Genomic DNA, 47,276 nt, shown 5'->3' on the forward strand with positions numbered 1-47,276 from the left:
GCTCCAAGACATCGATCTCTGAGGTTGATGGCGCCTCATGAGCAATGTCCTGAGCCGGCTGCTGCAGCGGCTTGAACTGTGGCGGAGGATTGATCTTGAAACCATCGTCGATGAGTTCGAAATTCAGGCCTTCTGGGATTGGTCCAAGGTGATAGACCTGTCCGCGCTTGCGACGCTCGGGGTCCTGAGTGATCCAGCCAACTCGTAGCATCCGCCGGATCTGCTCATACACGTACCGACGCACCTCGCTGAGGTTGAAGCTTGCTCCAGCAAGGCACTCAGCATAGGCATCGCGCAAGTCACGGGTCGTAAATTGCACGTGCCTCTCCTGCTGCAGCAGCTCGTACAGCCGCCTGTCGAAGATGAACGAATCCGATTTCATGCGGGGATACCTGGAGCGGGTGTCGCGGCACAACGAAAAATACGGATTATAGTCCGTGGTCGATGCGTCCGCAAACGCAGGATATTGCCGCCTCAAGGGAATCGAGGCGGCAATGGGTCAGCTTGCAAACGCGTTGGGCAAGAACATCCGAGCACAAAGGAAGGCCAAGGGGCTTTCTCAGGATGCCTTGGCGTTGTCCTGCAAAATTGACCGAAGCTACATGGGACGCATAGAGCGCGGCGAGGTAAACCTCACCGTAGAGAAGTTGTACTCCATAGCCGTTGTGCTGGAGTGCGAGCCAGGATCTCTGCTGCCCCCAGCATCCATTGGCCTCGATTGATGGCCAGGCAGGGTTCGAAAGAGACTCAGTATTCTTCGAGCTGCCTGCTTAGTAAGCATTCTCCTTCCGCGTCCATTTAGCAAAAACGGGGAGCGGACCAGCTTCCGACGACATTCAGTCGAGCCTGTCTAGTAATCCGGCTTTATCGCGCCTAATTGCTGTCCACCCGCCAATTTAGCTACTGGCATCCGAGAACGGCATCATGGAACCGACGGAACTCTTCGTCTCGCTCTAGCAGCAATGCGATGTCCACTCTTGAGGCTGCTAACTGGAAATGCTCGGCTAGGTATTTTCCGCCCCTGCGTCGGACGACGTCCCGGTCAATATCAATCCAGGTTTCGATCGATGGGTTCGGAATTGAAGGGACCCAGTCTTTGAACTCCAGTCCTTGCGAGAGCATGGCCGCTGTCCCCACTGGATCGCCATCGCTGTCTGTGACGATCAGCACCTTAGATTCGGACTGGAAGGTGTTCCACAGCGCATTGGCAACGCATGGAATGGTCAGCTTGCCCATCGCCGTAATGATCTTCACTGATCGACCAGAACTAGCTGTCGCGAGTATGCGTTCGACGAACGTGGCTATAACCACACGATCTGCCTCTCCCTCGCAAACAATCAACAAATCGGCAGCTGTGGGTTGTGCAGGCTGAGTCGCTAGAACCAGTCCCATCATGGGGTCGAAACGTAGGTGGTCAATTTCGATAGTGCGAGTTTCCTCAGCCGTGACAACCTCGCCCTCTGTCGGAAGGTAGATGGTGCCTTCCTCTGACGCCCCCCGAAGCTTCGGTTTCAGGACGTTCTTGAAGCCGCTGCCGCGAATGATGGCCGCATCCATATCACGTCGGTCGAACAGAATTACGTTGAGTCCTTTGCCGAGCATGAGCGCATCGACAGCGTCCTTCGCGTATCCCGACATGGAGATGAAGATTCCGATTGTCCCCGCGAGCTTGCCATCCACCTTGCCCTTGAATTGATAGAGAGTGGACGCCGGCAGCGGTTCAGAATGCCATTTGGCCTCAAGCAAGTAGATTCGTCCGTCGAGATAGATCGAACCATCGATCTGCTCTACTGCCGGGCGATATCCAGCACGTGGTTCAAGGTTGTCTAGCGTAAAGAGCTTATGGAGCAGGCGCTCGAACGCATAGCCTCGTCGGCGCTTCTCATTTGGATCAGAATCAGCGGGCAGGTTCGAAAGCTCTTTGTATTCTGTTTGGATTTCTTCGAGACAGGTTATCTAGTCACACAATAAGGCAAGCGGCTGAGGGAGACCCAAAGCCAGTGCGTGGAGACCGACATTTGTAAAATCGCGTGGTCATCGCAACGCGCCAGCAGTAGCTACTCCAAAGCGGTAAGCTCGTTCGCGGTAAACCATTCGGACTGTTTAATTGCCTCGAGCGCCGTAGCGGGGTTCTTCGCCCAAAGAACCAGGGCGAGGGTTTCCTCGGCTCGGCTGCAGGTGACATAAAGTAGCCGGAGGGTCCGATCGATAGTGGTCTCTTTTCCCCCCTCAGCGTTCTCAAGATCAGTAGGGCTCAATTTCTCTGAGCCGAAGAGTTTGTCGTAGGAGAACATCGTGCCGCCAGCTTCCTCATCATCCATGATGACCATGACATGCTTGAACTCAGAGCCTTTCACGACTTGATGCGTCGCGAGTTCGGTTTCACCCCCAAGATAGGCGTGATAACGAGCAAGTTCTTGCCAGGGCGTGCCGAAGAGTGCGTGCCAGCCACGCTTACGTCGTTCCTCTTTCGTTTCCTTGCCCCTTACTTTGGGCTCTGGAGGTGGAAGCGACGAATCACGATAGGCCTCGACTAGGCGACTATCCGCTTCGAAGAGGCTGGCTTCGATGACCGGTTCCAAGACTTCTCGCACGGTTATTCCGGGTGTGATGGCTGCGGTTGCGAACCTCATAACTGCAGCGTGAGCTTTGGCCAGCGCGGCCTGACGCTCGGCGCTAGCGTCGGGGACCTTTGCAAGTGCGCCGTGCCTACGTAACACATCCATCACGCTGAACTCGTTCACTGAACCATCCGGCTGCAGACATTCGGAAAGTTCAACCATTGGGCCGAGAAGTGGCCTCACCATAGTGGGTCCCGTCCGCTCGCCATTGCTCTTGGGCACCGCGGCATCCTTGTCCAGCAGTTCCATCGCGCGGTATGCCGCGTAAAAGTTGCCTCGCTTGGCGGCAAGTTTGTGCTCAAGGGCGAGGGTTTTGTAGCCACGCCCACGCTCTTGCCAGGCCGATAGGGCAGTCACGGCCGACATGGTCAATGAGCATTCCGTTTCCCTCCGGATCTTCTCGGCGAAATCCGTCTTAGCATCGCCAACAAAGATTCGAACGGTTCCGGCGTTCTTCTCTGTCCTAGAGTGCTGGGGGACACCAGTCTTGGGCTGAGTACGGCCCTCGATATCCGAGTCCCAAATCTTGTTGATGAGTTCAACGATGCGATGCTGGCTACGATGATTCATCTGCAATGCAGGGCGCGCCCAATCTTCCGGCACGTGGGACGGTAAGTCGTGGTGACCGTCAGGGTAGATTCGCTGCCGATGGTCACCGAGGAGCCCTAGTGTGATGCGACCCAGACGGTTTTTGGATAGCTCAAATAGCGCATCAAGTACTCCTTTCATCGTGTCCTGGGATTCATCAATAAGGATGAGGGGGTGACGGTCTTCTAGGATGCGCTGGAGTGTTGGGCGTTTAACAATTAGCCATGCGGTCACATCCAGAACGTTGGTGTGCGATAGCGCCCCCGGACCGAAGGTGTTTCGGTCCGGGCTATACCTAAATTCATCGGTCTTCCGTATTTCCTCTGCCTCTGCCTCGATCTCCGCATATTTCCGCCGGTCGGTGTCGGACTCGCCCTTTTTCTTACCCATCGCATGGGCTTTGGCAGCCGCAAGATCTTCGACATTGAACGCAAGCAACGCTTCGCGGATGTCATCATCGAAGCCCTGGATGAGTTCCCAGCAAAAGGAATGGATGGTCGAGACTTCGGTCAGGTAATTTTCGCCGAGACGACCGTTGACGACAGCGGTCGCGTTTTTGGTGTAGGTGATAACACGCACCGACTGTCCGCGAGACCTAAGTCGTTCGGCATAGTGAGCCCCCGCTTCATGCTTTATCACTCCAGTGACTCGACGCAGAACCTCAATTAGCGTGCGAGTCTTTCCGGATCCTGCGCCAGCGAAGAGAAAGAAACTCCGAGGCGGGGTCGCCGTGATGTAGCCGCAGATGTCCTCGACGACATGAGCGTCGCGATCGTTTCCGAGAGATGGCAGTTCGGTACTCAAGGGGTCTCTCCTGCAGTGACGTTGAGTTGCCCGCTCAGCCAGTTGAGCGCGTCGGTGATATATGCGGGGCATTTCAGATCGTGGCCAGCATTTAGCCGTTCGAACAGGGTTGCCGCAAAATCGCCTTTGCTGAAGCTCCCGCGGAGCATGGCATGGAGTTCCCTGAGCAGCTCGGCGTGGTCAGGGTGGTCGAGCACTAGGCCGATTACCTTTGCCAAGGTGCCGCGGTGTTTAACTTTCGCAGCGGTGATAGGGTCCACCTCCTCGTCCAACGCTTTGAACCAATCGATGTTGGAGAGAACTAGAGAGTCCTCAAACGAGCTGGGCCACTGGCCGCTGGCAGCCGCAATCGGAAGCTGCCACGCGAAGCGGACTTGAGCGCCCGTGTTGGATGTCCAGACCAGTTGGGTAGGCGTCGGCTTACCAAAAGCTTGAAATTCCTCCAGCATCGGATGCCATGAGGTCAATGTGTCATTCCCGCACTCCAAATTTTCTTGGCCGGCGATGTGCGCTGCTTCCCGGACAAGGCGTCCCTTAGCAGTTTGGGTTGGCAGAACGGGATCCAAGTCGGTGATGACGATCGTCGGAATCCCCAATCGCTCCACTAAGGGTTTTAGGCGGTGAGCGTGGCTACCTCCGATATCGAGGAAAGAAACATACTTCTTGGCAAGCTTGGGGAAATCCCGTTCGATGAAAAGTGGCACCAGCATTCGCTCTGCTGTTCCTTCCACGAAGATGGCGGCGTCAGCGAAAAGCAGGTCGGTGTGTTGCACCTGAAAGTAGCGTTCGGCGAAAGTCCTGGTTAGCGCGTCGTCACCGAACGCATCGCCCAGGTTAACGACCTGCGTGCTGGGTTTTATGCCGAGCCCCGTGCTGGCTACCCGCCTCACGTACCGCAGACGGGTGAAGTTGTCTCCATGAGCCAAGTGGCTCGAGTGCGTGCTGATCAGCAGCTGACTGCGGAGATAGCTATGCACCTGCTCCTTTGGACGAATGAGCTCGTGGGCGCTCTTCGAAAAATTGCGTTGAACCTGAACGTGCAAGTGGGCCTCAGGTTCTTCAACCATCACGAGGTGAACTGCCGCCGGACTACCCTGAGGCGGATTGAGGCGTGCAGCGCGGAACGATACGAGCATGAAGCTCAGCGACTGCAGATTCTGATAGCCGAGGCCAATAGAGTGTTCAGGCAAGGACTCATCAACAGCAGTCTTGTCCAGGCGGTACTGGACGGCAGTGCTGTGAGCAAGAAGGTCTGCGGTCTGGATTCTTGTACGAAAATGGAATTGTTGAGGGTCATGCAGGCCTGGGTATCCAAGGATCTCCACATCCTCCATCGCTGGCTTTAGCGCCTTGTAGATAGATTTGTCGAGGTCTGCTTGTGCGTTGGCGACGGCTTTGACCAAGTCTTCTCGGTGTCCGTGGCCGGATGGGGCCACGTTCAAGTGTTGCCGAGCGAACTTCATGAGTTGGCTTGAGAACAGACCCGGTCGAGAACTTGCGGACTCAGACCGCATTTCGTCTTCCTCTGCACCGAGTCCTCGTTGGGCCGGCACAAAGTCCACACGAATGAGCTTGCGCAGATGCTGCAACTCGATCGGTTCTGATTCAGGTGGCAGCACCTGCAGGTCGCGGCGCGATTTATCGGCTAAGGGACCCTTTGTGGGGTCGAGACGGTAAGCAGCTATTCGGCGCAGATCCGCAGATTGTCGGAGCCAGTAGTCAAGTAGATCCATCGGCCAGGCATGGCCATCCTTCGGGAGCTCTCGGACCGGGGCGCGCGCTTCACGGTAGCGCCAAGCCAGATTGCGAAGTTCGTTGGCGTCTGCAACAGGCTCAAGCCGCACCCGTACACCAACTGCGCCACCCGACCACTTCAGCGAAGTGATGAACGGCGCAACATGGTTGTACGCCCCCTCTTTAGCGTCGAACCAAAGATCAATGAACGGCATGCATGCCTGGAGTTCCTGATACTCCGCCTCCCATGATTCGGCATCCTTGGACTCCGTCGTGGGATCCTCATCAAGTGCCTCCCACCGTTGGCACACCTCGCGCAACTTCGCCCACTGCGAAAGGCTAATGTCGAACGCGCGGAAACCGGGTGACTCGCTCAAGAAGTTTCGGAGCACTGTGAGGAGGGAAGTTTTACCGCTGTTGTTGGCGCCTACCAAGATGGTAGTGACCTCGTCCAGCTCAAGCCGGGTCTTGGCCAAGCGTCGAAAATTACAGACCTCAAGGCAGGCGAGCCGGATCGGCGGGGTGTCGATAGCTGCAGCTGCAGCTGCTTCGGGGGAGGGCGCCGCTGGGATCACGGGCGGGATGTCGGTGCGAGAGGAAGCAGAGATCTGGTCTGTGGTCATGGCGCCTCCATGCGGCCGCCCAGTTATTGACGATAAGTGACACCAAGGCATAGCAGCCGGGTGCTTCAGAAACTGAGCATACTGTCACTTGGGCATACCGGAAGAAAGTGCCAGCTTCCGCCTGCAAGGCAAATACTTCCGATCCGTTGCAAGGAATTGCTCAGAGAAGGAGAAAAACAGATTCTGGCGCCACAAAAACTAAAATATGCGCAATTATGTGAAAATTCATAATTTCGTCTGGGCAAGCAGCCGTCGTGTTCAGCAGATCACAAAGACACCTTCCCGACGCAGAATGCGTTAGCAAAGGGAAATTGCGGCTAGCTTGGAGTGCGGCTTCAGGCCAGTGCCACCCTCAATATAATGAAGGCAGACCATACTCCCGCCGGGCGGGTCCAGAGCTAATCACCAAGAAGGAATTATTTTCTAGTGTCTGTGCTATTCCACAGTGTCAGTGTAATTATGACGGTCTAAGATCGCGGACAAGCCAGCATCAACGCGTGTGCGGTGAAGATCAGTCAGGAGATTGTCATGCACATACCGGTTCACTAAATGAACATAGTATTCAAGAGTGGTTTTAACGTCAGTGTGCCCCAGCATTTTTCTGAGATCTTCGTCAAGCGCTGCATCGTAAACAAAACTCCTGCCTAGTCTATTCTGAGCCTTCAACGCCTCATAAACAAAATATGTGGCACAGGTGTGTCTAAGCATCCGCGCATTGAATCGTAAGGCTTTAAACGAAGTGGCGCGATCGGAGTTACGTGCTGCACTAACTACCTTGCTAAAGTTATAACCCAGCATCCCATATGTGACAACATCGCCTCGCGCGGAGAGGAACAAGTCGTTGTTTCTAGGCGGAACGCCATGTTTAGCCTCATATAGTTGAGCTCGCTGCCGTCTTAAGGGTAGATAATACTCGCAAATCACTCTCCACAGCTTACCCGGAAAATCTATGGAGCGCCATTTCCCCTTTGACTTGAAATAATAATAGATAGATCGGTTATCTAACCCTTCTGGGTGCTCACTCTCATCATAAGGAATGAATCCAGAATTTTCATTTTTCCCTCGATAAGGCAATTGAAAAAGATCAATCGGTCGAAGTCCGGTGATTCGTATGATCGCTGCGATGATTTGATAGACAGGATCATCCATGGCGCCGAGAGCTATTTCATAATCAGTTTGCCTTACAAATTTCTGCATTTCTCGTTGATGCAAAGCTGGTCTACCGCTGGGTAGATTGAATCCCAGGGTGGTAACTTTAACCCCTGGATCGATATGGGACAGGAATTTCTGGTCCTTCAGCATGTATCGGATATCTGACCTACTGATATCCAAATAATGTTTATAGCCCTGCCTTTCGGCCCACTGATAGAAGCTCCAGACCCTTGCTGCAATGTGATACATGGTTTCGTGAGACGGACCATCAGGAAGCGCATCCGTTGGAGATGCTATGTGAACAAGGAAGGCATCAAAAACATCCTCATCCACCAACTGCCAATTCTGCGCGCCAAATACAACTTCAGAACCTTCGATTTGGCTATCGTCTAACCACTGCAAAAACCTTCTCAGGATATTCGCATAGTTTCTTGTCGTTTCATCACTCCTTGAGCCTATCTTCGAGACAGCCATCGCCCACATGGTCGGTGCTTCAAGGATGTTGTGATTATCATCAAAAAAAATTCCTACGCGCTCTCGCATATAGCCAGAGTGGCTGGCCAAACCGTTTCCAAAATGAAGGATACACACAATTATTTTGGCCTTGATAAGGGGTACATCAGAAGTGATTTGGAAACTTCATTTAAATACTGATTGAACTGAAAAAGCGAAGCAGACAAGTCACTTAGCCGCTGCTCTAATTCCGCGTCATGAGTTAAACCATTCCGCGGAGCACAATTGGTATCCGCACTGCGAACGTGTAGCACCCCATGTTCTCTTAATTCGGATTCCAGGTCGCGAAGCAGAGCTACTACCTGAGAGTTTTGATAAATTAAGCTTCGCTTAATCCTACATGCCGCAACCAGCTTTACCCTTGAAAGCTTAGTCATATCTGCTGAAACGAAAACCGCCCAGTCTCCCAAGCGGCGACGCTCTTCAATAAACGATTGGAAACGCTTCAGGCCATTCATTGATTTCAAGCCAAAATGATTGAGTCAAAATTTTCGATGAATTGTATTTCTTCGAAGCGTGCAGCCACACTTTTGATAAGTGAAATATTCAATTCAAGAACCGCACCATTGAACTGCTTTTCGGCTCTAGATATACAGGCATCAAGCCCTATGCGAAATCGAACACAGTGCACAGGTACGTTAAATGCTTTCCTAACCCTAGAAGCTAACAAATTCCGAATTGAAGCTGTTTCACTTGCTCCGCTCACATATAAGGATACGCCTGGGGTAGGTGGCTTGTGATTTTCAATCCAAGATGATTTGCCGCACATTGGTAGACCGCACAATATGTAGACTGTGGTAACAAGTGAAGATCGATTAGATAGCGAATCCAGTTTCTCCAGAAAATCCAGAATTGCCTCAGGTTCTGATAGTGTATTAGGTACTTCCAATATACTTTTTGAAGTAATAATTCCTGATACAGCAGGAGTTAACGATTCAGCAAGAGCCGCCTTGAGATCTGCGCGCAGAATCGCATTCTGGTTCTTCTGATGAGTTAGCTCTTGAAGGAGCTTAGCCTTCTCCATCTGCTTAGCAGGTTTTTCACTAGTCAACGCAAAGTAATATTGTAATCGGTCAATCAACTGATTATATGTGGTGTTAGCGCGCTCCCTTAGTAGGGCCAGCTGCTCCTCGAACTCTTTCAGTCGTTGATGTATTTCTTGAGTGCTTTTGAGTGGTTGTTCGAGAACAGCACTTGAGTCCTCTGCATCACTCCCCGAATGAAATGTCCCTTTGATGGCTTCTCTGACCTTTACCCAGTCAGGATCGTGCTTTTGATTGATTGTTGCGCGAGCGACACCGGATAATTTAGCAACCTCCATCACTGACAACTTTTTTCGGCCGCCTTTGTGGAGCGCTGAAATAGTCGCATACACCCGATTTAGGAGATCTTGATTAGCCATTCGCTACCTGTTTTAGGAAATTATGTGCTTCATCCCCTACAACCTCGTGAAGTCGCTTAAAAGCTTCAGCGATACGCCTCTGAGAATACTCTTTCTGAGTCGCTCCACAGTACCTGTGCTTAATCATGTTGTCGTGGAAAATTATCTCATTCTTTAAGGATGGAACATTGGCCTCGACAAATGCAGCATGTCTACAATTATACGGGTCACAAGCAAACAAATTTGGATGAAGTCTCGACCCAGGGCTATCATTCTTGGCATCACAAGGTGACTCGCTGGTAAGGCCTGGCGTTCGCAAACAGATTGCAAGATTCGTTCTATGCAGAAGCTTCACGCCTTCATCAAGCAAAGATGCGACATACTGACTTAAGCTCTCTTTCCCCGCGTTTTGCAATTTAGCCCTGAGTATTGGAGAAGAGTTAGCAGTCTTGGCCAATCTTTTTCCGCCAATACCCCCAATTTGTCCAGAAATTACGCCTTGCAAAACCTCGACGAGAATTTCCGTATTCTCCTCAATCAACGTAGCTTTGACTTCGTCGTTCACGCCCGGTAAAGAAAGGATATACCTTAGCGTCATTTTTAAGCTTCGGTGAGAAAAAAGGCGCTTAATAATTTCTAGATTTCGCGAATCTTGATGAATTATATAAAGGGCTAGTGACTTCCGATAACGATGTGGGTGTACTTTATAATCAATCCCTAGGGTACCTGCCACTCGATTGCAAGCTCGCTCAACCCCGGAGCTATGTGGAACGTTTCCAAAACTGGACATTGGTATCTTGGCAAACAGATAGTCGTGCTTTCCGTAAGCACGAGCATCACGCCCCAATTCGACAATAACATCAATTGCATCCGCAGCAATTTTGGGGATGGGTATTGTTTTTATATCGCCCTGTGAAGAGATAGATGTTTTGAAAACAGTATAAGTAAGCCAGTAGCCATCAGCCTTAAACGAAAGACAATCCACCTTAAGTCCAACGACCTCTGATCGGCGCATGCCAGTAAGACAAAGAAGAAGCACGATGCACGCATCTATCAGAGCTACAACGATGCTAATCACAGTTGCGTGATTTAAAAACTGCCCCTCATTATCCTCATACTTTCTTTTCATGATTTCTATTCCCCACCAGGGAGTACCGTTATCTAGCAACTTAGGCTTATAAGCCATAAATCTTTCGATACCCTCAGCGGACGCTGTCGAAACACCAAAACTTAACATGGCAAGCTTTTCGGGATTCTCAAAAGCACCAGCTATCGTTGGTGCAAAATTTTTGTACAGCCACAGGACATCGTCACTGTAGTTTTCAACAAAACCAACACAGTATTTAAATATTCCTGCATAATCATCGAGCGGAATTGGTTCGAAAGGTCGAGAGGATTCGTCGTATTCTCTTCTATATTTGGCGACAAGCTCTTTTGTTACGTATGAATCGTATAGCGAGTACTCGGGCGGAAGCATTCCCAGCGATGACAGGTCCTGCCAGAAGGACATTATGTAACAGAACTCCCACTTAATCCCGGTGGTGGGTAGCGACTCTATATAGTAATGCACGCTCGACTTCGCCAAATCGCTCACCGTCCTAAAATCTGGTGAATTTTCAGAGCCTAAATATAGGCCCTCGGCATGAAATAAACCGACAAGTCTTAATATTTTAATTTTAACTCCCTCTAGAGAGGAATAGGCATTAAGACGACCATGAATTGCGAAATGCGGTACACGGTAAAATAGCAGCGCCCTAGCAATATACGCCCAGTGTTCGTGTCCTGCCGCACAGACATTCACACCATACATGTTGACATAATCAAGATTGATGCGAACGGAGAGGCCATAGGGGGAGGGGTAATCCCTAAAATCCCAAACCGGATCGCCGAAAGAACTTCTTGGACTTACCCTTATATAGCTCCACTCGTTCTTGTCTATTTTGGAAAGATTGAGTGTATTTGAATTGTTGCAAATTATCCCAAACGAAGAGTCGTCACTCAGAGTCTCATCATCTTCTTCATCAGTAATAGGCTCTGACTCTTCCTCGTGATAACCCAGTTCGCTCCTTATTTCTTCTAAAGCGGCTTTCAATTGGTCGCGTGTTGGAGTTGTCATGAGGGTCCTATCATTGTCAATGGCAGTGCATAACCGTTATGTTTCGATTGATCTATTGCCTCAGCAAGCTCAATCGGGTTCCCCCATCCCTCTAGAACCCCATTCCACCCTAAATACTCAGCTCGATAGCTTTTCTCCCATTCTAAGGGATTTAGCCGCTCCCTCAGACCGTCAAGATCGGAAACTCGTCTTGCAATAAAAGGTAATGCTTCTTTGAAGATCACACACTGTGAGCATAACGGACAACGATTGAAGTAGTTGCAGGACGTATCTGTGCTAAGAAAATTTTCAGCGCCTGGCCAGTCTGGTTGCTTTGAATTTAGACAACTTGCAATGAATGTCTGACCTTCCGGAGAAAGCAACTGTATTACTGAATCTTCAGAGGAATTTAGCTTGGCGACTAATGGGGCAACAACTGAGCGTAGTTCTTCTTTGCTGCCGCAGCGTAGCGTGGCTTCACGCAGTTTGGCTAAAGACACATCTGTAAGAAGATTTGCTGAGTAACTTCTAAAATCCTCTTCATGCTTGCTTTGAATCTTTCTTAGGCGACCATTTAATATTTCAGTCGACCCCCAGTCACTATCATAATTGTTTACTGTGGTGTCGATATCCGAATGCCCCATCATTGTCGAAACTTCGTCAATATCTAAACCTTGTTCTCTCCGTCGAGTTTCATAGGTGGTTCGTAGACGTTTTGTTTCAATTTTGGGTGACTTGGTATCCGTATCCAGTTTTATGCCGTGGCGGCGGAGAAACTCCGTTGAAGCGGGCCAAAAATTCGTAGTGGTCACCGGCGTGCATAACCGACCAAACATATTCCACAGATTTTTCGAGATGACACACTGAAATAATGTGCCCGGTAGATAATGAGGCGACGAAGAATGTTCTCTGACTTTCTTGGCAACAAAATGCAAGATTTGATAAGCCCCAAATTTATCGCGCTTGTTTGATCTGTGCATTTGGCTTTTGTCGGACCGACCTTTGAATCCATAAATAATCGCATAGTCATCATCCAGAAGGTCGTCCTCAATGTGATCTTCTAGGTTATCGCTTATCGACACAATAACCTCAAAATTCCAGCCCGTCTGCAACATCACAAAGAGAAAGAATGGGAATAAGGTTCCCATTGTGAAAGCCACTCGGCTGATGTATGCCATTTGACCCATTTCATAGGGTAGATGCTCTGGCCCAACCCTCATATACATCAAGGCCAACCGTAATCTTCTTTCCAGTGTCGAGTATTTTTTGTTCGTTCCGTGAGCGGCGTTTTTATTCCACTCAGAGGAAAATAAATGTCCAGCTGCCTCGAAGGTAAATTGCATAGGCCAATCAGGATAGAGCCTTCCTACATTAGCAGTGGCAATTAGACCAGACTCTTCTCGATCACAGCCATACACTAATCCACGTTCACTGACCTCGGTACCAACGACAGGGCGTCCTTTTACTGCCAGTTCATGGGCGCGTGTTCGGTAAATTGCGAGAAACTGCTCTATACTTATTCCATTTTCCCGTATGTATTCTTTAACATCGCCAGTGTGGCGTATAACCCACTCAAATCCCTTTATGTGCGTCGCCTTGATCGAACCGTTAGATCTTTTAGTCTGTTCCTTTATGGTTAGATCAAACATCAAGTTTTCCAATGAAAGATCATATTCCAGCATTGTCTTTGCGTCTTTTACTACATGGTCGTAACTCTCCATCCATTTCATAATGAACTTAATATCAATCAGGCACCCTTCTATAAGTTTATTGTGAATCTCTCTGCTATATCCCTCTGTTACTTGCTCGTTTGACGCCGGTCCAGTCGGCCATTGAAACTCTTTGCCGACCCAGTCCTGCCCTTTATATTTGTTTTTCAACGAGAGGAAGATGTTTTTTATTGCGCCGTATCTTTTTCTATTTACGGTGCGGCCCGGATACGAACGAATTAGAAATGACCTAAAATTTAGGCACACCTGCCCATCGACATCAGCAACACCATTGACTGATTTGTTGATCGGCTCAGCGCTATTTAGGAACAGCACAAACTCTTGGATTGAGTAATAGATGTCTTGATGGGATTGATAGGTGATCAATCTCTTTGCGGCATGGAGCTGCGCACCTATAAGTAATTGCTGAACAATTAATTTATGGTGCGGATATTCGGTGACAAGATCGGTGAAGTCACGGACGAAGTCCTTTGTGCCTCTGGTCTTGTTTTGGACAATCAACCCTTGAGCTGAAACATCAACTTGTCCCCGTGCAATGCTTCTTTTTTGAATTGCTTGGGGGGTGTTTTCTGGCAGCTTGCGCTGGAGGGGCGGTCGTTCACTCGACTCAAGGGCAGACTTGGAGAAGGGCTTGCGTGGCATCTGACCTCCAATGGGATTGGGTCTTTAGCCAGCAATATCAAGCATTACTAGACAGTCTGGCCATACATTTATGTTCGACGATAACAGGTCGAACTGCACACATCGGTGAAACCGTAGTAGCTGGCGCATTCGGATTCGGACAGGTCGGTGTCGATGTAGGCGATGCCCCAGGTGACGCCAACGAAGTCGCGGGTCAGCTTGGCTTCCCACTCGTGATAGGCGTCGGAGCTCTCGCCGCGGGCGGACCAGAACAGCGGGTCCTTGAAGTCGTTGCGTCCGTAACGCAGCTTCAGGCCCACATCCAGGGGCAGGGTGTTCTCGTAGCTGATGTAGCTGTAGAGAGTGTCCTGTTTCTCGCCGATCAGGTTCTTCGCATCATTGGAGTATTGGGCGCCGAGCTTGAAGCCGTAAGCGCCGAGGATCGCGTAGGCCTCGCTCTGGTTGAACTGGCCTTCCTTCGGATAGCTGTACTTGATGTAGCCGAGGTCCAGGTTCACCTCATCGGTGGCCTGCCAGTACCAGCCCGCGTAGTAATCCACTTCCTGGCGGGTCTTGAGACCGAAGCCGAAGTCCACATTCGAGGTCCACACCCCGGCGTACAGGCCGCTGCTGTGGAGCAGGGTGGCGCTGGCCTGGGCCGCCGGGTCGTTCTGGGTCTGGGAGATGCCCCGGGTGCGGTAGTCGCTGACCAGCGCCAGGTCGACCTGCAAGGAAAAATCGTCGTTCAGTTCAATGGCCTGGCAGGCGAGTGGAGCCAGGGCGAGCGCAAGGAGGGTGAAGCGTTTCATCGAGGGTTTCCCGTTGTTGTGATTGTTCGGGCAGATGCAGGCAAGGCTTCGCCAGCCCCCGCCAATTGGCGGGGGATGAGTGCGAAGCAGGGTCTTTCTTGTGTTTAGAGCGCGGCGTTGAAGACTTCGCGGCCAGCGAACCAGGTTTTCAGCACCTGGGTGTCGCGCAGGGCTTCGGGCTCGACCTGGAACACGTCGCGGTCGAGGAGGATCAAGTCGGCCTGCTTGCCGGGCGCGAGCGAACCGATCTGCTTGTCGAGGCCAATGGTGCGGGCGGAGTTGAGGGTGTAGGCCTGGAACATGGTTTCCCGGTCGATTTCCTCGGCGGCGTTCAGCACGCCTTTCGGACCCTTGCGGCTGACGGCCTGGTAGATCGCCTTCCAGGGTTCGGGCGTGGTCACCGGCCAGTCGCTGGCGCCGGAGATAGTGGCGCCGTTCTTCAGCAGCGAGCGGGCCGGGTACTGGTACTGGAAGGCCATGGCGTTGATGTAGGGCTGCACCAGGTCGATGCTGACCTCATCGGCGCTGGCCCAGTAGAGCTGCATGGACGCGATCACACCGAGCGGCTTGAAGCGGGCGAATTCCTTCGGGTTGACCATCTGCAGATGGGTGACCGAATGGGCGATGCCGCTCTGACGGTCCTTTCGCGCCTGCTCGATGCCATTCAGGGATTCGCGCACCGCGCGGTCGCCGATGGCATGGACATGCACCAGCCAGCCGCGGGCGTCGGCCGCGCTGACCAGTTCACCGAAGTGCGCCGGGTCGATCAGCAGCTCGCCACGCTTGTTCGAATTCTTGTAGGGATCGAGCATCGCCGCAGTCTGTGCCGGAACTTCGGCTACCCCATCGGCGAAGACCTTGATGCCGGGCAGGGTGAGGTTGGGCAGGCCCTGGAATTGCTGACGTACCTGGTCGAGGGTGTCCAGGTCGGCCGGCGTGCTCTTCGGGTTGGCCACCAGCAGGGCGGCGACGTGGGCGGTCAGCTCACCTTTCTCGGCCAGTGCCTTGTACGCCGGCAACACGCCCAGGGTCTGGGCGGTGGGTTTGAAGTCGAACAGCGGCTCGCCCGGTGCCGCGTTGGCGGCCGGGTCCATCCACGCGGTGATGCCGAGGCTGAGGTTGTAACGCAGTGCCGAGCGAGCGGCCTTCAGCAGTTGCTCGGCCGAGGCTGGTGGGAGCTGCGCCATCACCGGGTCGAGCCCGGCATCGGCGAGGAAACCATTGGGTCGGCCATCGGGATGGTGACCAATGGTGGCCTGTGCTTCGCCCTTCAGGCCCTTCACCCTGGCTGCATCGATACCGGCGCGCTTGAGCATGGCCTGGTTGGCCCAGCCGGTGTGGTGATCCCAGCCGAGGAAGAAGATGGGCACCTCAGCCCATTCGCCCTGGTTGAAGCGTTGTTCCATCTCGGCTACCTGGCCCCAGGCCGCCGAAGGCATGCCGCTGACGCTGAGCGCATCGCCATGCAGCGCCTTGCCGTTGTCACGCCACTGACGCAAACGCTGCTCCAGTTCAGTCACGGGGATCAACTGGCCGCCCATGGAGGCGGAGTCCAACTCCAGGCCGCCGAAGATGGCGTGGGAGTGGGAGTCGATAAAGCCTGGCATCAGCACCTTGCCACCGAGGTCGACCACCTGGGTGCCGGACGCCTTCAGGCGCAGGACTTCGGCATTGCTGCCCACGGCGCGCACCTTGCCGTCTTCCACGGCCACGGCCTGTTGCAGGGCCTGGCCGGGTTCGGCGGTGTAGATCTTGGCGTTGTGCAGGATGAGATCGACGGCCGCGAAGCTTTCCATCGAGGAACAAGCCAGCGCGACGGCCAGGAGGGTAGGGGCGAAGGTTTTCATCAGGCAATTTCCGGTTCTTGTTGGTCTGCCGGTGAGCCTAACCAAGCCGATGAAGCGGCAGAATGCTATGTTCTCGCACAACTTTTGTGCCGATCCGGAACAGATCAATGGACAAGCTCAGCGCGCTCAACATGTTCGTCGCCACCGCCGAGTACGGCAGCTTCAGTCGTGCCGCCGAGCAAATCGGCAAGACACCCTCCGCGCTGACCAAGGCGGTGGGGCATCTGGAGGCCGAGCTGGGCGTGCGCCTGTTCGAACGCACCACCCGTCGCATGGCGCTGACCGAGGCCGGCCACATCTACCTGGAAGGTGCCCGGCAGGCCCTGATGCAACTGCAACTGGCGGGTGAAGAAGTGGATCAGTTGCAGGACGAGTTGCGTGGCAGTCTGCGCCTCACCGCGCCGCCGTCTTTCGGGCCGGCGTTCCTGAGCGAGGTGTGCTGCCGCTTCATGAGCGAACACCCGCAGGTGCGCCTGGAGGTGGACCTCAACGACGCCTTCGTCGACCTGATCGATGGCGGCTATGACCTGGCCCTGCGCGACGGACCGACTGACCTGCCCGGGCTGATCGCCCGGCCGCTGACGGAAAACCGTATCTACCTGTGCGCCAGCCCTGATTACCTGGAACGCAAAGGCGGGACGGTGACCCTGGAAAACTACCTGCAGCACGACTGGCTGATCTTCCAGCATCCGTTGCTCAACCGGCACTTCTGGTGGCTGCGGCGCGATGGCGAGCGCATACGCTTGCCGCAGCCCGTGCCAAGAATGGCCAGCGACAACTACGACTTCCTGCTCACCTGCCTGCTGGCTGGCCACGGCTTGCAGGTGATGCCGCAATGGAGTGCGGCGCCCTACCTGGCCAGCGGACAAGTGGTGCGGGTGATGGCCGACTACGAGTTGGAGCCCGATGCCTTTGGCCCTTGGGTCCATGTGCTCTATCTGGCCCATCGCCGCCGCACCCGCAAGGTGCGGGTATTCATCGAAATGCTGGAGGCCTGCCTGCGGGAGAAGGGGATTGCCTGACTGCGTGGTTCCACACTTGTGGGGGCGATTTCAATCGCTAAGGGCAGCGAAGCTGCCCCTAGGAGAGTCCAAGGGCAGGCCTTCGGCCTGCTTAGCGAATGAATTCGCCCCCACAGGGCATCGCCCCCCAACCGAAGTGGCCACCCAGCGCTTTTTTTCCCTCAATCCTCTGGATAAGCTCGACTTTCCCGTGACCGCAGCCGAGAACAATTCCATGGCGCAGCAATGGCCGGCCGAAGGCATCGCCCGACTGATCCTCGAGGGCTTCGATGATTACCGTGAGCATTTCCGCCAGATCACCGATGGCGCCCGTGCCCGCTTCGAGGAGGCCCAGTGGCAGGCCACGCAGCTTGCGGCGGCCGAGCGGATCGCCCTCTACGAAGTGAAGGTCGGTGAAACCAGCGCACGGCTGCGTACGGCTTATGCAATGGACGAGCTGCTGGATGTACAGCTCTGGCCCCTGGTGAAGAGCGCCTACATCGGCCTGATCGATGTGCGCTTCGACGATGAGCTGTCCGAGACCTGGTACAACTCGATCTTCTGCAGCCTGTTCAGTCACGACCTGATCAGCGACGGCTGCATGTTCATCCACACCACCCGGCCGTCGCTGCGTGTCCACGAGCGCGCGCCGCAGACCCGCAGCTATCGCCCCGCAGGCCGCCTGCATGCGGCGCTCTCGGCGATACTCGACGACTTCCGTTTCGACGTGCATTACGACGACCGCCCCGGCGACCTCGAGCGCCTCGAAGCCCAGCTGCGCGAAAACCTGCCGGACTGGGTGTGCAAGGACCCGGAGCTGTGCATCGAACTCTTCGCGTCCCCGCTGTTCCGCAACAAGGGCGCCTACCTGGTTGGCCGCATCTACACCCGCGACGAACAATGGCCGCTGGTGATCCCGCTGCTGCACCGCGAAGGGCGTGGCATCCAGGCCGACGCCATGATCACCGACGAAGCGGAAGTGTCGATCATCTTCTCCTTCACTCGTTCCTACTTCATGGTGGATGTCGCCGTGCCGGCCGAGTTCGTCGGCTTCCTCAAGCGCATCCTGCCGGGCAAGCACATCGCCGAGCTGTACACCTCCATCGGTTTCTACAAGCACGGCAAGTCGGAGTTCTACCGCGCGCTGATCAACCACCTGGCCAACACCGACGACCGCTTCATCATGGCGCCCGGCGTGCGCGGCATGGTGATGAGTGTGTTCACGCTGCCGGGCTTCAACACCGTGTTCAAGATCATCAAGGACCGCTTCGCCCACGCGAAGACGGTGGACCGCAACACCGTGATCGAGAAGTACCGCCTGGTGAAGAACGTCGACCGGGTAGGGCGCATGGCCGATACCCAGGAGTTCGCCGACTTCCGCTTCCCCAAATCCAAGTTCGAGCCGGAGTGCCTGGCGGAACTGCTGGAGGTGGCGTCGTCCACCGTGGCGCTGGAGGGCGATGTGGTGCTGATCCGCCACTGCTGGACCGAGCGCCGCATGACCCCGCTGAACATCTACCTGGAAAGCGCCAGCGACGCCCAGGTGCACGAGGCGCTCTACGACTACGGACTGGCCATCAAGCAACTGGCGGCGGCGAACATCTTCCCCGGCGACATGCTGCTGAAGAACTTCGGCGTCACCCGCCACGGCCGCGTGGTGTTTTATGACTACGACGAGATCTGCTTCCTCACCGAAGTGAACTTCCGCATCATTCCGCCGCCGCGCTATCCGGAGGATGAGATGTCCGCCGAGCCCTGGTATTCCGTGGCGCCGAACGACGTGTTCCCCGAGGAATTCCCGCGCTTCCTCTTCGCCGATATGGGCCAGCGCCGCCTGTTCGCCAAGCTCCATGGCGACCTCTATGACGCCGAGTACTGGAAGACGCTGCAGGTGGCGATCCGCTCCGGCAAGGTGATCGACGTCTTCCCCTACCGGCGGCAGGAACGCGAACTCACCGAGGCCATACAGTAGGGATCATGGTCGAGCACACCTTCTCCCGCGCCACCTGGCTCAACTCCCTGCACATGTCGGCACTCACCGCCGCACTGCTGCAGGAGGAGGGCATCGGAACCGCGGATGTCCTGGCCGGCAGCGGCATCAGCGAGCAGGACCTGCTCGAGTTGCAGCGCCTGATCAACCCCGAGCAGGAGCAACAGGTCTACGCCAACGCCGTGCGCCTGCTGCCGCGTCCCGCCCTGGGCCTGACCCTCGGTCTGCGCACGCGTATCTCCGCCTATGGCCTGCTCGGCTACGCGATGCTTTCCGCACCGACCTTCGGCGAAGCATTGCGCGTCGGCCTCAGTTACCCGGTGCTGCTGGGTACTTATTTCCGCCTGGCCCTGGAGCAGGACGGTGACACCGCCTGGCTCAGCGCCTGCGGTTACAGCGAGGATGAATCCCTGCGGGCATTCAACACCGAAGTCTGCCTGGGCTCGCTCAAGGTCACCTTTGCTGACCTGCTGGGCCAGCCCCTGCCGTTGCACTCGGTGCAGGTGGACTATCCCTCCGGCAGCGGCATGGCGCGGCCCTATGCGCGGGGATTCGGATGCCCGGTGAGCTTTGGCGCCAGCCGCAGTGCCATGGGCTTCGATGCCGCCTGGCTGGCCCGTCGCCTGCCGCTCGCCGATCCGGTGACGCACAAGGAAATGCTCGAACAGTGCCGCCGTCAGAACGTCGAGTTCGCTGCCCGTCGTGCCTGGCTGGAGCGGGTGCGCGGCTTCCTCGCCGCACGCCTGCAAGACCCGCCGGGACTGGAAGAGCTGGCACGGCAGATGAACTGCTCGTCCCGCAGCCTGCGCCGCCACCTCGCCCAGCAGCAGACGAGCTACCAGCAACTGCTGGACGAACTGCGCTTCACCCGCGCCAAGGAAATGCTTCAGCAAGGCGACATGCCCATCTACCGCATCGCCGAAGAACTTGGCTTCAGCGAAACCGCCAGCCTGCGCCATGCCTTCCAGCGCTGGAGCGGGCAGCCGCCGAGTCATTTCCGGGGGTAGATAATCGCCGCTGAAAACCTGTGGGGGCAAAGCGGACCAGCCATTACTCGTAGGTTGGGAAGAGCGCAGCGAAGCCCAACAGCGGAGTCACCGGCGGGCTAGGATGTTGGGCTTCGCATAGCTCAGCCACAACCTACGGGGTTGGCGAGGTGCAGCGACATGGAAGGGGTTACTGGCCATTCATATTGGCCATATCAATCCCCTATTGGCCGTCCTTGCCACTGCGCAAACACCCCCGATTGCCCACAGAATCCCTCCATCAATAACAAGACCCGGATGAGGTGCCCTCCATGTTGACCGTCTACAGCGACGATCACCGTCTCCATTTCGGCCAGTCGGAACTGGTCGATGGCAAGCTCCAGCCCTGTTTCGAAATGCCCAGCCGTGCGGACACCGTGCTGGCGCGGGTTCGCCAGCAGGAAATCGGTGAGGTGATCGAGCCGAAGGACTTCGGACTGGAGCCGGTCCTGCGGGTGCATGACGCCGCCTATGTGGCGTTCCTCAAGGGTGCCTGGGATCGTTGGGCCGCTGAAGGCCATAGCTGCGACATGCTCCCCAGCACTTTCCCGGCGCGCCGCCTGCGTCGCGACGGCCCCATTCCGACCGCGCTGCATGGCCAGCTCGGTCATTACTGCTTCGACACCGAAGCGCCGATCACCGCCGGCACCTGGCAGGCGGTGTACAGCTCCGCCCAGGTGGCGTTGACCGCCCAGGACCACATCCGCCAGGGTGCCAATACCGCCTTCGCCCTCTGCCGTCCGCCGGGACATCACGCCGGTAGCGACTTCATGGGCGGCTACTGCTTCTTCAACAACGCTGCCATCGTCACCCAGGCCTTCCTCGACCAGGGCGCGAAGCGCGTGGCCATCCTCGACGTCGACTACCACCACGGCAACGGCACCCAGGAGCTGTTCTACGACCGCGCCGATGTGCTCTTCGCCTCGATCCATGGCGACCCGCTGGTGGAATATCCCTACTACCTGGGCCATGCCGACGAGCGCGGTGAGGGAGATGGCGCCGGCTTCAACCACAACTATCCGCTGCCCCACGGCACCGGTTGGGATGGCTGGTCCGCGGCCCTCGACGATGCCTGCCGCAAGATCGCCGCCTACGCGCCGGACGCGCTGGTGATCTCTCTCGGCGTGGACACCTACAAGGACGACCCGATTTCCAAGTTCAAGCTGGATTCGCCGGACTACATCCGCATGGGCCAGCGCATCGCCGCACTGGGCCTGCCCACCCTGTTCATCATGGAAGGTGGCTACGCGGTGGAGGCCATTGGCGTGAACGCGGTGAACGTGCTGCAAGGCTACGAAGGGGCCGCCCGATGAAGGCCCGCATCGTTCTGGCGGGGGCTCTGCTGGGCGCGTCGCTGAATGCTGTCGCCGAGCCTGAGGTACGCATCTACAACTGGTTCGACTACATCGGCCCGAACACCCTGAAGGATTTCCAGGCCGACAGCGGAATAAAGCCCCAATACGACGTCTACGACAGCAACGAAGTGCTGGAGGCCAAGCTGCTTTCCGGCCATTCCGGCTACGACCTGGTGGTGCCCAGCGATGGCTTCCTGCCCAACTACATGAAGGCGGGCGTGTTCCAGCCGCTGGACAAGAGCAAGCTGCCGAACTGGAAGAACCTCAATCCGGCGCTGCTCAAGGTCCTGGCCGCCAAGGACCCGGGCAACCAGTACGTGATGCCCTACATGTGGGGCACCAACGGCATCGCCTACAACGTCGACAAGGTGAAGGCGGTGCTGGGTGAAAATGCGCCGGTGGATTCCTGGGAGCTGATCTTCAACCCGGACAACCTGTCGAAGTTGAAGCAATGCGGCGTGGCCTTCCTCGACGCGCCCACCGAGGTGATCCCGGAAGTGCTGCACTACCTGGGCCTGCCACCCAACAGCCACAATCCGGATGACTACCGGAAGGCCGAGGAGCACCTGGCGAAACTGCGGCCTAACATCACCTACTTCAGTTCCTCGAAATTCGTCACTGACCTGGCCAATGGCGAGGTCTGCGTGGCGCTCGCCTGGTCCGGCGGCGCCATGCAGGCGGCCGCTCGCGCGAAGGAAGCCGGCAATGGGGTGAAGGTGGAGTACCGCATTCCCAAGGAAGGCACCGCAGCCTGGTTCGATGTGCTGGCGATTCCGAAGGACGCGAAGAACGTCGAGCAGGCCCATGCCTTCCTCAACTACCTGCTGCGCCCGGAAGTGGTGGCGCCGATCTCTGACCATGTCGCCTACGCCAACCCCAACCAGGCGGCAGACGCGCTGATCTCCGCGGAGCTGCGCGACAACCCCAACGTCTACCCGCCGGCGGAGGTGCAGGCCAAGCTGTTCTCGGTGGAGATGCTGCCGCCGAAGCTTGAGCGCATCCGTACCCGCACCTGGACCAAGATCAAGACCGGGACCTGACGCCGGGTGTGCTCTTTGTAGGGGCGAATTCATTCGCGAAGGGCTGCGTAGCAGCCCCTCAACCTCAATGGGGCAGGCCTTAGGCCTGCTTAGCGAATGAATTCGCCCCCACAGATTTCCGATCCCGAGTCCCTATCATCAATCCTCCCGCCAGCATCAATCCCGCGCCTGCTACGTAGAGCGCCGGTTGCAGATCGCCGCTGAAATAGCTGCTGGCAGCCGCCAGCAGCGGCCCGGCCAGTTGCCCGAGGGCGAAGGCGGCCGTCAGCAGGCCGACATTGCGGGCGTGGCCATGCGGGTCCAGTTCGCGGGCATACTGCATCACCAGTTGCATCCCGGCGAGGAAGGGACCGCCGCTGAGGATTACCCCCAGGACCAATCCGGTCATCCCCGGCAGGGCGCAGGCGAGGGTGCCAGCCGCCTGCAACCAGAGCGCGACCACCAGCCAGCGACGGGTGCCCCCCGGTCGCTGACGACGCAGGCTGACCAGCCACACACCGAGCGCAGCCGCCAGGCCGAAGGCGGGCCAGAACAAGTCCGCCTGCCATTGGCCATGGAAACGCGCGGCGGCCATCTGCGACAGGAAGGTGGCGGGAATGATGTAGCCCAGGCCCACCAGGCCATAGGACCCGAGCAGCGCATACGGTGCGCGAGGTGGTTGCCGTGCGGGTTGCTCGGTCACCGTGGTGGCCGGCTGAGGATGCGGCAGCAGCGGCTGGACGATCAGGGTGAGCACCAGGGCGAGGCCGCCGAAGGCGAGCCAGATGGCGGCGGAACCCTGGCCTTGCAGGTTCAGTTGAAGGGCCAGGAGCCCGGTCAGCATGACCCCGAAGGCGGGGCCGGCGAACACCAGGCTGCCCAGGCGCGGCCGATTGGCTTCGGCGGCGATGCGCTGGCTGAGGCCCGTGACCACCACCAGCACCCAGGCGCTGGTCACGCCCAGGCCGAAGCGCAGCAATGCATGGGGCCAGAAGCCTTCGACCGGCACCGAAACCAGCGTCAGCAGGACCGTGGCCCAGAGGCCCAGGATCAGGCGCAGCCGCGCTTGGCGCGGCGAGCTGGCGCGGAAAGCATCCAACGCGCCGACCAGGTAGCCCAGGTAGTTGGCCGCCGCCACCAGGCCAGCACCGGTCAGGCTCACCTGGCCTTCGGCGATCAGGTGCGGAAGTTGCGGCGTGAGAGCGAAGCGGCCGACCCCCATGGCCACCAACAGGGCCGTGAAGCAGGCAAGCAGTCGGATCAGCGGGGACATGGGGAGGACTCCGGAGCAGGTCATCGGTATTCCATCCTAGGTACTGGTGTTGTTCATGAAAAACGAATAAAACAGAACGCAGTTGTTCTCTTTTGTTGAATGGTGAATTCATGGAACTCAGCCAGCTCCGCATCTTCCAGGCCGTGGCCGAGGAGGGCTCCATTACCCGCGCCGCGTCCCGTCTGCACCGGGTGCCGTCCAATCTCTCCACGCGTCTCAAGCAACTGGAAGAGAACCTGGGGGTGGAGCTTTTCCTGCGTGAACGGCAGCGCCTGACCCTGTCCCCGGCGGGCAAGGTGTTGCTGGGCTACGCCGAACGCATGTTCGCCCTGCAGGCGGAAGCCGAGGCGGCCTTGCGCGGCGGCGAGCCGGCTGGGGATTTCGTTATCGGCTCCATGTTCAGCACCGCCGCCATCCACCTGCCGCCCATGCTGGTGCGTTACCACCGCACCTGGCCGTCGGTGAACCTGCAGGTGCAGACCGCGCCCAGTGGTGAGCTGCTGGACGGCCTGTTGGGCGGGCGCCTGGATGCCGCCCTGGTGGACGGCCCGGTGGAGTTCGCCGAGCTGGACGGGCTGCCAATGTTCGAGGAAGAAATGGTGCTGATCACCGAGGCCAGCCACGGTCCGGTGCGCTCGGCCGAGGATGTAGCGGGCCTGGAGGTCTACGCGTTTCGCCAGAGCTGTTCCTACCGGCGACGGTTGGAGGGCTGGTTCGTGGCTTCACGGGTGCCGATGTCGCCGCCCATGGAAATCGAGTCCTACCACAGCATGCTGGCCTGCGTGATTGCTGGTGGCGGCATCGCCCTGGTGCCGCGTTCGATGTTGAACAGCCTGCCCGGCCGGGAAGAGGTACGGGTGCATGAACTGGGCGCGCCGTTCGACCGCGCGACCACCTGGCTGATGTGGCGCAAGGGCATGCTCGGGGCCAACCTGCGCGCCTGGATCGATCTGCAACAGGGCAGTCGTCAGGAGGCGTAGGGAAAATCGCGTTTCACCGATCCGCCGTGGGTGCCAGGCCTAAATGCGGGAAGCGATTCCCATCGGCAATTGCACTGAAGTCGCGGATATCTCGAACTTTTTCTCCAGTAGGATGTTTCCTGGATACCGTTCAGCGGTTTGATTCAGATCAGTAGGAAATTTCCGGGTGGGCGTATTTTGGATCTTGCCGGGAGCAACTAAGCTCCAGACGAGGGTGGTCCAAGAAGCAAGGGCCACCCGACCAACTTCCCAGGAAAGGGGGTCAAACATGAAGAAGCGGCTAGATGCGTGGATGTGGCAATTGGGTGTCGCGCTGGGCCTGATCGAGGCACCGCGCCTGCAACCCATCCCGGTCCGTAGTGCAGAGCAGCGCCGTCTCGCCGAGCAGCGCCGCCAGAAAAGGTAACCCGTTTACGCGTGAGACTTGAGCCAGCTGTCTGCCAGTTGGCGCAGGCGCTCACCGGAGAAACTGGGGAAATGACCGCCATGCACGGTGCGCACCGGAAGGTCGCGCAGCCGTGTGAGGCTTTTCGCGTAATCCTCCAAGTTCGAGTGGTAGGCGTTATCGATCAGCGGACCGTCATAGACGATATCGCCGCTGAACAGCGTTTGCGTCTTCGCTTCCCACAGGCTGATGCCGCCCGGTGAATGACCGGGGGTATGCAGCACCTCCAGGACCCGATCACCCAGGTCCAGCACATCGCCCTCATCGATCAGCCGCGTAGCCGGTGCTGCCTTCACCTGGTACTCGGCGTAGCACAGCGGGCAGTCCGGGTGCGCTTCGAACATCTCATCACCGACATAGTCCGTCGCCAGGGTATTGGCCCCGGTGGGGGTGGCCAGGATGTCCGCTTCCGCCGGGTGAACCAGCCGCTCGGGAAACTCGTGGTGGCCGGCGATGTGGTCGAAATGCGTGTGGCTGGCCACCGCCAGCAAAGGCCGCTGGGTGAGCCAGGGCAGTTGTTCGCGCAGGCTGACCACGCCAGAGCCGGAGTCCACCAGCAGGTCACGGTCGCGACCCTGGATATGCCAGATGTTGCAACGGTAGAAAGGCCGCACGAAGGGTTCGCTGATCAGGCTGATGCCGTCGTAGCGGTGTTCGACTTCGAACCACTGGTCGCGGCTGACGATTTTCATGGGGTGCTCCGTGCAAGGTATTGGCGCTGATAGCCCAGCAGGATGGCACCTGTGGGGGCGAATTCATTCGCTAAGCAGACCGAAGGTTTGCCCGGCAGTTTGTCAGGGGGCGACTGCGTCGCCCTTAGCGAATGAATTCGCCCCCACGAAGGGCAGGGCCTGCGTGGAATAAAAAAAGCCCCGGTCGGCAATGCCGAACCGGGGCGGGAAAATGCCGCCTCCGGGGAGAGGCGGCAGTGCATGTCAGGCCAGTTCGCCGGCAGTTTCCGAACGACGGGACAGCAGGCTGACCACCACGAAGCTCACCAGGCCCACGGCCAGGCTGTAGTAGATCGGGGTGTTGGCTTCCAGGCCGTCGGTGAACATGAACACCAGGGCGGTGACGCAGCCCAGGAACATGCTGGCGATGGCGCCGGCGGTGGTGGCGCGCTTCCAGTAGATGGCGCCCAGCAGCGGGATCAGCATGCCGCCCACCAGCAGGTTGTAGGCCAGGGTCAGGGCGCCGAGCACGTCGTTGACGATGAGCGCGATGACCAACACGGCGATGCCGGTGAGCAGGGTGAACAGGCGGGTCATGCCGAGGCTGGATTCCTTGCCGCCACGCAGCTTGGGCAGCAGGTCTTCGGTGATGGTGGTGGAGGCGGCGAGCAGGCCGGCGCTGGCGGTGGACATCATCGCGGCCAGGGCAGCGGCGATCACCAGACCACGGATGCCGTCCGGCAACGAGGCCTGGACGATGGCGGCGAAGGCGTTGTTGACGTTGTCGAGGTCAGGCAGCAGCACCTTGGCGCACATGCCGATCAGGGCGCCGACCAGGCCGTAGATCACGCAGTAGACACCGGCGACGGTGCCGGCGTACTTGGCCACGCCTTCGCTGCGCGCGGTGAACACGCGCTGCCAGATGTCCTGGCCGATGAGGATGCCGAAGAAGTAGATCAGGAAGTAGGTGATGATCGTGTCATAACCGATGGTGGTGAAGTTGAAGGCGGTTTCCGGCAGCTTGGCCACCAGTTCGTCCCAGCCGCCCACGCGGTACAGGCAGATCGGCAGCAGCAGGAACATCAGGCCGACGGTCTTGATGATGAACTGCACGATGTCGGTCAGGGTCAGGGACCACATGCCACCGATGGTGGAGTAGACCACTACCACGCCGCCGCCGAGCAGGACCGAGATCCAGAACGGCAGGCCGAACAGCACTTCCATGACGGTGCCGATGGCCAGGGTGGAGACCACACCGATCATCAGCGCGTAGGCGAACATGATCACCGCGCTGGCCTGGCGGGCCATCGGGTTGTAGCGACGCTCGAGGATCTGCGTAACGGTGAAGATGCGCAGCTTCAGCAGGGGCTTGGCCAGGAACAGGTTCAGCACGATGATGCCCGCGCCCAGGGCGGCGCAGAGCCAGAAACCGGAAATGCCATGGACGTAGCCCAGGCGCACGGTGCCGACGGTGGACGCACCACCGAGAACGGTGGCGGCCATGGTGCCCATGTAGAAGGCCGGGCCCAGGTTACGGCCGGCGACCAGGAATTCCTCATGGGACTTGGCGCGGCGCATGCCGTACCAGCCCAGCAGCAGCATGCCAGCGGCATAGATCAGTACTACGAAAATATCCAAAGCCATTTCAGGTCTCTCTATCTATTGTTGTTGCCACGACTTGGAGGCCGCGACAGGTGTTGCAAGGCGCGCAACGCTTCACACTGCGCCTCTTGAATTCGTCCTAGTCCTTGTATTCGGGGCATTCCCTTTCGAGCTTTCTCAGCCAGGCTTCCCAGACCAGCTGGCGCTGCCATTCGCAGGCCTGGAACTGTTCGCAGGCATGCACGCTGAGTTCGTTTGGCATCTCACGGATGCCGCGCAGCGACGAGGCGGCGACTTGTATCTCGCACGCCTTGTTCAGGTAGTACATGACGTAGAAGGCATCGGCGACGCTGGCACCGACGCTGAGCAGCCCGTGGTGGCGCAGCATCAGGGCGATGTTGTCGCCGAGGGAGTCCACGAGGCGCTCGCGCTCACCCAGGTCCAGGGCGATGCCTTCATAGGTGTGGTAGCCGACGCGCTGATGGAACTCGGCGCTGATCTGGTTGAGCTGGGCCAGGCCGTTGTCCGAGGCGGCCACCGCCATACCCGCGAGGGTATGGGTGTGGATCACGCAGTGGGCATCGGCGCGGGCCATGTGCACCGCGCTGTGAATGGTGAAGCCGGCGATGTTGTAGTCGGCGTTGCCTTCGACCACACGGCCGTGCATGTCCACCACTATCAGGTCGCTGGCGCGGATTTCCTCGAACATCAGCCCGAACGGGTTGATCAGGAAGCGCGGCTCCACGCCCGGCAGGCGCACCGAGAAGTGGGTGTAGAGGGTGTCATCCCAGCCGAATAGGGCGGCCAGCCGGTAGGCGGCCGCCAGGTCACGACGCAGGATGGCTTCGTTCTGTGCGTTCATCAGTGACGGATCTGCGAGAGGAATGCGCGGGTTCGCGGATGCTGCGGGTTGTCGAAGAACTCGTTCGGCGTCGCGGTTTCCACGATCTGGCCTGCGTCCATGAACACCACGCGGTCGGCCACCTTGCGGGCGAAGCCCATTTCGTGGGTCACGCAGAGCATGGTCATGCCGTCCTGGGCCAGCTCAGTCATCACTTCGAGTACTTCGCCGACCATTTCCGGGTCCAGCGCCGAGGTGGGCTCGTCGAAGAGCATCACCTTGGGGTTCATGCACAGGGCACGAGCAATGGCTACGCGCTGCTGCTGGCCGCCGGAAAGCTGGCCGGGCTTCTTGTGCGCCTGGGAGCCGATGTGCACCCGGTTCAGGTAACGCAGGGCGAGCTCCTCGGCCTGCTTGCGGCCCATGCCGCGCACTTTCATCGGTGCCAGGGTGCAGTTCTCCAGCACCGTCATGTGCGGGAACAGGTTGAAGTTCTGGAACACCATGCCGACTTCGCGGCGCACGTGGTCGCTACCGGACTTGGTGGAGATGTCCTGGTCTTCGACGGTGATGGTGCCACTGTCATGGGGATTGAGGCGGTTGATGCAGCGGATCAGGGTCGACTTGCCAGAGCCCGACGGGCCGCAGATGACGATCTTCTCGCCTTGGCGTACCGACAGGTTGATGCCCTGCAGTACCTGGAAATCCTCGTAGTGCTTGCCGACGTTCTGCAGGCGAATGATTTCGTTCATGGCGGACTCCTCAGATACGGCGCATACGAGCCAGGGTGCGTTGCACCAGGCCGACGGATTTGCTGCTGGCACCGCCCTGGGCATCCCAGGAGAGGCGTCGTTCGAGGCCGCTTTGCATCCAGGTCAGGGTGTAGACCATGACGAGGTAGTAGACGAGGGCGACGGCGTAGTACTCGGAGAACTGGAAGGTGGTGGAGACCGTCTGCGAGGTGACTGCCATCAGTTCCTGCAGGGAGATGACCGACGCCAGCGAGGTGATCTTCAGCAGGGTGATGAATTCGTTGGCCGTTGGCGGCACGGCGATGCGCGCGGCCTGGGGCATGATGACGTAGCGGAAGGTGTGCCAGCGCGACAGGCCCAGGGCGTGGCCCGCGGCGTACTGGCCCTTGTCGACGGCCTTCAGCGCGGCGCGGTTGATCTCCACCTGGTAGGCGGCTTCGTTGAGCGACAGGGCGATCCAGGCCGCGATGAAGGGGGTGAACCACTCTTCACGGAACACCGGGAAGAACTGCGGCAGGGCGTTCCACACGAACAGCAGTTGCAGCAGGGTCGGCGCGCCACGGAAGACGCTGAGAACCCCGCGCAGGGAGCTGCGCCAGACGCTCGGCGGACCGTCCAGGGCCAGGGCGCAAGGAATGGAAATGAGGATACCCACCGAGTGGGACACCAGCGCCAGGATCAGGGTGATGCAGGCACCGCGGAAAAAGTGCCAGGACGTCAGGGCGTCAAAGAAGACAGTCACATCGAAGTTCATGTACGTGTCCTGCGTGAATGAAAGCGTGCCGTTGCACCCTCTCCCGCAAGCGAGAGAGGGGCGGGCGGTTGGCCGTGCTTACTGCGCGGCGGTTTCCAGGTTGGCTGGATCGAGCTTCCATTTCTCGGCGATGGCCTTGAGGGTTCCATCGGCCTTCAGAGCAGACACGGCGTCCTGGACGGCCTGCTTGTCTTCCGGGTTCGGACGCATGTAGGCGCCGAAGATGTCCTTCTCGGGGAAGGCGTAGAGGGTCTTGAACTGGCCCGGGGTCTGCAGCTCGCGGTAGGCCAGCTCGGTGTCCTGCGACAGGCCGGCGGCGGCGCGGCCGACCAGCACTTGCTGGGCGACGTCACTGCCTTTCGGGTAGGTCTGCAGCACGGCCGGGGTCTTGCCAGCGGCCTTCAGGTCGGCGTTGAGCTTTTCCATGATGGTCACGTAGCGGGTGCCGGATTGAACGGCCACCACCTTGCCGGACAGGTCGTCCAGGCTGTTCAGCTTGATATCGCCCTTGCCGCTGCCGAAGACGATGGTGGCGCTGGCCAGGTAAGGCACGGCGTTCAACTTCTGGACGCGTTCCGGGGTGATCAGGGTGCCGCTGATGACGGCGTCGCAACGCTTGGCATCCAGGCCCGGCAGCAGGCCGGTGAACTCGGTGACGATGAAGCGCGGTTTGACGCCCCAGTGCTTGGCCAGCGCGCGGATCAGGTCCGCGTCGAAGCCGCTGGGCTCGCGGTCACCGGTTTTCTCGAAGAACTCCAGCGGCGGGAAGGTCGGATCGGAACAGACCTGGAAGCTTCCCGAACTCACGAACGAAGGTTTGCCGTCAGCGGCCATCGCGCCACCGCTGAGGGTGGCGGCGAAGAGACCGGCGAGGGCAAACAGTTTCAGCGGACGATTGGTCATCGTGTAACTCCTTCAAGGCGTTTTGCAGTGGTTGTTGTTGTTAGGCAGTCGCAAAAAAGGTGGAGCTGTTTCTTCGTTGTTACGCGGCTTCAGGCAAAACCTGAGCGGACGCTTGGGAGGTCTTGCCCGAGGGGACCCAACGCGGACCTGTGGGACCGTAGACGGCGGCCGGTTCCGGGAAGATCGCCAGCAGTACCAGGTACAGCAGGGCGGCCGTGCCCAGAGTGGCCGGCAGGCTGATATCGATGCCACCGGCCAGCTCGCCAAGCGGGCCGACGAACTGGCCCGGGAGGTTCACAAAGCATAGGCCCACCACGGCGCTCGGGATCCAGGCGCCCATGCCGCGCCAGTTCCAGCCGTTGGTGAACCAGTAGCGGCCGCCGGACTGGCCACGGGTGAAGACCTGCAGGTCGTCCGGGCAGTAGAAGCCGCGGCGGATGATCAGGCCGAGAATCATGATCACCATCCAGGGGCTGGTGCAGGTGATGATCAGCACGGCGAAGGTGGACACGCTCTGCACCAGGTTGAAAGCGAAGCGGCCGATGAAGATGAAGCCGATGGACAGTACGCCGATCATCACGGTGGCCTGCACACGGTTGAGCAGACGCGGGAAGACCGAAGACATGTCGAGGCCAGTGCCGTAGAGCGAAGTGGTGCCGGTGGACATGCCGCCGATCACTGCAATCAGGCACACCGGCAGGAAGAACCAGGCCGGGGATACGGCCAGCAGGCCGCCGACGTAGTTGTTCTGGGCGATGTAGTCCGGTGCCTGCACGGCAACGATGGTCGCGGTGACCAGGCCGAACAGGAAGGGAATCAGGGTGGCGAACTGCGCGGCGATCACGGCCAGCATGATGCGCTGCTTGGAGGTCTGGCGCGGGATGTAGCGCGACCAGTCGCCGAGGAAGGCACCGAAGGACACCGGGTTGCTCATGGCCAGCAGGGCGGCACCGATGAAGGCGGCCCAGAAACCTTCCTGGCCGAGGTTCACGGAACCTGCGTAGCCGGCATCGAAGGGACCGACGAAGGCGGCAACGCCGAGCAGGAACATGACGCTGGCGGCCCACACGGCGACCTTGTTCACCAGCAGCATGAAGCGGAAGCCGTAGATGCACACCACCAGCACCAGCACGGCGAACAGGCCGTAGGCCAGGCCGAGGGTCAGGTCGGTTTCCGGCAGGTCGAACAGGCGCTTGGCGCCGCCCACCAGGGCGTCACCGGAGCTCCAGACCGACAGCGAGAAGAACGCGATGGCAGTGAGCAGGGAGAGGAAGGAGCCAACGATACGACCATGCACGCCGAAGTGGGCGCCGGAGGACACCGCGTTGTTGGTGCCGTTCAGCGCACCGAACACGCCCATCGGGGCGAGGATCAGCGAACCGACCAGCACGCCCAGCAGGATGGCCCAGAAGCCGGCCTCGAAAGACAGGCCGAACAGCACAGGGAAGCTGCCGAGTACGGCGGTGGCGAAGGTGTTTGCACCGCCGAAGATCAGGCGGAACAGGTCCAGGGGGCCGGCATCCCGTTCGTGATCGGGAATCTGCTCGACACCGTGTGTCTCTATTCGGGTGACTGCGTGATCGTTGTTGTTGTTATGCATTTCTTACTCTCCCAGGGAGCCTTGTCAGGTCGGCGGCAGATGCGCCGGCATGGCCGACAAGTGCTCGTGACAGGCCAACCAGTGGCCTTCTTCTTGTTGCCGACGGAAAACAATGGTTTCCCGCTCGCGGCTTTCTATTTCTTCACCCTGGATGCGCAGGCGAGTAGCGACGTCGTGGTAGAAAATCGCCACGTCGCCCTGCAGGCACACCACGGGGTTGAGGGATTGGCACGCCAGCACCTCGAAACCATCGCGCTGCCAGCTTTCCCACAGCTCGCGATAGGCCGCGCGGGTAGGCAGTGGCTTATCGCAGGTGTGGAAGACGAAGCTGGCGTCTGCACTGAAGGCAGCGAAGTAGGCTTCGGTATCGTTTGCGGCGAAGGCGGCCACCAGCGTGCTGGCGGCCTCCAGGACTTGTTGCTCGCTCATGTCCGGACTCAACGGCGCTCAACGCCCGGCAGGACGCAGAGCATTTCGTAGAGCAGGTTGGCGCCCAGCAGCGAGGTGTTGCCGGTGGTGTCGTAAGGCGGGGAGACCTCGACCAGGTCGCAGCCGATGACGTCCAGGCCCTGGCAGCCACGGATGATTTCCATCGCCTGGATGGTGGTCAGGCCGCCGATTTCCGGGGTGCCGGTACCGGGCGCCCAGGCCGGGTCGATGCCGTCGATGTCGAAGGAGAGGTAAACCGGGCCGCCGCCGACTTTCTCGCGGACTTCGGCCATCAGCGGAGCCAGCGACTTGTGCCAGCACTCTTCGGCCTGCACCACGCGGAAGCCCTGCTTGCGGCTCCAGTTGAAGTCTTCGGCGGTGTAGCCCTGGGCGCGCAGGCCGATCTGCACGACGCGGTCGCAATCCAGCAGGCCTTCTTCCACGGCGCGGCGGAAGGTGGTGCCGTGGGCGATCTTCTCGCCGAACATGTTGTCGTTGACGTCGGCGTGGGCGTCGATGTGCACCAGGCCCACCTTGCCGTGCACCTTGTTGATGGCACGCAGGATCGGCAGGGTGATGGTGTGGTCGCCGCCCAGGGTCAGCGGGACGATGCCGTGGCCGAGGATGCGGTCGTATTCCTGCTCGATGATGCGCACGGCTTCCAGCAGGTTGAAGGTGTTGATGGCCACGTCGCCGATGTCGGCCACGTTCAGCGAATCGAAGGGGGCAGCGCCGGTCGCCATGTTGTACGGGCGGATCATTACCGATTCGGCGCGGATCTGGCGCGGGCCGAAGCGGGTACCGGAACGCAGGGAGGTGCCGATGTCCAGCGGAACGCCGACGAAGGCGGCATCCAGGGCATTGAGTTCTTCAGGGGATTGGATGTGCGGCAGACGCATCATGGTGGCGATACCGCCGAAACGGGGCATCTCATTGCCGCCCAGGGGCTGATGGAGTTTTTTGTCCACGGGGTGGCCTCACGGTTGTTGTGGTTGTAGGTAGTTGGCGGATTCTGGTGACAGTGCCATCACGAACAAATCGCTGGCGGCAAATAATTACTTCAAGGATTTCTAAACTATCGGGAGCGGGTACACTGCCGCGGCTGGTGGCAGACACCGGCTCTTGTGGGGGCGAATTCATTCGCTAAGGGACGCGCAGCGGCCCCATGAGGGAATTGCATTGGCAGGCCTGGGGCCTGCTCAGCGAATGAATTCGCCCCCACAGGAAGGGACCCGGCATCGTTCTCGGCCTATCTGGAGCCCCCATGTCCACCCCCATGCCCGACCTGAAACTCCTGCGCATCTTCGCCAGCGTCGTTCGCAACCAGGGCTTCGCCGCGGCGCAGCAGGAGCTCAATCTCTCCACTTCCGCCATCAGCACCTACATGAGCCAGCTGGAAGGCGCAGTGGGCCTGACCCTCTGCCATCGCGGGCGCGGTGGCTTCAGCCTGACCAGCAAGGGTGAGCTGTACTACCAGGAAACCCTGCGTCTGTTGGGAGAACTGGAAAGCTTCGAGCGCTACTCCGCGTCCCTCAAGGGCGAGCTGCGCGGCACGCTGAACCTTGGGGTGCTGGATTCCACTGTGAGCGACCCGGCCTTGCCGTTGGCGGAAGTGATCGGTGCCTACAGCCAGGAACATGCGGCGGTGCACCTGCACCTGTCGGTGATGAGCCCCTACGACCTGCAGCTCGGCGTACTCGACAACCGCCTGGACCTGGCCATCGGTGCCTTCTCCACGCGGATGAACGGCCTGGTCTACCAGCCGCTCTATCGTGAGCAGCACTGGCTCTACTGCTCTGAACGCCACCCGCTTTACAACGAGCGGCGCATTCCCGCCGAGCTCATCACCCAGCAGCGCATGGTGGGGCGCGGCTACTGGAGCCAGGCGGAACTGGCGCGCCATGGCTTCAAGCACAGTGCGGCGACCGTGGAGTCGATGGAGGCGCAACTGATCCTGGTGCTGTCCGGCGCCTACATCGGCTACCTGCCGGAGCACTACGCGCAGCCCTGGGTCGAACAGAAGAGCCTGCGGGCGCTGCTGCCGGCGACCTTCGGCTACCAGGCGCCGTTCTCCATGATCCTGCGCCGGGGGCGGGCCAAGGAGCCGTTGATCCTCACCTTCCGCGACCTGCTGCGGGCGCAGTTGAACCTGCGCTGAGTTTCAAGGATGTAACCCGGATGCCCTGTGGCAAAATGCGTCTCCCAGGAGACCCCTCATGCCCCGCCCGAGTTGCCCGCGCTGCCAGCGCCCCGAAACCCATTGCCTGTGCCCGTCGATTCCGCACCTGGCGAGCCGCACCCGCGTGCTGCTGTTACAGCATCCGAGCGAGGTGAACCATGCGCTGAATACGGCGCGCCTGGCCGCCCTGGGGCTGGCGAATGCAGAGCTGCGCGTGGGCGAGCGCTTCACCGATCTGGCCGAGACTCTCGCCGATACCCGCTATCGTGCCTGCCTGCTGTTCCCTGGTGATGATGCTCGCCCCGTGGCGGAAGTGGCCGGTGACGACGACCCGCGCCCGCTCCTGCTGGTGGTGCCTGACGGCACCTGGCGCAAGGCGCGCAAGCTGCTCTATCTCAACCCAGAGCTGGAAGCCTTGCCCAGGGTTACCCTGCCCGACGGCCTGACCTCCCGCTACCGCCTGCGCAAGGCGCCCATGGCGGGGGCGCTTTCCACCCTCGAAGCCATCGTTGCCGCCCTCGACATCCTCGAAGCGCCCACGCGATACGACGACCTGCTGCGGCCGTTCGAAGCGCTGATCCAGGGGCAGATCGAGGCGATGGGGGAGGAAACCTTCAGGAAGAACCACGCCCAGTAGGTTGGTCCGAGCTACGCGAGGCCCAACGATCCAGAGTCGGACTTCGCGTGTTGGGCTTCGCTTCGCTCTGACGGAACGCCGCCCGCACCAACCTACGGGCGCTCGGAATCGCCGGTCGTGTGTAGGGTGGATGACGTTCTTTTCACCCACCATCGGTGTCATGTCGGGCTCCGATTGGTGGAAATGAAACGCGATTTCCACCCTATGGGAATGTCCCTGTCTTACCGCTCCCGCATCGCCTCCTGCCGCGCTTTCAGCACCGGTTTCAGCAGGTAATCCAGCACGCTCTTCTGGCCGGTGATGATGTCCACCGTGGCGACCATGCCGGGGATGATCAGCAGCGGGTGGTCGTCCTTGCCCAGGTGATTCTTCTCGGTGCGCACCTGGATCAGGTAGAAGCTCTTGCCCTCCTCATCCTGGATGGTGTCGGCGCTGATCAGCTCCAGTCCCGCCTTGAGCCCGCCGTAGATGGTGTAGTCGTAGGCGGTGAACTTGACCATGGCTTTCTGGCCGGGATGCAGGAAGGCCACGTCCTGGGGACGGATGCGCGCCTCGATCAGCAGGCTGTCCTCCAGCGGCACCACTTCCACCAGGTCGCTGCCGGGCTGGACCACGCCGCCGATGGTGTTGACCTTGAGCTGCTTGATCACGCCGTGCACCGGCGAGACCACGGTGGTGCGGCTGACGCGATCGTCGATGGCCTTGCTGGTGGAGGTGATCTTCGACAGCTCGGTGCGCGCTTCGTTGAGCTCCTTGAAGGCGTCGGAGCGGAAGGAAAGGCGGCTCTCTTCCATCTTCCGCTCGATCTCGGACACCGCTGATTCTGCGCGAGGAATGGCCAGGTTGGTGGCCTCCAGTTCACCACGGGTTTCCACGGCACTGCGCTGCAGGCGGAGGATTTCCACCTGGGAGATGGCGCCGGCCTTCACCAGCGGCTGGGACATGTTCAGCTCCTGCTGGATCAGCCCGAGGCTGGAGCGGTACTGCTGGCTCTTGGAGCGGAACTCGGCCAGCTCCTGTTTCTTCTGCCTGAGTTGTTCGCTGAGGATGCGCTGTTCGCTTTCCAGGCGAGCGGTGCGCGCCTGGAAGAGGGATTTCTCGTCTTCAGCCAGTTGCGGCGCGTCGTGGGTGATTTCCTCGGGCAGCGCCATTTCGCGGCCTTCGGCCTCCGCCGACAGGCGCTCCACCTTGGCCGTCAGCGCCAGACGGTCCGCTTCGCTCTCGCCCTTGTTGGAACGGAAGCGGGTGTCGTCCAGACGCAGCAGCACAGTGCCCTTGTCCACCACCTGGCCTTCGCGCACGAGAATCTCCGAGACGATGCCGCCTTCGAGGTTCTGGATGATCTGGACCTTGCTGGAAGGGATGGCCTTGCCCTCGCCCGTGGTGACTTCATCGAGCACCGCGAAATGCGCCCAGACCAGCGCCACCAGCAGCAGCGTGCAGGCTACCCAGACGGTGACGCGGGTCGCCCGCGGTGAATCCTCCGCCATGGCGCCGGCCACTTCCGGCATGAACTCGGCGTCGCTGCGATCACGGCGGCCGAAGTAGGAGTTGGGCGATTCTGCGCTGGCCATGCTGTGTCTCCTCAGGCGTTGCCCTGACCGATGCGGCCCTTGCGCAGGGCGTCGATGACGGTGTCCTTGGCTCCGTCGGCAACGACCTGGCCGTTGTCCAGCACCACCAGGCGGTCCACCAGCGCCAGCATTGAACTGCGATGGGTGATGAGGACCAGGGTCTTGCCCGCCGCCCAGATCGACAGGCGTTGGCGAAGTTGTTCCTCGCTCGAGTTGTCCATGGCGCTGGTGGGCTCGTCGAGCACCAGCAGTGGCGGATCGAGCAGCAGCGCGCGAGCCAGCAACACGGCCTGGCGCTGGCCGCTGGATAGCAGTTGGCCGCGCTCGCCTACCGGCCGGTCATAACCTTGCGGGTGTTGCCGGGCGAGTTCGGCGACACCGGTCATTTCCGCTACTTCCAGCATGCGGTCGTCATGGACGTGGCGCGCACCCAGGGTCAGGTTGTCGCGCAGGCTGCCGGCCAGCAACGGCAGGTCGTGGCTGACGTAGCCGATCTGCTGGCGCAGGTCGCCGATATCGGTCTGTCGCAGGTCGATGCCGTCCAGCAGCAGCTGGCCTTCGTCCGGCGCATAGAAACCGAGCATCAGGCGCGCCAGGGTGCTCTTGCCCGAACCGCTGCGGCCGATGATGCCGACACGTTCGCCAGCGGTGATGCGCAGGCTGACCTTGTTGAGTGCCGCCGCGGCCTGTCCTGGGTAGCGGAACTCGACCTGCCGCACTTCCAGGTTGCCCTTGAACGCCTGGTGTTCCAGCGGCTGCTGGATGGCCTCGCGTTCCTGAGGCAGGGCCATCAGTGCGTCCGTGGACTTCATGGTCAGTTGCGCCTGCTGGTAGCGGGTGATCAGTCCGGCGATCTGCCCCAGGGGCGAGAGCACGCGGCTGTTGAGCATGTAGCAGGCCACCAGGGCGCCGACGCTGAGGTTGCCGGCGATGATGCTGTAGACGCCCGCGACGATCATCGCCAGGCCGGCGAACTGCTGCATGAACAGCGTGCCGTTGGTGGCCAGGGCGGACAGGAAGCGTGCGTGGCTATCCAGCCGGGTGAGGGCGCCGTGGGTGTGTTCCCAGCGGTGCTGGCGTTCGCTTTCGGCACCACAGGCCTTGAGGGTTTCCAGGCCGGACAGGGTTTCGATCAGCAGCGCCTGGCGTTCGGCGCCCAGGGCGAGGCTACGTTGCACCGTGTCACGCAGGCGCGTCTGGATGATCCAGGCGAAGATCGCGGTGAGCGGAAAGGCGAGGAGCGGGATGACCACCAGCGGCCCGCCGAGCAGGCCGATCACCAGTAGCATCAGCACCGAGAAAGGCAGGTCGATCAGGCTGGTGAGGGTGACGGCGGTGAGGAATTCCCGCAGCCCCTGGAAGTCATGGATGCTCTGGGCGAACCCACCGATGGTGGCGGGGCGCGCCTTCATCGACATGCCGATGATGCGCTCGAACAGCGTCGCAGAAAGCACCACGTCGGTCTTCTTGCCGGCGCTGTCCAGCAGGTTGGCGCGCAACACCCGCAGCAGCAGGTCGAAGCCGGTGCCGATCAACAGGCCGATGGTCAGCACCCAGAGGGTCGCGGTGGCCTGGTTGGGCACCACGCGGTCGTAAGTCTGCATCACGAACAGCGGCACCAGCATGCCCAGCAGGTTGATCAGCAGGCTCGCCAGCATCGCATCGGCATAGAGCCAGCGGGAGAGGCGCAGGGTATCGCGGAACCAGGATTTCACCCGTGGCACCAGCGGCGCGTGGGCTTCCTCAAGTTCGTGGCGCGGGCGCGCGAACAGGGCCTGGCCGCCGTACTCCAGCGCCAGGATCTCGCGCGGAACCCATTGCTCGCCGCCGTCGGCTTCGCACGGCAGGATCAGTGCGCGCTGGTCGTCGAGTCGGGTCAACACTGCGCTGCGCCCGCCCTTGAGCAGCAACAGCAGCGGCAGATTGAGCGATGAGACGTCCGCCAGCTCGCGGCGCAGCAGGCGACCTTGCAGGCCGGCGCGAGCCGCGGCGCGAGGCAGCAGTTCGGCGGAAAGGCGCTGCCCCGGCAGCGGCAGGCCGCTGCTCAGGCTGGCGCGGCTGGCGGGTCGGCCATGCAGGCGACAGAGGATCAGCAAGCCGTCGAGCAAGGGGTCGTCATGACCCTGGCGCGGGTCGCGGGGACTGTCAGTCCGCTCCATGGTGGTCATGATCCTGGCCTCCCATGCTGGCTCATTTCATGTCGGGCAGCCGGGCTTCGCTCTTCACTTCGGAGACGGCGACGGCTTCTGCCGGGACAACAACTTTCTGGCGACGCAGGAGGTCGCCCATGGCCGAGATCACGCGGTACATGGAGAACTCTTCGGTGTAGCGCACTTCCACGTAGCGGCGGTTGGCGGTGAAGAGTTCGTTCTCGCTGTCCAGCAGGTCCAGCAGGGTGCGCTGGCCCAGGCCGAACTGCTGCTGGTAAGCCTCGCGGACGCGGGCGGTGTAGTCGGCGTAGGAGCGAGCCTCGGGGGTCTGCTTGCGGGCGTTTTCCATGGCGTTCCAGGCCAGCGAGAGGTTCTCGTTGAGCACCCGCAGGGCGTTGTTGCGGATGTCCATGGACTGGTTGACCTGGTAGGCGGCTGCTTGCAGCCGGGCCTTGTCGCGCATGCCGTTGTACAGGTTGTAATTCATCACGACGCCGGCTCGCCAGGTGTTGTAGTGACCCTCGTCGCCTTGCACGTTGTCGTCGGCGGTGGTGGCCAGTTCGGCATCGAGGCGCGGGTAGAAGGGCGCCTTGGCCGATTCGTACTGGCTCTCGGCGGCCTGTACATCGGCCTGGGCCGATTTCAGCAGGGGGTTGGTATCCATCACGCCCTGGCGTGCAGCCAGGAGGTCGGCCGGCATCTCGGGTTTGACGCTGGTCGGCTCCACCAGCTCGTCGGCGGGCAGGCCGACGGCGCTGTAGAAGTTGGCTTCCGCATCGGCCAGGTTCACTTCCTCGGTGTAGAGGTTGTTCTTGGCCAGGGCCAGGCGCGCTTCGGCCTGGTCGAAGTCGGCGGTGCTGCCCACGCCGCGTTCGCTGCGCAGACCGATCTGGTCGTGGATGCGCTCGTGGGCCATCAGGTTGTTCCTGGCCAGGACCACCATCTCGCGACGCTTCAGCACTTCCAGGTAAACCTCGACGGTGCGCAGCGCCAGGCTTTCCGCAGTGCCCAGGGTGAAGTAGGCGCGGGAATTGACCACGGACTGGGTGCGATTCACCTCGTTGGGGGTGTTGAATCCATCGAACAGCATCTGCCGCAGGCGCAACTCGGCATCGCGGAAATTCAGGGTCTCCTTGTTGTGATCGCCGAGGGCTCGGGTGGTCGGGCTGTCGCTCTGCTCCCGCCCCACACCGGTTATCAGGTCGACGGTCGGTAAGTACCCACCTTTGGCGACTTTGACTTCTTCGTCGGCGACCAGTCGATTCTGGGCGCTGGCGAGGAGCTCGGGATGCTTGTCCAGGGTGCTCTGTATAGCGTCGGTGAGCGTCATGGCGTGGATTTGCGTGGTTGCCAAGGCAATCAGGATGCTGGACCACAAGGGGGTGAGAGTGTGCATTTCTTGTCGTTCTCCTTGTTAATACATTGCGTCCTGGCGCCGTAAAATTGGCGAAAATCCATCGCAAACCGTTTCAGGCTTGTAACATCAGAGCTAAGAACAACTTTTCGTTTACCTAAGAAGAATTTTTCACATGAGTTAGCAGGAAAAATTCTTATGCACTCGTCGGAAATCCAAGACATCTTTTTGCCAGCAGATCGCGGTTTTTGGGGCTTTCCGGCCTAACCTGCGGTCGCGTAATGCGGTCAAGCACAAATCAAGAAAATCAGGGCGGGGTAAGTCCGGCGTAAAAGGCCGTCGGCGGGCTGCGTGACGTTTTATTGACATTGCGTGGTTTTTTGGCTGGCGACGCTTCCTCTGATGCTTCTTCACGTTCCCGTAGTCCGGTTCGGATGTGCTGTGACCCCTCATTGACTGGGTTCGGCGCTGTCCGTCTGGCAGCACGCGGTGCGGGAGGAAGGAGTCATGGCTGGATCAATCGGGGTCGTACGGCAGGTCGTCGGGGAAGTGTTCGCGGTAGCTGCGGATGGTTCGCGCCGCCTGCTCACCGAAGGCGACCGGGTCTTCGCGGGTGAGCAACTGGTCACCGGCGCCCAGGGCGCGGTAGCGGTGGCCCTGGCCAACGGCCAGGAACTGGTGCTCGGACGCGACAGCAGCATGCCGCTGAACAACGCGCTGCTGGCCGGCGCGCCCGATGCGACGCAGCCCGGAACCGACAGTGCACCGGCTGCGCCCAGCCAGCAGGACCTGACCGACGTCGAGAAACTCCAGGCTGCCATCGAAGCCGGCGTCGACCCGACCAAGGCCGCCGAAGCCACCGCTGCCGGTCCCGGTGGCGGCGCTGGCGGCGGCAACGCCGGCGGCGGCCACTCGTTCGTGTTGCTGGGCGAGACGGCCGGTGCCGTGGACCCCTCCATCGGCTTCCCCACCGGTCCCATCGCCTTCGCTGTGGAGTTCCCGCAACCGGAAACCGGCATCCCCGACATTCCGCTGGCGGTACCGGCAGAAGTGCCGGTCAACGGCGTTCCCACCGCCGTGGACGACACCCAGAGCGTCAGCGAAGGCGAGGAAGGCATTCAGGGCAACGTATTGGGCAACGACGACGGCGGCCCGGACCTGCCGACGACCTTCGTTTCCTGGCAGGCGGCCAATGCCATCAGCGGCGCCAATGGCAGCCTGGTGGTGAACACGCCCTATGGTGTGGTGACGCTTAACCCCGACGGCAGCTACAGCTTCCAGCTGGCCAATGGCACGCCGGAGGTGGAAGGGCTGGGGGAAGGAGAAACCGTCAACCTCGACTTCGGCTACAGCATCCAGGACAGCAACGGTGACCAGAGCTCCGCAAATCTGGTCATCACCATCGTCGGCCAGAACGACGTGCCGACGATCGAGGTCAATTTCCCGGATCTCGGCGGCCGCGTGGTCCAGGTGTTTGAACGTGGCCTGCCCGGCGGTTCCAGCGAAGGCGATGGCAGCAACGTGGTGCATGGCACCTTCACGATTCGGGACCCTGACGGGCTGGACAAGCTGAAGAGCCTGGCTGTTGGCGGCCTGGACTTGCAGATCGATGCGACCCACCCGCTTGGCAGCTTGATCGGACGGGGTTTCGAAGCGGCGCATGGCACCGTGCAGATCACCGGGTTCGACGCTTCCACGGGTACCTTCAGCTTCAGCTATACGCTCACCCGGCCCATCACCGATCTCGCCACGGGTGACGAGCTGGACGGTTTTATCCTCCGGCTGAGCGACGGTCTGGGTCTTCCGGTCTCGGCCAATGTCAGCATCGAGATCGTCGACGACGTGCCCACCGCCAATCCGGACAGCGGCAGCCTGACCGAGAACGGCGAGCCGTCGAGCCTGGCCGGCAATGTGCTGGACAACGACGCCAGTGGCGCCGACCAACCCAAGGCCTTCACCAGTTGGAATGCCGTGGCTGGTGCTACTCCGGGAGATAACGGCAGCCTGTTGGTGAACACTCCGTACGGCGTCGTTACCTTGAATGCTGACGGCAGCTACAGCTTCGTGCTGGCCAATGGTTCGGCGGCAGTCGAGGCATTGACCGAAGGCCAGCAGGTCACCCTGCAGTACACCTATTCGATGCAGGACGGCGACGGTGATCCGAGCAGCTCGACACTGACCCTCACCATCACCGGCAGCAACGACATTCCCAGCATCGAAGTCAGCAGCCCGGATGCCTTGGGTGGGCTGGCTCAGGTATTCGAGAAAGGGCTTTCGGGCGGCAGCAGCGCGGGTGACGGCAGCACCGTCACCACCGGCAGCTTCACCGTGGCCGACTCCGACGGCCTGGCCAACCTGAAAACCCTCAGCGTCGGCAGCCTCACCGTGGACCTCACCACCAGCGGCTTCGCCAGCCTGGTCGGGCAGAGCTTTGCCACGGCCCATGGCACGGTGCTGATCACCGGCTACAGCGACGGCGTCTACAGCTTCAGCTACACCCTGACCGAGGTGGCTGCCGATGCCGCCGGTCTGGAGACGGACGGCTTCCTTATTAATGTGGGCGATGGCCTGGCCAATGCTTCGGCGACCGTCACCATCGAAATCGTCGACGACGTGCCGCAGGCCAAAGCGGACAGTGCGTCGGTCAGCGAAGGCGGCAGCGTGATCGGCAATGTGGTCACGGGAGCGGGATTGGGTTCGGTGGCCGATGCCTTCGGCGCCGATGGTCGTCCGTCGCCGACTAGTGGTGTGGTGGGCGTGCGTGCCGGCGGTGACACGTCGACGCCGGTTGCCGGCGGCGTGGGCGACAGCATCACCTCCGCCTTCGGTACTTTGGTGCTGCATGCCGACGGCAGTTACACCTACACCAGCAATGCCAACAGCCTGGCCGAGGCCGGCACGCTGGATACCTTCACCTACACCATTGTCGATGCCGACGGGGACCTCAGTACCACGACCCTGACTATCGATGTGTCCAGCATCACGGTGGTGGGCGGCGTACAGGTTGATTCGGACAACGATGTGCGCGAGGCCGCCCTTGGCTTTGGCAGTGAGCCGGCCAGCAACGACGAACTCGCCAGTGGCACCCTGGTTGCCAACGGTGGAAACGGGCCTTACAGCTTCAGCCTGGGTATCGGAGCCGGCAACGGCCAGTACGGCCAGTTGGTGGTCGGCAGTAATGGCGCCTACACCTACACCTTGCTCTCCGCGCCCAAGGTCAATCCCGGCGATAACGGCAACAACCTGCAGTTCACCGAGACCTTCACCTTCCAGGTGGTCGACGCCAACGGCAACACCGGCATCGGCACCCTCACCATCGACATCATTGACGATGTGCCGAACATCAGCGTCAAGGGGAGCGAAGGGTTCGATCTGCAGGTGGACGAAACCACGCTCGGCATCACCGACAGCGCTAATTTCGCAGACGCCTTCGCGCCGGTTTTCGGCGCCGATGGGGCTGCCGCCAGCAATGCCATTACCTACGCCCTGGAGGTGAAGGTGCCGGGGGCGGACAGCGGCCTGCGTGACACCGCGACGGGCAACAGCATCCTCCTGTTCAAGGAGGGCTCGGACATCGTCGGGCGCGTGGTCGGCGGGGGACAGCTCGCCTTCCGTCTGAGCGTGGACGCTAACGGCACGGTGACCCTCGAGCAGTCGCGGGCGATCTTCCATACGCCCGACACCGGGCCGGATCAATCTGCGGGCCTGGCCAGTGCCGACCTGATCACCCTGACCGCCACCATCACCGACGGTGACGGCGACAAGGACAGCGCATCCCTCGACCTGGGTAACGCCATCAGCTTCAGGGACGACGCACCCAGCATCGACCCGTACGTGAAAGTCAGCCTCGACGATGACGCTCTGCCTGGCGGCAACCCGGGCGGTGTGGACGACAATACGCCGGACTCCAACAACACCAGCGGCGTCATCGCCCATGACTTCGGCGCTGACGGCCCCGGCGAGATCGAGTTGCAGGACAGCGGCGCGCCTAATGGCTTCACCTACGTGGAGATCAACGGCGGCCTGCTGATCAAGCAGGGTGAAGTCACGCTCATCACCATCACCCTGGACAGGTTCACCGGTGCCTACAGCGTTACCCAGAACGCGCCGATCATGCACCCCGAGGGCTATGACGAGAACGACCTGACCTTCGAGGTCGAGTACAAGATCGTCGACCGCGATAGCGACCTTGCCGGCGGGTCGCTGTACATCAAGGTGGATGACGACTCGCCCGTGGTCAGCAGCAATCTCGTGGTGCAACTGGATGACGATGCTCTTTCAGGCGGTAATGCCTACGGCATTGGCGACGTCTCGCCGGATACCGCGAACGTCACCGGCACACTGGGGCACAGCTTCGGGGCGGATGGTCCGGGTTCGATCACGCTGCTTACCAGCGGCGCGCCCGAAGGCTTCAGCTATGAGAAGAGCGGCGACAACCTGTTGATCAAACAGGGCGGCCTGACGGTCATCACCCTGGCCCTGAACTGGGCGACCGGTGCTTATAGCGTCGTGCAGAACAACCCGATCATGCATCCGGCCGGGTACGACGAAAATGACGTGAGCTTCAGCATTGCCTACAAGGTGACCGATGCCGATGGCGACAGCGTCGTGGGTAACCTGATTATCAACGTGGACGACGACACACCCACGGCTTATGCCGACAGCGCCAGCATCGTCGAAGGCAGCGTTCCCGCTACTGTGGGCGGCAATGTGCTGGACAACGATATGGGCGGCGCGGATAAACCGAAGGCCTTCACCAGTTGGAACGGCGTGGTCGGCGCCATACCCGGAGATAACGGCAGCCTGCAGGTGAACACCCCCTATGGCGTCCTCACCCTGCATGCAGACGGCAGCTACAGCTTCGCGCTGGCCAATGGTTCGGCTGCCGTGGAGGCGCTGGCCCCGGGCGAACAGGTGGTCCTGCACTACGCCTACAGCATGCGTGACGCCGATGGCGATGCCAGTCACTCGACCCTGACGCTGACGATCATCGGCAGTAACGATACCCCCACGGTTGAGGTGGCTTTCCCGGATGCCCAGGGTGGAATGGCCCAGGTATACGAGCAAGGCCTGCCGGATGGTTCCAGCGCCGGGGATGGCAGCACCCAGGTCGATGGCACCTTCAGTCTTGGCGATCCGGACGGCATCGGCGATCTGAAGTCCCTCAGCGTTGGCAGCCTGACGGTGGACCTCACCACCAGCAGCTTCGCCAGTCTGGTTGGGCAGAGCTTCAACACGGCGCATGGCACCGTGCAGATCACTGGCTACAGCGATGGCACTTACAGCTTCAGCTACACGCTCACTGAAGCCACTACCGACGGGGCCGGGCCGGAAACGGATGGCTTCCTGGTCACCGTCAGCGATGGCGTGGCCAGTGCCTCGGCCACCGCGACCATCGAGATCGTTGACGACCTGCCCGCCGCCAACCCTGACAGCCGTTTCCTGACCGAAAACGGCAGTCCGTCCAGCGTCAGCGGCAATGTGCTGGACAACGACGTCGGTGGTGCCGACCAACCGAAAGCCTTCACCAGTTGGAACGGCGTGGTTGGCGCAACGCCAGGGGATAATGGCAGCCTGCTGGTGAACACCTCCTATGGCCTGGTGACCCTGCAGGGCGACGGCGGCTACAGTTTCGCGCTGGCCAATGGTTCGGCCGCGGTGGAAGGTCTCGACCAGGGCGAGCAGGTGAGCTTGCAATACGCCTATTCCATGCGGGATGCCGATAACGACCCGAGCAGTTCGACGCTGACCATCACCATCGCTGGCAGCAACGATATCCCCACGGTCGACGTCAGCACGCCTAACGCTGGCGGCGACCTGGCCAAGGTCTATGAGAAAGGCCTGCCGGATGGCTCCAGCGCCGGGGATGGCAGCACGGTCACCACCGGCAGCTTCAACGTCGCCGACTCCGACGGGCTGGCCAACCTTAAGACCCTCAGCGTTGGCAGCTTGACGGTGGACCTCACCACCAGCAGCTTCACCAGCCTAGTGGGCCAGAGCTTCAACACGGCGCATGGCACTGTGCAGATCACGGGTTACAGCAATGGCGTTTACAGCTTCAGCTACACGCTGACGGAAGCGACCACCGATGCAGCTGGTCCGGAGACGGACGGCTTCCTTATTAATGTGGACGATGGCCTGGCCAGTGCCTCGGCGAATGTCAGCATCGAAATCGTCGACGATGCCCCAAGCGCCAACCCCGACAGCCGTGGCCTGACCGAGAA

34 protein-coding genes (1 of these 34 cut by a window edge) are annotated in these 47,276 nt (G+C 60.0%); 11 read left to right on the forward strand and 23 right to left on the reverse strand.

What is annotated here, in order from left to right:
- A protein-coding gene (locus E8E95_RS02970) for a hypothetical protein (RefSeq protein WP_179058281.1) crosses the window boundary here: on the reverse strand, positions 1 to 382 show its 5' portion. It extends 209 nt beyond the left edge of the window; only the first 382 of its 591 coding nucleotides appear in the window; it begins with the start codon at positions 380 to 382; the stop codon falls past the left edge of the window.
- Positions 383 to 494: 112 nt separating this feature from the next.
- On the opposite strand from E8E95_RS02970, the gene E8E95_RS02975 reads away from it, so the two are divergent.
- Positions 495 to 722 carry a helix-turn-helix transcriptional regulator gene (locus E8E95_RS02975; protein ID WP_179058315.1) on the forward strand — a complete coding sequence of 76 codons (228 nt, stop codon included), beginning with the start codon at positions 495 to 497 and terminating at the stop codon, positions 720 to 722.
- Between the two features lie 178 nt (positions 723 to 900).
- On the opposite strand, the gene E8E95_RS02980 is transcribed toward E8E95_RS02975, so the two are convergent.
- The 9 genes from E8E95_RS02980 to E8E95_RS03020 form a co-directional block, all read right to left on the reverse strand.
- Complete coding sequence (locus E8E95_RS02980; protein WP_179058316.1) at positions 901 to 1,956, reverse strand: restriction endonuclease; 1,056 nt, start codon at positions 1,954 to 1,956, stop codon at positions 901 to 903.
- A 101-nt stretch (positions 1,957 to 2,057) separates the two neighbouring features.
- Positions 2,058 to 4,013 carry a UvrD-helicase domain-containing protein gene (locus tag E8E95_RS02985; RefSeq protein ID WP_280347984.1) on the reverse strand — a complete coding sequence of 652 codons (1,956 nt, stop codon included), beginning with the start codon at positions 4,011 to 4,013 and terminating at the stop codon, positions 2,058 to 2,060.
- Positions 4,010 to 6,370, reverse strand: coding sequence for an AAA family ATPase (locus tag E8E95_RS02990; protein ID WP_179058283.1), 2,361 nt, complete (start codon positions 6,368 to 6,370; stop codon positions 4,010 to 4,012). Before E8E95_RS02990 ends, E8E95_RS02985 begins: the two co-directional genes overlap by 4 nt.
- Before the next feature lie 435 nt (positions 6,371 to 6,805).
- The gene (locus tag E8E95_RS02995; RefSeq protein WP_179058284.1) at positions 6,806 to 8,086 is read right to left on the reverse strand and encodes a site-specific integrase; all 1,281 of its coding nucleotides are present in this window, start codon (positions 8,084 to 8,086) and stop codon (positions 6,806 to 6,808) included.
- Between the two features lie 412 nt (positions 8,087 to 8,498).
- Positions 8,499 to 9,437: a hypothetical protein gene (locus E8E95_RS03000; protein WP_280347987.1), complete on the reverse strand. Its 939-nt coding sequence runs from the start codon at positions 9,435 to 9,437 to the stop codon at positions 8,499 to 8,501.
- Positions 9,430 to 11,532: a site-specific integrase gene (locus tag E8E95_RS03005; RefSeq protein ID WP_179058286.1), complete on the reverse strand. Its 2,103-nt coding sequence runs from the start codon at positions 11,530 to 11,532 to the stop codon at positions 9,430 to 9,432. Before E8E95_RS03005 ends, E8E95_RS03000 begins: the two co-directional genes overlap by 8 nt.
- Positions 11,529 to 13,883: a hypothetical protein gene (locus E8E95_RS03010; protein WP_280347990.1), complete on the reverse strand. Its 2,355-nt coding sequence runs from the start codon at positions 13,881 to 13,883 to the stop codon at positions 11,529 to 11,531. The genes E8E95_RS03005 and E8E95_RS03010 overlap by 4 nt, the downstream gene beginning before the upstream one ends.
- 68 nt (positions 13,884 to 13,951) lie before the next feature.
- Entirely contained in the window at positions 13,952 to 14,671 is a 720-nt protein-coding gene (locus tag E8E95_RS03015; RefSeq protein WP_280347992.1) for a TorF family putative porin, read from the reverse strand.
- A 104-nt stretch (positions 14,672 to 14,775) separates the two neighbouring features.
- Complete coding sequence (locus E8E95_RS03020) at positions 14,776 to 16,518, reverse strand: amidohydrolase (protein WP_280347994.1); 1,743 nt, start codon at positions 16,516 to 16,518, stop codon at positions 14,776 to 14,778.
- Between the two features lie 107 nt (positions 16,519 to 16,625).
- Here E8E95_RS03020 and E8E95_RS03025 point away from each other — a divergent pair, with 107 nt between their 5' ends.
- From E8E95_RS03025 to E8E95_RS03045, 5 genes are all read left to right on the forward strand, one after another.
- Positions 16,626 to 17,540: a LysR family transcriptional regulator gene (locus E8E95_RS03025; RefSeq protein ID WP_280347996.1), complete on the forward strand. Its 915-nt coding sequence runs from the start codon at positions 16,626 to 16,628 to the stop codon at positions 17,538 to 17,540.
- A gap of 214 nt (positions 17,541 to 17,754) precedes the next feature.
- A complete protein-coding gene (aceK, locus tag E8E95_RS03030; RefSeq protein WP_280347998.1) occupies positions 17,755 to 19,491 on the forward strand; it encodes a bifunctional isocitrate dehydrogenase kinase/phosphatase in 1,737 nt (578 codons plus the stop codon).
- A gap of 5 nt (positions 19,492 to 19,496) precedes the next feature.
- The gene (locus tag E8E95_RS03035) at positions 19,497 to 20,516 is read left to right on the forward strand and encodes an AraC family transcriptional regulator (RefSeq protein ID WP_280348000.1); all 1,020 of its coding nucleotides are present in this window, start codon (positions 19,497 to 19,499) and stop codon (positions 20,514 to 20,516) included.
- A 290-nt stretch (positions 20,517 to 20,806) separates the two neighbouring features.
- Positions 20,807 to 21,847, forward strand: coding sequence for a histone deacetylase family protein (locus E8E95_RS03040; protein WP_280348002.1), 1,041 nt, complete (start codon positions 20,807 to 20,809; stop codon positions 21,845 to 21,847).
- Positions 21,844 to 22,929, forward strand: a complete 1,086-nt coding sequence (locus E8E95_RS03045; RefSeq protein WP_280348004.1) for an extracellular solute-binding protein — start codon at positions 21,844 to 21,846, stop codon at positions 22,927 to 22,929. Before E8E95_RS03040 ends, E8E95_RS03045 begins: the two co-directional genes overlap by 4 nt.
- A 79-nt stretch (positions 22,930 to 23,008) precedes the next feature.
- Here the strand turns inward: E8E95_RS03045 and E8E95_RS03050 are convergent, their stop codons facing one another.
- A complete protein-coding gene (locus tag E8E95_RS03050) occupies positions 23,009 to 24,181 on the reverse strand; it encodes an MFS transporter (protein ID WP_280348006.1) in 1,173 nt (390 codons plus the stop codon).
- Between the two features lie 110 nt (positions 24,182 to 24,291).
- Here E8E95_RS03050 and E8E95_RS03055 point away from each other — a divergent pair, with 110 nt between their 5' ends.
- Positions 24,292 to 25,161, forward strand: a complete 870-nt coding sequence (locus tag E8E95_RS03055; RefSeq protein ID WP_280348008.1) for a LysR family transcriptional regulator — start codon at positions 24,292 to 24,294, stop codon at positions 25,159 to 25,161.
- A gap of 268 nt (positions 25,162 to 25,429) precedes the next feature.
- Positions 25,430 to 25,567, forward strand: coding sequence for a PA1414 family protein (locus E8E95_RS03060; protein WP_280348010.1), 138 nt, complete (start codon positions 25,430 to 25,432; stop codon positions 25,565 to 25,567).
- Positions 25,568 to 25,572: 5 nt separating this feature from the next.
- Here E8E95_RS03060 and E8E95_RS03065 read toward each other — a convergent pair whose 3' ends face one another.
- The 9 genes from E8E95_RS03065 to speB all read right to left on the reverse strand — a co-directional run bounded on the left by E8E95_RS03065 (position 25,573) and on the right by speB (position 34,126).
- Positions 25,573 to 26,298 (reverse strand): MBL fold metallo-hydrolase, encoded by a 726-nt coding sequence (locus tag E8E95_RS03065; RefSeq protein ID WP_280348012.1) that lies wholly within the window; start codon positions 26,296 to 26,298, stop codon positions 25,573 to 25,575.
- A 243-nt stretch (positions 26,299 to 26,541) separates the two neighbouring features.
- Positions 26,542 to 27,921, reverse strand: a complete 1,380-nt coding sequence (locus E8E95_RS03070) for a sodium:solute symporter (RefSeq protein WP_077524058.1) — start codon at positions 27,919 to 27,921, stop codon at positions 26,542 to 26,544.
- A gap of 97 nt (positions 27,922 to 28,018) precedes the next feature.
- On the reverse strand, positions 28,019 to 28,741 hold the full coding sequence (locus E8E95_RS03075; RefSeq protein ID WP_077524057.1) for a class II aldolase/adducin family protein: 723 nt from the start codon (positions 28,739 to 28,741) through the stop codon (positions 28,019 to 28,021).
- Entirely contained in the window at positions 28,741 to 29,472 is a 732-nt protein-coding gene (locus E8E95_RS03080) for an amino acid ABC transporter ATP-binding protein (RefSeq protein ID WP_280348016.1), read from the reverse strand. The genes E8E95_RS03075 and E8E95_RS03080 overlap by 1 nt, the downstream gene beginning before the upstream one ends.
- A 10-nt stretch (positions 29,473 to 29,482) precedes the next feature.
- The gene (locus E8E95_RS03085; RefSeq protein WP_077524055.1) at positions 29,483 to 30,226 is read right to left on the reverse strand and encodes an amino acid ABC transporter permease; all 744 of its coding nucleotides are present in this window, start codon (positions 30,224 to 30,226) and stop codon (positions 29,483 to 29,485) included.
- A 78-nt stretch (positions 30,227 to 30,304) separates the two neighbouring features.
- Positions 30,305 to 31,129, reverse strand: a complete 825-nt coding sequence (locus E8E95_RS03090) for a transporter substrate-binding domain-containing protein (protein WP_280348019.1) — start codon at positions 31,127 to 31,129, stop codon at positions 30,305 to 30,307.
- 79 nt (positions 31,130 to 31,208) lie between these two features.
- Positions 31,209 to 32,729: a cytosine permease gene (locus E8E95_RS03095; protein WP_280348021.1), complete on the reverse strand. Its 1,521-nt coding sequence runs from the start codon at positions 32,727 to 32,729 to the stop codon at positions 31,209 to 31,211.
- A gap of 24 nt (positions 32,730 to 32,753) precedes the next feature.
- Entirely contained in the window at positions 32,754 to 33,158 is a 405-nt protein-coding gene (locus E8E95_RS03100; protein ID WP_280348023.1) for a nuclear transport factor 2 family protein, read from the reverse strand.
- 8 nt (positions 33,159 to 33,166) lie between these two features.
- Positions 33,167 to 34,126, reverse strand: a complete 960-nt coding sequence (gene speB, locus E8E95_RS03105; protein ID WP_280348025.1) for an agmatinase — start codon at positions 34,124 to 34,126, stop codon at positions 33,167 to 33,169.
- 296 nt (positions 34,127 to 34,422) lie between these two features.
- Here speB and E8E95_RS03110 point away from each other — a divergent pair, with 296 nt between their 5' ends.
- On the forward strand, positions 34,423 to 35,316 hold the full coding sequence (locus tag E8E95_RS03110; RefSeq protein ID WP_077524050.1) for a LysR family transcriptional regulator: 894 nt from the start codon (positions 34,423 to 34,425) through the stop codon (positions 35,314 to 35,316).
- A 58-nt stretch (positions 35,317 to 35,374) separates the two neighbouring features.
- Positions 35,375 to 35,974 carry a DTW domain-containing protein gene (locus E8E95_RS03115; RefSeq protein WP_280348028.1) on the forward strand — a complete coding sequence of 200 codons (600 nt, stop codon included), beginning with the start codon at positions 35,375 to 35,377 and terminating at the stop codon, positions 35,972 to 35,974.
- Between the two features lie 221 nt (positions 35,975 to 36,195).
- Here E8E95_RS03115 and E8E95_RS03120 read toward each other — a convergent pair whose 3' ends face one another.
- The 3 genes from E8E95_RS03120 to E8E95_RS03130 are packed head-to-tail and all read right to left on the reverse strand — an operon-like array spanning position 36,196 to position 41,094.
- A complete protein-coding gene (locus E8E95_RS03120) occupies positions 36,196 to 37,548 on the reverse strand; it encodes an HlyD family type I secretion periplasmic adaptor subunit (protein WP_280348029.1) in 1,353 nt (450 codons plus the stop codon).
- Between the two features lie 11 nt (positions 37,549 to 37,559).
- Complete coding sequence (locus E8E95_RS03125; protein WP_280348032.1) at positions 37,560 to 39,716, reverse strand: type I secretion system permease/ATPase; 2,157 nt, start codon at positions 39,714 to 39,716, stop codon at positions 37,560 to 37,562.
- Positions 39,717 to 39,738: 22 nt separating this feature from the next.
- Complete coding sequence (locus tag E8E95_RS03130) at positions 39,739 to 41,094, reverse strand: TolC family outer membrane protein (RefSeq protein WP_280348034.1); 1,356 nt, start codon at positions 41,092 to 41,094, stop codon at positions 39,739 to 39,741.
- Between the two features lie 465 nt (positions 41,095 to 41,559).
- On the opposite strand from E8E95_RS03130, the gene E8E95_RS03135 reads away from it, so the two are divergent.
- Positions 41,560 to 47,276: retention module-containing protein (locus tag E8E95_RS03135; protein ID WP_280348036.1), on the forward strand; the 5,717-nt coding region annotated here is incomplete at its 3' end.

The sequence above is a fragment of the Pseudomonas sp. BN414 genome, from assembly GCF_029871275.1.
GTDB classification, from domain to species: Bacteria; Pseudomonadota; Gammaproteobacteria; order Pseudomonadales; family Pseudomonadaceae; genus Metapseudomonas; species Metapseudomonas resinovorans_C.

What these genes read in the sequence shown, in the direction of transcription:
- E8E95_RS02975 (WP_179058315.1), top strand. Translation starts at nt 495, where the DNA reads ATGGGTCAGCTTGCAAACGCGTTGGGCAAGAACATCCGAGCACAAAGG.
- E8E95_RS02990 (WP_179058283.1), bottom strand. Translation starts at nt 6,370, where the DNA reads ATGACCACAGACCAGATCTCTGCTTCCTCTCGCACCGACATCCCGCCC.
- E8E95_RS03000 (WP_280347987.1), bottom strand. Translation starts at nt 9,437, where the DNA reads ATGGCTAATCAAGATCTCCTAAATCGGGTGTATGCGACTATTTCAGCG.
- E8E95_RS03005 (WP_179058286.1), bottom strand. Translation starts at nt 11,532, where the DNA reads ATGACAACTCCAACACGCGACCAATTGAAAGCCGCTTTAGAAGAAATA.
- E8E95_RS03010 (WP_280347990.1), bottom strand. Translation starts at nt 13,883, where the DNA reads ATGCCACGCAAGCCCTTCTCCAAGTCTGCCCTTGAGTCGAGTGAACGA.
- E8E95_RS03015 (WP_280347992.1), bottom strand. Translation starts at nt 14,671, where the DNA reads ATGAAACGCTTCACCCTCCTTGCGCTCGCCCTGGCTCCACTCGCCTGC.
- E8E95_RS03020 (WP_280347994.1), bottom strand. Translation starts at nt 16,518, where the DNA reads ATGAAAACCTTCGCCCCTACCCTCCTGGCCGTCGCGCTGGCTTGTTCC.
- E8E95_RS03025 (WP_280347996.1), top strand. Translation starts at nt 16,626, where the DNA reads ATGGACAAGCTCAGCGCGCTCAACATGTTCGTCGCCACCGCCGAGTAC.
- aceK (WP_280347998.1), top strand. Translation starts at nt 17,755, where the DNA reads ATGGCGCAGCAATGGCCGGCCGAAGGCATCGCCCGACTGATCCTCGAG.
- E8E95_RS03035 (WP_280348000.1), top strand. Translation starts at nt 19,497, where the DNA reads ATGGTCGAGCACACCTTCTCCCGCGCCACCTGGCTCAACTCCCTGCAC.
- E8E95_RS03040 (WP_280348002.1), top strand. Translation starts at nt 20,807, where the DNA reads ATGTTGACCGTCTACAGCGACGATCACCGTCTCCATTTCGGCCAGTCG.
- E8E95_RS03045 (WP_280348004.1), top strand. Translation starts at nt 21,844, where the DNA reads ATGAAGGCCCGCATCGTTCTGGCGGGGGCTCTGCTGGGCGCGTCGCTG.
- E8E95_RS03050 (WP_280348006.1), bottom strand. Translation starts at nt 24,181, where the DNA reads ATGTCCCCGCTGATCCGACTGCTTGCCTGCTTCACGGCCCTGTTGGTG.
- E8E95_RS03055 (WP_280348008.1), top strand. Translation starts at nt 24,292, where the DNA reads ATGGAACTCAGCCAGCTCCGCATCTTCCAGGCCGTGGCCGAGGAGGGC.
- E8E95_RS03060 (WP_280348010.1), top strand. Translation starts at nt 25,430, where the DNA reads ATGAAGAAGCGGCTAGATGCGTGGATGTGGCAATTGGGTGTCGCGCTG.
- E8E95_RS03065 (WP_280348012.1), bottom strand. Translation starts at nt 26,298, where the DNA reads ATGAAAATCGTCAGCCGCGACCAGTGGTTCGAAGTCGAACACCGCTAC.
- E8E95_RS03070 (WP_077524058.1), bottom strand. Translation starts at nt 27,921, where the DNA reads ATGGCTTTGGATATTTTCGTAGTACTGATCTATGCCGCTGGCATGCTG.
- E8E95_RS03075 (WP_077524057.1), bottom strand. Translation starts at nt 28,741, where the DNA reads ATGAACGCACAGAACGAAGCCATCCTGCGTCGTGACCTGGCGGCCGCC.
- E8E95_RS03080 (WP_280348016.1), bottom strand. Translation starts at nt 29,472, where the DNA reads ATGAACGAAATCATTCGCCTGCAGAACGTCGGCAAGCACTACGAGGAT.
- E8E95_RS03085 (WP_077524055.1), bottom strand. Translation starts at nt 30,226, where the DNA reads ATGAACTTCGATGTGACTGTCTTCTTTGACGCCCTGACGTCCTGGCAC.
- E8E95_RS03090 (WP_280348019.1), bottom strand. Translation starts at nt 31,129, where the DNA reads ATGACCAATCGTCCGCTGAAACTGTTTGCCCTCGCCGGTCTCTTCGCC.
- E8E95_RS03095 (WP_280348021.1), bottom strand. Translation starts at nt 32,729, where the DNA reads ATGCATAACAACAACAACGATCACGCAGTCACCCGAATAGAGACACAC.
- E8E95_RS03100 (WP_280348023.1), bottom strand. Translation starts at nt 33,158, where the DNA reads ATGAGCGAGCAACAAGTCCTGGAGGCCGCCAGCACGCTGGTGGCCGCC.
- E8E95_RS03110 (WP_077524050.1), top strand. Translation starts at nt 34,423, where the DNA reads ATGTCCACCCCCATGCCCGACCTGAAACTCCTGCGCATCTTCGCCAGC.
- E8E95_RS03115 (WP_280348028.1), top strand. Translation starts at nt 35,375, where the DNA reads ATGCCCCGCCCGAGTTGCCCGCGCTGCCAGCGCCCCGAAACCCATTGC.
- E8E95_RS03120 (WP_280348029.1), bottom strand. Translation starts at nt 37,548, where the DNA reads ATGGCCAGCGCAGAATCGCCCAACTCCTACTTCGGCCGCCGTGATCGC.
- E8E95_RS03125 (WP_280348032.1), bottom strand. Translation starts at nt 39,716, where the DNA reads ATGACCACCATGGAGCGGACTGACAGTCCCCGCGACCCGCGCCAGGGT.
- E8E95_RS03130 (WP_280348034.1), bottom strand. Translation starts at nt 41,094, where the DNA reads ATGCACACTCTCACCCCCTTGTGGTCCAGCATCCTGATTGCCTTGGCA.